Raw genomic sequence first — 52899 nt, 5'->3', positions numbered from 1 at the left:
AACTGTCGCCCAGCAGGCGATCGCGCAGGGCGGCGTCTTTCTCCAACACCATGGCTTCCAGATCGGCCTGGAATCTCACCATCCGGGCCTGCAGTGCGGAATCTGACGAACCAAGGATCCGTACGGCCAACAAGCCCGCATTGCGTGCTCCGCCAATGGAAACCGTGGCCACCGGCACCCCGGCCGGCATCTGCACGATCGACAGCAACGAGTCCATGCCGTCGAGACGGGCCAGCGGCACCGGAACGCCGATGACCGGAAGCGGTGTCGCAGACGCCACCATGCCGGGCAGGTGGGCAGCGCCACCCGCTCCGGCGATGATCACCTCGATCCCCCGGTCCGCGGCGGTCTTGGCGTAGTCGAGCATCCGCTGCGGGGTGCGGTGCGCCGAGACGACACCGACCTCGAACGGCACCTCGAACTCGGCGAGCGCGGTGGCCGCGTCGGACATCACCGACCAGTCGCTGTCGCTGCCCATGATGAGGCCAACCCTGGGGCCGTTACTCTGCGCCATGTTCATCCCATCCGTCGGTCCACTCGCCGTGCGACAACCAGTGCGCCGCGCGCACCGCACGCTCGCGAAGTTCATCCATATCCGTGCCGATGATGTTGACGTGTCCGAGTTTGCGTCCGGGCCGCTCGCCCTTGCCGTACAGGTGCACCTTCGCGTCGGGGATCCGCGCGAAGAGGTGGTGCAGGCGCTCGTCCATCGACATCGCCGGTGTCTCGGGAGCCCCCAGCACGTTGGCCATCACCGCGGCCGGGGCAATCGCCGAGGTGTCACCCAACGGGTAGTCCAGCACGGCCCGCAGATGCTGCTCGAACTGGCTGGTGACCGCGCCGTCCATGGTCCAGTGCCCGGAGTTGTGCGGACGCATGGCCAACTCGTTGACCAGCAGCGTGCCGTCGACCGTCTCGAACAACTCGACCGCCAGCACCCCGACGACACCCAGCTCGTTCGCCACTCGCAGGCCGAGTTCCTGTGCGGCCGAACCGAGTTCGTCGGACAGTCCGGGAGCCGGGGCATACACCTCGACGCAGATACCGTCGCGTTGCACGGTTTCGACGACAGGCCAGGCCGCCCCCTGCCCGAACGGCGAGCGCGCCACCAGCGCGGCCAGTTCCCGGCGCATCGCGACACGTTCCTCGGCCATCACCGGTACCCCGTCGGCCAGGTATCCGGCCACGACCTCGCGGGCGGTCGCCAGGTCGTCGGCCATCACCACGCCCTTGCCGTCGTAGCCGCCACGTACCGTCTTGATCACCACCGGGCCGTCGATCTCCCGCACGAATTCCTCGACGTCGGCGACCGAGGTGATCTCGGCGAAGCGCGGCACCGGGACACCGAGGCTGTGCAGCTTGCGACGCATGAGCAGCTTGTCCTGGGCATGCACGAGCGCCTGCGGCGGCGGGTTGACCGTGATGCCTTCGGCCACGAGTGTGTCCAGGTGTTCGGTGGGCACGTGCTCGTGGTCGAACGTCAACACCGTGGCGCCCTCCGCCGCCCGGCGCAGCGCGTCCAGGTCGGTGTGGGAGCCGATGACGACATCGGGAGTGACCTGCGCGGCGGATTCGTCCGGCCCGGCGGACAGCACCCGTAGGGTCTGCCCCAGCGCGACGGCCGCCTGGTGGGTCATCCTCGCGAGCTGGCCGCCGCCGATCATCACCACTGTCGGATTCCGCCTGCTCACGGACGAACGCGGCTTCTGGGGAGTTGTCGGCACGCACTCCATGGTGTCATGCGCGAATTCATGACTTCGTCATGACCGGCGCATTGACCTGCGGTTAAGGTCCGGGGCCCGCAACGATGCGGCATCTGACGGGCCATTTACGTACACTGCCTAGTTGTGTCCTTTGCCGATGCGACAATCGCTCGATTGCCGCAGTTCGTCCGTCCCTACGCCGAGCAGCATCACGAGCTGATCAAGTTCGCGATCGTCGGCGCGACGACGTTTGTCATCGATTCGGCCATCTTCTACACCCTCAAGCTCACGGTGCTGGAACCCAAGCCGGTCACCGCCAAGATCATCGCCGGCATCGTCGCGGTCATCGCCTCCTACATCCTCAACCGGGAATGGAGCTTCCAGAACCGCGGCGGCCGCGAGCGTCACCACGAGGCCTTGCTGTTCTTCGCGTTCAGCGGCGTGGGCGTGCTGCTCTCGATGCTTCCGCTGTATTTCTCCAGCTATGTGCTGGGCCTTCGGGTACCCGAAGTCTCACTGACCGTGGAGAACATCGCCGACTTCATCTCGGCCTACATCCTGGGCAACCTGCTTCAGATGGCCTTCCGGTTCTGGGCGTTCCGCCGCTGGGTGTTCCCCGACGAGTTCGTCGACAAGCCCGACCTGGCCCTGGAGTCCACACTCACCGGTGGCGGCTTCGCCGAAGCGCTGGAGAACCATTCCGAGCTCCACAAGCCCGCGACCGTGACGCCGCTGCGCACGCGCGGATCAGACGGGGTCCTCCGTCGCCCGGGGCGTCGCTCGAAGGCGCGTCAGCTGGGCGACTCGTCGGACCCCGTGTCGAAGAGTTCCTGACATCTCGGCCCCGACGGCAGGCCGGTCATCGACGGTCGAGCTGCGGGAAGAGCGTCTCGCGCGCCAGTAGCAGGATTGCGGCGGCTATCGGGATGGCCAGTAATGCGCCGACGATTCCGAGCAGCGCCCCCCGCAGCGACGATCACGTCACCCTCGGCCTCCGTGTGGGGTTGACCGACGGATTTGTCGTGGGCCGCGTCGGCACCGGCGGCCGATGCATCACGACCGGACATCGTCGTGGGGTCAGTCCTTGAAGGCGTCCTTGATCTTCTCCCCGGCCTGCTTCACGTTGCCTTTGGCCTGGTCCTTGTGCCCCTCGGCCTCGGTGTCCCTGTCTCCGGTGGCCTGTCCGACCTTTTCCTTGGCCTTTCCTGCGAGCTCTTCGGCCTTGTTCTTGGCCTTGTCGACGGCGCTCATGTGCTTCTCCTTCAAATCGGTTGGGCCACGGGTTCGCGGCACGGGAATGACCTAGCGCGGGAACGCGATTCGTCGCGCAGTCCCGCACCGGATACCCAACCCGGCGATATCTAACCCTTCTCTGGAGATCCGTGACCAGCTCCCGGCACACCATGGCGCGCAGCGACGGATGCAGCACTGTGGGTGTCGAAGACTTCGATGACCACGTCGCGGTCGCGGTACCTGCCGATCGAAATGAGCCCCGGCGTCGCCGCGATGACCCGGTTGGCCTCATCACCGCTGAGCGGATAGTCGGCCACCTCGTGACGCCAGTGCGCCGCTATCACGGTCGCACCGCGGGCCAACTGCGGACACTCCAGGAGGAGAAGCTCAGCCAGCAACTCCTCGTCCAGGTAGTACGCAACTTCCGAGAGCACGAGTAGGTCGAAAGGCCCTGGCGGCCAAGGATCGTCGAGAGAGCCACGCGTCAGGGTGACACGGTCCCGCGTTCCGTCACGGCAGCCATCGACACGCAGTCGGACGTCGGCGATCTCCAGCGCGGCCGCCGCCACATCCATTGTGGTGACATGATCGCAGCGCTCGGCAAGCAGCGCGGTGAGGGTGCCGATCGAGCAACCCGGCTCGAAGGCATGCCGATAGCGCCGGTACGGCAGCATCGACAGAGTGATCGCGTACTTGCGTTGCTCATACCAGCGGGTCGCCAGCTGCCACGGATCGGCCGAGGTCGCGTACATGCGGTCGAAGTATGCGTCGGGCAGGCGCGCCGTCACCGGAACACCATCTCTCCGACCGCGAGCAGCCGAGGCAACACGAACGGCGGCAGCACTGGGTCCGCGCCAGGCGCCAGTGGGTGGAACTGGCTGCGGAAGCATTGTGCGGCAACCTGCTTGAGGCCCACAGCGGAGGCCGTCAGTGGCACCGTGAGCGCCCGATCCCACGGCACTACGGAGTCTCCGGGTCTGGCCCAGTGCCACATCCAGACGGGGTACTCGAGCAGGACCGCCGCGGTACGGTACGCCGCCGTGGCGGCGGCCCGTCCGACGGCCTCGTGATCGGGGTGCCCGTCACCGCGCCACGTTGTGGCACACCAGGTGCCGGGCGGGCAAGCCTGGAGAATCCCGGTCAGCTGATCGGTGATCGAGTCCTGGTAGGCGGCAAGCTCGCCGTCAGGTAATGCGAGGCTGATCGGCTCGGCCACACCGAGAACCTTTGCTGCCTTTCTCAACTCGGCGTTCCTCGTGCGTTCCAGTCTGAATCTGTCGAACGGGGTGAGATCGCCTTGGGCCGCCCCGCCATCACTGACCGACACCACCTGGACATCGATACCCCGTTCCACCAGCAGCGCCGTCGTCGCCCCGAAGCCGAGGGTCTCGTCGTCGGGATGCGGCGCGACCACCACCAGCGCGGGACACGTGCTGAGGTCCAACTCGCCGAAGGAGCGGCCCCAGCTGGTCCAGACGTGGCCGGGGGTGCCGCCGCAGCTCAGCGGCCGTGACCCGAACCGCGGTGCGTTGCCGCACGATTCAGCGGACTCCGCGGCAGTCATCGGTGCTCCCCCGCCAGCCTTCCGAGCGCGGCGAGGTCACGCTCGGCGTGGCTCTGCCGCACGTAGATCGTCAGATCCGCGACGTGACGTGCGTGTTGGGCATCCTGACACAACGGCGCGGGCCCGAGTGCGCGGCCTGTGCGGGTGATCGCCGCGTCGACAGCGGTTTCGATGACGGCGCGGGTTCGCCGGGCCAGCAACTGGGCGGACCCGGACCGGTCGAACGGGTCGGCGTCGGTCGCGGCAGCCGCCGCGGCCAGCATCGCTTCGGCAGCCGCGATCGCGGCGTCGACAGCGCCGAGGTGGGCCAGCGCGTGCTCGTCGGCATCTCCGCAGGCGACGCGGCCGTACAAGGGTCCGGCGACCGCGCGGGCGGCGCCGAGCCAACACGCCGCGACGCCGATCGCGCCGTGCCAGAAGCCGGGACGATCCAGATAGTCGCCGGGACCACCGACGGGTACACCGAGCACATTGCTGAATTGGACCGAGCGGGTGTCACTGCCCGCCATGCCGGCATTCCTCCAGGTACTGGGCAGGGGCTGCACCCCGGCGCTGCCGGTCCCGATCGCGTACAGTCCGCGTCGGCCGTCGTCTCGGCGAGCCGTCACCAACGCGTGTGTGCAGAGCCCCGCCCCCGAGCACCACGGTTTGGTTCCTGACAGTCTCACTGTGTCTGTTTCGCCGGCTCCGGTGGCGTGGGCGCTGAGTACAGCCTCCGGGTCTTCGGCGGCCCACACCGCCCACAACTCGCCTGGCGCAGGCGGTTTGCCACCAAGCTCGTCGAGGATCGCGACCGCGTCGACGTGAGCTTCTGCGAGTCGCCCGGCGACGACGTCGATCTCCGTCAGCTCCGCAAGCCGCTGCCAGCGCCGCGCCGTCGCACCGGAACCTGGTAGTGGCAACTCCAGCCGACCTGACTCCAACCAGTTCCGGACCAAGCCCGCCGTCATGCGGAATCCCTTTCGGCCGAAGGGAATACGGATCGCGATAAATCGCGTAGGTAGCCGGCGAAGCCGCCGGGAGCGCGGCCGTTCCGCCGCGCCGACGTGGTGACCGACAGCGACGGGTCCCGCCGTATCCGATAGGAAGCCGTCTCGAACCTTTCGACCAATTCGACATCCTCGCCGGTCGTCAGCGGGTGGAAGCCGCCAACCCGCCAGTACGCGTCGGCACGGAAACCCATGTTGGCGCCATGGATGTGGTTGTGACCGTTGCTGCCCCGCAGATCGGACTCGTATGCATGCAGGTACCGCCGGACCAGTGCGGCGGGGTGATGCCGCCAGTCAGCCACCCGCACCACACCCAGCACCATGTCTGCCGCCGGCGCGGTCTGACGCAGCAGCCAGTCGGGATCCACTCGGCTGTCGGCGTCGGTGGTGGCGTACCAGACACGCGAGTCGTCGACGTGGTTGCTCAGCGAGCGCGCATAGGCAAAGCCGGCGGCTCGGCTGGCGCCGACGTTGCCCGCCTCGACACTGACGAAGTGGACGTCGCAGCCGAACTGGCCCGCCAACTGGGCGCTGCTGTCGTCACAGGAATCGAGGACGACAACGACCAGTACCGGCCCCCGCCAACATGCCGCAGCCGTGGTGATCCCGCGCAGGCAGCGAGGCAACAATGCAGCTTCGTTGTGGGCCGGTATCACCACTACGGCCTGATCGAAGGCGGTCTCCAAGTGGTTCGGCCGTGCGGTCATGGCTGATAGATAGCCATTTCCACCGATTTCCACACCCACTGGCCCGAGTGGCTGCGGCAACCGGCCGGGCCGTCACGCGGCGCAGTGTCAACTGGGCGACTCTTCGGAACCCAGGGTGTCGAAAACTTCGTGATACAGCAGTGAATGCACCTGTTCCACGCGCGGAATGTCGTGGAATTCCAGGGGATCCTGCGACGCTGATTCGATGATCAGTGTGCCGGTGCGCAGCAGCCGGTCGGTCAGCCCGTGGCGGAATTCGACGCTGTTGATCCGTGCGAGCGGGATGTCGATGCCCGAGCGGGTCAGCAGGCCGTGCCGGAACATCACCCGCCGGTCGGTGATGACGAAGTGGGTGGTCCACCAGTTCAGGAACGGCCAGACCATCAGCCAGCCGACCACGATCAGCCAGATCGCGCCGATCACGATGAACAGGACGTTCTTGGCGGTGGCCTGCCAGTCCATGGTGTTGACCACGGCTGCGACGAACGCCGAGGCCGCGGTGACCAGGACGAGGACGAGCACCGGACCGATCAGGCGTTTCCAGTGTGGGTGCCGATGCAGCACCACCTGCTCGTCCTTGGCCAGCACATTCTCCGGGTAGCCCACGGCAGAACTCTACGACTCCTCGGGGCGCAGGTGCGTGATGTCGCCCGCCGACAACGTGACCTGTTCGGTTGCGGTGTCGATGATCAGGCGCCCGAGATCGTCGACGTCGACGGCAGTGCCCACCAAAGTGTTGTCGCCGGGCAGGATCGCACGGACCCGGCTGCCGATGGTGACACTGCGGGCACGGTAGTCGGCTGCGAGCGAAGGATCGTCGCTGCGCCAGGCGCTGATCCGGGCGTCGAGATGACGCAGCAGGGCCCGCGCCAGCGGCGTGCGGTCCACGGTCGCCGTGCCGAGCTGGGTGAGCGAGGTAGCGCGCGGATCGGGTGCTTCCTCCGCGGTCATCGTCACATTCAGGCCGAGGCCGACGACGATAACCGGAGCCGGTGAGGCCACCTCGGCCAGGATTCCGGCCAGTTTTCCACCGCCGGGGCCCACCAGGACGTCATTGGGCCATTTCAGGCCGACCCGCGTCCCGGCAACCTCGGCGACCGCATCGACGGTGGCCAAGCCGGTGGCCAACGGCAGCCACCCCCAACGGTTCGGGGACACCGCCGAACCGTCGACGCCGAAGGACACGATCACCTGTGAGCGGGGCGGCGCTGACCAGTGCCTGCCGTGGCGGCCGCGGCCGGCGTGCTGATGCTCGGCGAACAGCACCGCGCCGGCGACGTCCTCGCCCGACGCCGCCCGCGCCAGCAGGTCGGCATTGGTTGATCCGGTCTCATCGACAACATCGACGCGCCGCCACGACAGGCCCTCGAGCCCGTCGCGCAAAGTCGTCACGTCCAGCGCTGGCCTTGTGTTCATCGCGGCCAAGCTTACGGGCAGCGCCTAGTGCGAGGCCTTCTCAGTGCCGAGCGCTGCCAGGTTGTCGGCGACCTCCTGGTGCCACAGCTCGTTGGCGTGTGTGGTGTCGACCTCCTGCTCGAAGCGGTCGGTCATGTCCGGCGTGACATCGGCGAGATCGACGTAGAACTGCTCGTACCACCGGCGGTGGTGGTAGACGGGGCCGTCCTCCTCGGTCAGCAGCGGATTGTCGATGCGGGCCTTGTGTTTCCAGATCTCGACGTCCTCCATGAAGCCGTCACCGAACGTCCGGCTCATCGTGGCCGCGAGTTTCTCGGCCTTCTCGCCGGGCAGTGCCGGATTCTGCTGGACCGCGACACCCCACTGCAGCACGAACGAGTCGTGCGTCACCGGGTAGTGGCAGTTGATCAGGGCGATCTCGACGGTGAAGTTTGGGGCGAGATCGTTGTGCAACCAGTTGATCATGTATGCCGGGCCGAAATACGTTGCTTCCGAACGCAGATAGGTGCCATCCCATAGTTCTCTGCTGGTGTAGTCCGGACGCGGCTTGGACTCCATGAACTGGCTCGCGGTGTGGCCTTCGATGACGTTCTTGAAGTACGTCGGGTAGGCGTGGTGGATGTAGAAGAAGTGCGCCATGTCGACGTTGTTGTCGACGATCTCGCGGCAGTGCGAACCTTCGATGAGAATCGAATTCCATTGCCACGGCGACCAGATGCCGTCCTCGTAGCCTTCGATGGTGGGCGGCGTCAGCTCGGCCGGTGGTGTCGAGCCCTCCGGGTCGTGCCAGACCAGCAACTGGCCGTTGACCTCGGTCGTCTCCCACTTGCGGGTACGCGCCAGCCGCGGTGTCCGCTTGGCATACGGCACCAGCTTGCACTTTCCGTCGGCACCCCAGCGCCAGTCGTGGAACGGGCAGGCCAGGTTGTCGTCCTTGACCGAACCCATCGACAGGTCACCGCCCATGTGCCTGCAGTACGAGTCGAGTACGTGCAGTGCGCCTGCGGAGTCGGAATAGACGACCAGCTTGGTACCGAAGGCCTCGATACCGTGCGGCTTCCCGTCCCGAAAGGTCTCAGCGAGGCCGACGCAGTGCCAGCCGCGCGCAAACCGCGTCATCGCAGCGCCGGTGTCGATTTCCCGGATGTCACTCATACGTCTTCCCTAACATGTCTTTGACCGCCAGGTGGCTGAACAGCATGCTCGTTCCGATCGGATTTCCACCGCCCGGATAGGCGGTGCCGCTCGGGGCGGCCATGGTGTTGCCCGCGGCATACAGTCCGGCGATCACCTGACCGTCCGCGTCGAGTACCCGGGCCGCGGTGTCGGTACGCAGTCCGCCCTTGGTGCCCAGGTCGGAGATGCCGAAAGCAGCGGCGTGGAACGGGCCCTTCTCGATCGGGACGAGTGGCGATGCACCGCCGGAGAACGCCCGGTCGTACGCCTCGTCGCCGCGACCGAAGTCCTCGTCCGAGCCGGCATCCACGAACCCGTTGAAGCGCGCCACGGTGGCGGTCAGGTTCTCGGCGGGAATGCCGATCTTGGCGGCCAGTTCCTCCAGGGTGTCGGCGGTGTGCCACAACCCGGCGTCGAGGTAGCGCTGCGTGTCGACCATCGAAACGTTGGTCGCCTTGACGGGAGGGACCTCCCCCTCCCGGTCGTCGTAGATCATCCAGTACGGCAACGTCATCGAACCGTCGGCCAGCCGCGGCAGGATCGCGCGGCCGATCCGGTCGTAGGCGGCAGATTCGTTGACGAAACGCTGTCCGTTCTGGTCGACGAAGATGCCGCCGGTGAACCACAGCGCGAACGCCGAGCGGCCGTCGGGGTGCGTCAGACCCGGGGACCACCAGGCCTGCTCCATGAGATCGACGTCGGCGCCGACGGCGATCGCCGCCTCGTGTGCGCGACCGAGGTTGGCCGGAGGCCCCATGGTGTCGCGGGCGACGCCCGGCACGCCGTATTCGCGGCGCAGTTCGTCGTTGCCCTCGAAGCCGCCTGCGGCGAGCAGTACGCCGCGCCTGGCCCGGATCGCGTGGCGCTCCCCGTCGGATTCGACGACCGCGCCGGTCACGGTCCCGTCGTCGACCACCAATTCGACCAGCGGGGTGTTGCGGCGAAGCGAGGTATTCGGGTACTGCTCAATGGCTTTCAGGAACCGGGCGATCAGCGCCCGCCCGCCGATGAAGTAGTCGTCGGGCTGTTCCGCGCCGAGCCGGTCGGCGTCGAGCGGGCCGCGCACCAACTCGCGCAGGTGCGGGGCCTTTTCCACCTTGAGCGGCCGGGCCGCGATGTGACGCTGGCCGTCGGCCCGGGCCTTGGGTGCCTTGCCGAAATAGTCCGGCCACGGCATCGGCGCGAACTTCAAGTTGTCGTCGGCTTCCAGGTACTCGATCAGACCGGCACCGCCGCGCACATAGGTGTCCTGCAGCTCGCGCGGCGTACGGTCGCCGACGACGGCGTGGTAGTACTCCAGCGCATCCTCGATGGTGTCGTCGGTCCCGGCCCGGGTGAGCACCGGGTTGCACGGGAACCACACCCCACCACCACCGGAATACGCTGTGGTGCCACCGAATTTGTCGCTGGCCTCGACCAGGATCACCGACAGCCCTCCGCGGGCCGCGGTGTAGGCGCCGGTCACGCCACCACCGCCCGATCCGGCGACCAGGACGTCACACTCTTCTGTCCACTTCATGCGGCCCGCCTCATAGATAACGCTGCCTCCCGTACTGCGCGAACTCGTCGTCCAGCGACTTTCTGTCATCGTCGCCCATGGCCCGGTACGCCGGTTCACCGCGTCCCGCCCACCGGTACACCACCTCGTCGGTGTGCCACCGGTCCTTCTGCAGTTCGCGTTTGAGCACCTTGTTGGACCCAGTGACCGGCAGGTTCTTGGATACCCGCAGGAACCGCGGAATTGCCTTGGTGCCAAGGTCATCCTGGTCGGTCAGGTAGGACACGAACGCCGCGGCGTCGAAGGCGGTGGGATCGGACACCTCGATCGCGGCCATCACCTGATCGCCCGAGCGCGGGTCGGGCACCGCGTAGACACCGGCCGCCACCACTTCGGGATGGCGCCGCAGAACCCGTTCGATGGTCAGCGCCGAGGTGTTCTCACCGTCCACCCGGATCCAGTCGCCACGACGGCCGGCGAAGTAGATGAACCCCTGCTGGTCGAGATAGCCGAGATCGCCGGTCCAGTACCAGCCGTTGCGGATCCGTTCGGCGTTGGCCTCGTCGTTCTTGTAATACCCCTCGAACGTGCGGGTGCCGAACTTGTCGACGATCTCCCCGACCGCGTCGTCGGGGTTGAGCACCCGGCCATGCTCGTCGAAAACCGCAGGCACACAGTCGTTCAGCGATTCAGGATCGACGATCGCCACCCCCTGATGCGCGGGCCTGCCCAGCGCGCCCGGGGGCATCTCGGGGGCCAGCACCACTGCCCCACCGCCTTCGCTGGAGCCGTAGCCCTCGAACAGTTCGGCGCCGAACCGGCGGCGGAATTCGTTCTGGTCATCGGGCGACGCCTCGGTGCCGAAGCCGCGGACCAACGGATTCTCGGCATCGTCGGGTTGTTCGGCGGTGGCCATCAGATAGCCGAGCGCCTTGCCCACATAGGTGAAGAACGTCGCGCCGAAATACCGCACGTCGGGCAGGAATCCGGACGCCGAGAACGACGGCGTCAGGCACACAGTGGCACCGACGGACAACGCCGGCGCCCACAGCGCCATGATGGCGTTGCCGTGGAACAGCGGCATGCAGCAGTACTCCACGTCCTCGCGCACATGGCCGAATTTCTCGGCGGCCGCATAGCCGATCCGGGCCAGCCTGCCCTGGCTGCAGATGACGGCCTTGGACGCTCCCGTCGTTCCCGAGGTGAACAGCAGCAACATCAGGGAGTCCTCGGCGACCCCGGGTGCGACCGCGGGGGCGACGCGATGCACGTCGAGTTGCGCCGCATGGTCCGGGCCGTCGACCACCAGGAACCGGTCCGGCGTCAACCCGAGGTCGAGGTCACGCAGACGCTCGGCACCCGCGGTGTCGGTGACGATCAATTGGCAATCGGCAAGCCGGATTTCAGCTGCCAGCTCGGTGGCGCCCCGGGTCGGGTTGATCCCGACGATCGTGGCCCCGACCAGTGCGGCACCCCCGAGCCAGAACAGGAAGTCGGGCACGTTGTCCAGCAGCACGCCGATGTGCAGTGGGCCGTCCACCCGCATCGCCTGCGCCAGCGCGCCACGTGCGGCGGACTCGGCGACCACCTCGTCCCACGTCCAGTCCCGGTCGCGGGTGCGCAGGCCCAGGTGTTGGTCGCCGACCCGGTCGAGCAGCAGCGATGCGACGTCGGTCCGAGCGTCAGGCATTGGCTTGGGCGGCGGCGCGCTTCTGGTCGATGTAGGCCTGCGGCAGGTCTTCCTCGCTCAGCTTGGTCACGCTGACCGGCCCGGTCTGGTAGGCGTCCTCACCGATGATCAGGCCGTCGGCGTCGATCGGCCAGTTGATGAGCTGACGGAACAGCAGCAGGTAATCGCCGGCCGGGTCGTCGACCTCGACACCGATCGCCTGGGCGGCGGCGCCCGGGTAGATCATCTTCATCCAGCCTTCAGTCATCACCAGATCATCGTCGACGGCGAGGCGATCGATCTCGAAAACGAGATGGTTGGCGCCACTGGCCACGAATGCCTCGTAGTAGGCGCGCACACCCTCGGTGGTCTTGGGGCCCATATCGGCATTGGCGTACCAGAAGTGGTAGTCCGGATTCGGGGAAAGGGTCGCCATCAGGCGTTCCATGTCGGGCTCGGCCTCGGCCTTCATGTGCTCGAGAACGATGCTGAGCACCTGGCGGTGCCGCTCGTCGGTGGTGACGGCGAGACGCTCCTCCACCGGGACCCAGGTCCTGGTCGGGTCGATGACGGCCATGGCGGCCTCCTTGTCTGTTGTGAGCTCGTGTGGGCTGCACCGCAATCTTGGCCAATGTGGTGACGGTGGTCACCCGCCACGCGTCGGTCTATTTCGCCGATTCGCCCGACGAGTGTCGGGTCGGCCCCGGCCTGGGCCGCGAGAGCAATGCCCCGGCCGCACTTCTGACGATCTATTTCGCCGAGATTGAACCCAGGGACAAAGTCGCGCCACTTTTTGTCCCTGAGTTCAATCTCCGTGCCGTGCCGCGACGTTCCACACGCCTACAGCAGGTCCGCATCGGCAAGTTCGGCCGAGGACATCGCGATCCGCCGCACCATGAGCACCAACGTGCCCAGGAAGCGGTCCACGGGATCCTCGAAATCCCATCCCATCGCGGCCTGCACACGCGCCAGCCGCGCCGCGACGGTGCTGTGGTGCACGTGCAGTTCGGCGGCGGTCCGCCGCAACGAGCCGTACACGAAGAACGCCTCGGTGGTCTGCACGTCGAGGTCCCCGGCAGGCGATGACGCAATCTCGTTGATACGGGCCACATCTCGGTTGCGACGCACCCGGTCGATCGGCAGGTCGGCCAGAAGTTCCAGCGAGCTCAACCGCTCGTAGGCCACCACCCGCCTGCCGAAACCCGTTGATGACGCGAACCGCAACGCGCGCACGGCTTCATGCCACGAGGTCGACGCGCTGAATGCGTTTCCCACGGAGCCGATTCCGACCCACGGTCCAGACGCGGTGCCGACGTTCACCACCGTCGGAAACTGCTCGACGATGACGCGCTCCAGGCGGTCCGAGAACTCACGCATGTCGAACGATCCCTGACACACGATGGCCGTCGCATTACCGATCACGGCGGACCGCACCGCCGGCGCGGGCAACTCGCCAGTGATGAGCCGCACCGTCTCCCGCGGCGAATGCCCCGATGCCGCCAGCACAAATGTCGGCCGGCTCTCGTCCAGCCCCAGCAGTCGGATCGCCCGGGCCCGGTCTTCACGGTGCTCTTTGGCCGACAGCACGACCTCGAGCAGTGCCGGGTCCCCCAGGTGCGGAGTCCCGCTCACCCCGGTCCGCGCCGCGACCCGACCCAGTACCCGTCGCAGCCGGTCCAGCAGCACCTCGTCCAGCGGATGCCCGGATCCGTGGCGTTCCACCCAGACGAGCGTCTCGTGCTGATCAGATGCCGGCGCGGCGGTGTCGTCGATCGGATCGAGCCGTCCCGACGCGTCGTAGCGGACTCCGGTGCCGCCGGGCCAGCGGACCCCGACCGGGCATCCTGCCGTCAAGGCGGCAAACCGCACGGCGGCGTCGGCGTTGACCTCCTGCTCCTCCAGCTCGTCGAACTGCGCGATGAGCCGCAGCACCGATGCGGGGTCGGTGCCCAGTTCGGACAGCACCAGCGGCCCGGGGGTCATGGTCGAGAGCGTAGGCCCACGGCTCGGCGGGTCCTCAGGCGAGTGCCACCCGCCTGACGTCCGCCCGATTCTGTCGGTACCACGCCAGGGTCTGCTCGATCCCGTCCTGCAGCGAAATCGACGGTTGCCAACCGCTGTCCCGCAAGGTGCTGATGTCCAGCAGCTTGCGGGGGGTGCCATCGGGCTTGCCGGTGTCCCAGGCCGTCTCGCCCTCGTATCCCACTGCGGAGGCGACGAGCTGCGCTGTTTCTCGGATCGAGTGGTCTATCCCGGTGCCCACGTTGACCTGTTGTGGCCCGTCGAACTGCTGAAGCAGATGTAGACAGGCCGACGCCATGTCGTCGACGTGCATGAACTCACGACGCACAGTGCCGGTGCCCCAGTTCGTCACCGTGGACTTGCCCAACTCGTTCGCTTCTTCGTACCGGTGGATCAAGGCCGGCAGAACGTGCGAGGTCTCGGGGGAGAAATTGTCTCCAGGCCCGTACAGATTCGTCGGCATTGCCGATATCCACGGCAAGCCGTACTGCCGCCTTACCGCCTGAACGGCCACGATTCCGGCGATCTTCGCGATCGCGTAGGCATCGTTGGTCTCCTCGAGGGAACCGGTCAGCAAGGCATCCTCGGTGATCGGCTGTGCTGCCATCTTGGGGTAGATGCATGATGATCCGAGAAAGAGCAGACGCTGGGTGCCGTATTTGAGCGCCGCGTCCATCACGTTGGTCTGTATCCGCAGATTCTCGGAGATGAAGTCCACCGGGTAGGTCTTGTTCGCCAGGATTCCACCGACCCGCGCGGCCGCCAAAATCACCACCGGTGGTCGGGTTTTCGCGAAGAACTCGAATGTCGCCGTCCGGTCGGTCAGATCCAACTCGCGGTGCGATCGGCCGATGAGATCGGTGAACCCCTCTGATTGCAGCTTCCGGTGAATCGCGGACCCGACCATGCCCCGATGGCCTGCGATATACGTCGGGGCTGCGGGGTCGAGCGGATGTGTCGTGTTGACGACGTCATTCCCTAGCAATTTCAGCCCCACCCCGCCAAGGCCGGCGTGTCGATCCATGGCTTGCCGAGGCATTCGAGCTGCGCGATGTCGGCCTCCACCATGATCTGTGCGAGTTGCGGCGTGCGGACCGTGGGAGTCCAGCCGAGCAGCCGGTCGGCTCTGGTGGCGTCGCCGACGAGCGCGTCGACCTCGGTGGGACGCAGGTAGCGCTCGTCGAACCGGACGTGCCGTTCCCAGTCCAGGCCCGCATGTTCGAAGGCGGCGACGAGAAAGTCACGCACGGTGTACCGGTCGCCGGTGGCCAGCACGTAATCTTCGGGCTCATCGACCTGCAGCGTGCGCCACATGCCCTCGACGTATTCCGGTGCGTATCCCCAGTCGCGGATCGCGTCCAGGTTGCCGAGGTAGAGGTGCTCATCGATACCGGCTTTGATCCGCGCGGCGGCTCGGGTGATCTTCCTCGTCACGAAAGTCTCACCGCGGCGCGGTGACTCGTGGTTGAACAGGATGCCGTTGACAGCGAACATCCCGTAGGCCTCGCGGTAGTTCCGCGTCATCCAGTACGAGTAGACCTTGGCTGCCCCGTATGGCGAGCGCGGATAGAAGCTTGTCTCCTCGTTCTGCGGAGGAGGTGAACCACCGAACATCTCCGAACTGGACGCCTGGTAGAAGCGGCACGGAACCTTCGAGATCCGTACTGCCTCCAGCAATCGCGCAGAACCGATACCGGTGGTGTCACCGGTGTGTTCGGGTTCGTCGAAGCTGACCCGCACATGCGATTGCGCGGCCAGGTTGTACACCTCGTCCGGCTCGATGGTGCTCAGCAGGGTCACCAGCCGGGCGCCGTCGCTGAGATCGCCGTAGTGCAAGAACAGTTGCGCGTGTGGATCGTGTGGATCGACGTACAGATGGTCGATCCGAGCGGTGTTGAAGGACGAAGACCGACGGATCAGTCCATGCACCTCGTAACCCTTGTTGAGCAGGAACTCGGTCAGGTAAGAACCGTCCTGACCGGTGATTCCGGTGATCAGGGCTTTCTTCTTCACCTGATTCACTGCGTCTTCTCCTTAATCTCGTACACCCGTAAAGCATTGGGTGGATTTGCTTTTGGAGATCAGTACGCTCCCTGGCTGAGCAGCACTGCCCGCACGGTCTTGGCGATGATGACAAGGTCCGCCACCATCGACCAGTTCTCGACGTAGGAAAGATCCAGCCGCACCGATTGTCGCCAAGACAGGTCCGCCCGTCCGCTGACCTGCCACAGGCCGGTGATACCCGGCTTGACCAACAATCTGCGTTGGACGTCGCCATCGTAGGTTTCGACCTCCTGCCGCAGCGGTGGACGAGGGCCGACGACGCTCATTTCCTGCCTGAGCACGTTGACGAACTGTGGCAGCTCATCGATGCTGAGCCGGCGGAGGATCTTGCCCACCGATGTGACGCGCGGATCGTCCTTGATCTTGAAGAGAACTCCGCCCGGGGTCTCGTTGAGGCTTTGCAGGCTCTCCCGTTGACGATCGGCATCCGAGACCATCGTACGGAACTTCAGCATTGCGAACGGCCGGCCGTCGATGCCGATGCGTTCGGCCGTGTAGAACACCGGTCCCCGGCTGTCGAGCTTGATCGCGATCGCGGCGGCCAGCAGCACCGGCGAGGCGACAACGAGTGCCACCGCCGCGAAAACGAAGTCAAATGCTCGTTTCTCGAATCGTTTCGCGCCGTCGTACTGGGGCTTCTCGACATGCACCAGCGGGAATCCTGCTACCGGCCGCATCTCCAGACGTGCTCCGGAAACATCCATCACACCCGGCGACACCACGAGGTCGACTCCCATCGCCTCCAGGTCCCACATGAGCTTCCGGATTCCCTCGTAGCCGAAGTGGTCGCCTGTTACGGCTACCGTGTCGGCGCCGCATTCTCGGATGGCGTCCAGAACATACTCCTCGCCGCCCATGATCGGGATTTCCCGGTCACCCACGGTGAGACGCTCGCCCGCGGGCGCTCCATAGCCTGGAATACCCACTGCCACAACGTCGTATCCGGCGCGTGGGTCGCGGGTCAACTCCTGCGCGAGATAGGAGACCGCGTCGGCGTCACCGATCGCCATCACCGCCGTCTGATAACGCCCCGCCGCCCGCTGCTTGGCAAGGTATCGACGCCACATCCATCTGGTCAGACACAAGGCGACGGTGCCGGTGGGCAGCGCAACCGCGAGGTAGCCGCGCGCAATCTCAAGCTGAAGTAGGAACGTGATGATCGCGATGCCCCCAAAGCTCCAGAAAGACGCAGACGCAACGCGTTTGTACTCTTCGGCACCGGCCCCGGTCACCCGCGGCGACCTGGTTCGGCACAGCGAGAGCGCACCCAGCCAGATGGCGCCGAACAGTATCGAGACGAACGTGATGTATCCGTCGGTGCTGGAAAGGTCCGGGGCCTGCCCGAACCGGACGTATTGCGCCAGCACCACGGCCGCGCACACCACCAGGACGTCGGTGATCAGAATGTTGACCAGGTACTGCCGTTGCCATCGAGTGCGCTTGAACACTTCTCGCGGCATCGTGACGACGGTCATTTTTTGTCGTGCACCTCCCCGGCCCATGGCCGGCGGGAGTGCCTCGCAATCCACTGACACGCGCAACTGCGGCAATCTCTACAACAACAACCGCGCGACCCTGGGCGTAGTACATCGATTATGCGGTCCTCCTGCAATCTAACAGTTCGTCGTCGTTGCGGGCTGGGCAGGTTTGGCCAGAGCAGCACGAAACAACACAATTCAGCTCGCTTTTCGAGCACACGCTGCGAAAACGCATGCAGTGGCGATGGATGCTGTGACAACCCACACCACGACGTTCGACCACCGGCGGCTAACCTGATCAGCGATGGTGACCTCGAGTTCGGCCGGGAGTTGGCAGCTGCGGTGGATCGTTGTGGGCGCCGTAGCCGGAGCCGTTGTGCGCCATCTCATGATCCAGATATGGGACAGGCCCGCCCATCTGCTTCTGATCACCCTGATCGTAATGACGATCTCAGGTTCCGCGATGGGTGCTGTGCTCACTTGGCCGGTGCGCCAACAGTTTCGGCCCTTGACCTGGGGCGCGGCCGGGGCAGCGGCCAGCCTCAGTGGCTATAACGCGCTCGCGATCGACCAGCCGGCGCTGGGTGCGCTCGCGATGCTGCTGCTGGCGCCCGTATGCGCGTTGGCGGGTCTGTGCGGCGGCGCGCTGCTGGGATTGCGATTCGCCCCCGGGCGCGGCGAGGACACCCTGCCGTGATCACCGATCTGCTGCTGGTTGCGGCGGGGGCTGCGGTGGGCGCCCCGACCGCGGTCTACCTGTATCGAAATGCCGACAGATGGCGCATCATTGCGATCAACTCTGTCGTGTGCGCCCTGCTGGGTTGTCTCACCGCCCTACAGACAACGATGGATTCGCCGCCGCCGGTCCTGCTCGTCGGTGAGGGACTGCTGGTGACGGCAGCCCCCATCACCACGGTGCTGCTCCCCCTGGCCGCGATCGACCCGCGCGAGTACCCCTGGCAGATGATCCGGCGCACTGCGCGCACACTCGCGTTAACTGCCCTGTACTGCAGCGCATTTGCCATGATCGGATATCTCAGCGTCTATGTATTCGCGGGCGTCCAGTACAAGCTGAAGTGGTGACTCCCCGACTCACTCACACTTCTTCGACTCCATCACCGCCTTCCCCAACGCGAAGAACTGGTACAGGTAGGTGTATTCCCACGAGCCGGCAGACAAGCGGTATTCGCGTGGTACTGCGCGCATCACGGTGGAGTCTGCCGAGGACGAGAAACAATGCTCGAAGATGAAGCGAGCCCTGGGCAGGTGGTACTGCCACGAGGCAACCACCACGGTGGTCCAACCCCTTTCGCGGGCCAATTGCCGAATCAGCTTCGCCTCACCGAGGGTGGTGGAGGGCTTCGGCGGTATGCACAACACTTCGACACCTGGTGGATGCCGGTTGCACGCTTTCTTCATCACCGGATCCGATGACCGATATGGGTTGGACAACACCAACACTGGGGCAACGCCGTCGCGAACGAGCTGAAAACCGTAGTCCTCACGGCCATCGTGCTCGCCACCGAGCACGAATACCGCGTCGACCTTACGCAGATCGTCTTGCGGTGCGTAGCGGAACACGACCGTGCCGACCGCAGCCACGAGAAGCAGCAGCACCACCACGGCCGTGGCGACAATGGTCACGGCAATACGCACACGCCGAGTCAATCGTCCTCCCCCACGTAGGAGGCGGCGAGGTCGCGCGCGATCGCCTCCATGCTGAATGCCGCTGCTGCCGTCTGCCGTGCCGCAGCGCTCATCTGCTCCCGCAGCCGTTGGTCGGAGATCAAGGTGCGCATCGCCTCGATCAGAGCGTCCTCCGATTCGCCCACCACGATTCCGCTACCGGATTCACGCACCGTTTCCGCGAGTCCACAGCTCTCGGTGATCACCACAGGCAATCCGACCGACATCGCCTCCAGCACCGACATCGGAAAGGGCTCGTCGACCGAGGGCAGCACGTAGATGGACGCGGCAGCCATCCGCGCCACCGTACGGTCCGGTGACAACGCTCCCTCCCAACGGATCTCGTCGGACCCGGTATCGGATCGCGCGATCGTATCGAGAACCTCGGCTCCCTCGCCTTCGTCGGGACCGACCAGGGTGAACCGCGCATCGCACCCCGCCGCCAGCAGGCGGGCGGCCGCTTTCGCGAAGAGCACGGGACGTTTCCGTGCCTGCAGCCGCGCCAGGTACAGCACCTCTACGCGCCCGGCCGTCCGGTCGGCCGCCCCGCGCGCCCCTTCGTACCCGGGAACGCCGTTGCGAAGGTGCCGCACCGCGGCCTCGGGTTGCACCCGGAGCAGCGCGGCCCGCTCATCTTCGGTCAGATACAGAACGGCGGCTGCCCGACGCAGAATCGGCCTGGTCAGAAGGCGATCCAGGATCGGCGCAATCGGATGGCTGCTGTCGGCGATCATTCCATGGGTCTGCACGATCAGGCGTTTCCGCAGTATCAGCGCCATCGCGGCCGCCGGCAGCGTGACCAGATCGCGTGCCAGGTGCACGTGGATCACGTCGAAAGACTTGCGGTTCCGCACCATCCAGCGAAGCAGCGCGGGAGCGAGCAATCCGGAGAATCCCACCATGGGAATGATGCTGCGCGCCTTGGCGAGTCGGACCGGAACCCCGTCGATCACGGTCGGGATCTCCGGATAGCCGCGTACCGCACCTGCGACCAGCGTTCGATGACCGGCCGCGCGCAGCTGCCGAGATTGGTTGAATGCCACCCTGACCGGCCCGCCGTAGGCACCATCAGGCGTGATCAGCGTTACGACGTGAAGCACAGCCGGCCGAGCCGTACCGGTGGTCTCCTCACTCATCAGACCTGCGGCCTCTCATCTCCGCTTCGAGGACATCGACCACCGGCCAGGTGTCGGTGTACCGCGTTCGAGGCGCCACGCCGACAGGGACCTGGTCGGCAGAGGGCGCCTCAGTCACGCCGTGCCACACAACGCGCCGGGCGAGCACAACACCGACCAGAGCGGCAAGAACGCCCGCCACGGCCAGGGAGATGGCGATGGCGACGGCTGTGCCCACTGCCAGCCCGGCGCACAGGCACAGACCGAGCTGCAGACCGATCTGGAACAGCTTGACCCGCAACACCGTCCTGCTCATGCCGCGCGCCTGGAAGAAGCTGTACACACTGACCAGCCAGCACATTGCCGCGCATTCGATCCCGAGATAGACGACGAGCGCCGACGCATACGTCCAGGTGTCACCCAGGATGGCGGAGCCCAGCCGGCTCGGGATGACGGCCAGGCACAGGCCTGCCACCACCGTCAAACCCGACGTCGCGATGGATGTCTTGACGAGTACCCGCCACTGCTCACCGATCGACGACGCAGCACGGCGGACATGCGGAACGAACACCAGCGGCAATGCCGACACCAGCATTGCAATCGGCCCGAACAGTGTCGCCGCGCCGCGCAGCCCAGCCGCCGCGGTGCCGCTCACCACTATCGTCACGGTCAGCGTCACGAGCGTGGCACCAACCTGGTTGAGCGCATAGACAATTCCAAATCTCAGCCGGGCACGGTCATACGTGCGCCACCACCCGACGAGGCGATGACCCCGGGGTGTCGTCCGCAGGACCCGCATCAGCACCAGCGCCGAGACGAGTCCGCCCACGCCCCACAGGTACACCGTGACCACCGCCGACATCCCGGAAGTGAGCAGGTTGATCAGGTAGACGGCCAGGATCCACACCACCCAGAACCCATCGCAGACGGCCGCGACGAGTGGCCTGCCCTGTGCGATCGCGACGAATCGCAGCACATCCTGGGCCAGCACCGCGACCAGGCTCACGGCGAACGCCACACCGATCCAGATCTGCCCGAAAACTCCTGACAGAACCAGCAATACCGCGCCCGCGACGACCGATGTCAGCAACGACCAACTGGTCGCGTACCCGCCTTCGGCCGATATCTCGCGCCTGTGCATATTGCTGGTCAGCAGCAGCGCGGTACCCAGCGCCCCCCTGTTGAAGCCGATCCAGGTGGTGGCCACCGTGACGAGCAGGGCGACGATCCCGAACTGCTCGGCCGGTGAAACCTGAGCCACCGCAAACACCATCAGTGCATTGCTGGCGCTCGACAACACCTGGTCGGCGGTGGTGATCACCCCGGTCGAGCGCGCTCGCATGTCACTCTGAGTCGACGGCATCGGTGTCCGAACCATCTCACCGCCCCGCCCGACTGCTCGGTGCCGCACTCTGGGCCATGCGCACCAGCGGCGAATCCGCAGCCACGATCCGGTCGAGGACCGCAGTAATCACCTCGGGGTCGAAGGTGCTTGCGTAATACGACGCGGTGAGATGCAGTTCGGAGCCGACGCGGTTGATGGCCAACGAGATCTGGTTCGAGTAGCGCACGGGTGCCTTACGGACGAAGTGGTGTCCGTTCGGCGTGGTCGCCCAGGAAATCTTGCTGCCTGCAGCGGAGTTGGCGTGGTCCGTCACGACGATCCGGGCCCGTCGGCTGTTGGTCTGCCAACGGGGAAGGTCTGCCGGACGGGTCCGGAGCCGCGCGGCATATGCCATGCCGTACCGGACCAGGGCTCGACACCCGTGCGTGTACTCGCTGATCGCGCCGGCCACCAGGGCCGGATCGTAAGGTGGCGCAATCTGTATGGGCGCGATGCCGACGAAATTCGCCAAGGTGCCCGCCCCGGGCGGGAGATACCGGCCCAGGTCGACCAGGAGGCCGACCTCGTCTTCCGGCGTTATTCCGTGGCTGCGCAGTCCGTCCAGAAAGGCCGAGAGGATGATCGCCGACAGCGGTGCGCGTGGCAGGCAGATGTCACGGTTCGTCCGCACCCCTTCCAAAAAGCCGGGTCGGCTTCGGGCGTAGGCCAACGATTCCCGCCCATCGAATTGCCCGGCGGGAACCACGGCGGCGCTGCGGCGCAGCGGTTCGTCCAGTGCCCGCAACAGTCGCGCGGGTTCTTTGCGCAGAGTGTGGGCAAAGGCACGCAGGCCGGAATTGCGGGTCGTCGCCACGGGTGCGGGTTCACTGAACCCCCGACCTTCTGAGCCGGCCGCCGCAATCACCTCGCTGAACAGCCGTCCGCCGCCAAGACCGTGGTCGAAGTTCAGAAACAGCCATCGATCGGCGACGTGGACGTGCACGGTAGCCGGCGGAACCGCCGGTCCACCGGCCAGCAGGTCGAGCATCGCCCGGGCGGGGTCAGCCATATCCGGGGCCGGGCCGCTGGTCAGCACCACCCCGTCGCACGCCGGATCGAATTCCCAGTGCCGCGTCCTGCGGCTCGGACGCAAGCCCAGGCGGTTCTGCGGTCCCGCCGCAGCGATGGTCTGCAGCCGCGCTTTGAGCAGGTCCGGCGGGAGCACCCGCTCCAGCGGGCCGACCAGATAGGTGGCCGGCTGTCCGGCGTAAAAGCAGTCGTTGCGACTCACCCGAGTATTCATGCCGGTAGTCCTCGGACTGCGGAAGCCAGGTCGCTCACCCACTTCTCATACTGCGCAACCGCGTTGGCCGCGCCGAGGCGATCGCGGGCATATCGCGCCCCGCAGGAGCCGAATCGCTGCCGGGTCTGCTCGTCGCCGGCGAGCTGCCGCACCGACTCGACGAGGGCTTCTGGATCACCCGGCGGAATGACAAGTCCGGCTCCGGATGCGCGAAGTTCTTCGGCGCTGCCGCTGGTCGGCTCTGTGGCGGCGATAATCGGCTTGTCCGCAGCGAAGTACGACGTCAGCTTGCTCGGAACGGCCATCTCGCCCACTCCGGGACGCTCGTTGACGAGCAGGATGTCGGCGGCAGCCAGCGCCGCGCGAAACTCGCCGTCAGACAACGGGTCGATCAGTTGCACGGCCTCGGCGTCCCGGGCGACGGCCTCCAGCATGCGACGCTGGTTACCGTCGCCGATCAGGACAAAGCGGATGTCACGGTCGTCCGCGCCCGCGGCTCCGACGAGTTTCGCTGCGGCAACGACGTTTTCAAGGCCCTGCTTCACACCCATATTGCCGGTGTGCATCACGATGGTTTCGTTCGGCTGCCAACCGTACTTCTCTCGCACTGCCGACGGTGCGCTCGCAGGAGCAGCGTCGTCGATATGGGTCCAATTTCGGATCACAGCCAGATCGTCACTGCGCACGCCGATCTCGGCCAGTGAATCGGCAAAGCGCGGGTGAATGACCGCGACGCCGGTCGCGGACCTCAGGACCGTCGATTCCAGCCGTTCGGTCGCCGCGGCGGAGCGGCCTCCGACCGCCCCGGTTTCCACCACGCCCTTGCTGTACACGTCCTGCACGATGACCCCGACCGGGATCGTCGACAACCGGGCCCGCGCCACCACGGGAGCGGCGGACAGCAGCGCGGGACTCACGGTGAGCACCACGTCTGGGTCATCCCACTTATGGCGGGCCACAGCAGATCCGAAGCTGGCCTCCATCCGGATTCGGCCCAGTGTGCTCTGCTCGTCGGGCACGTAGTGGCCGACGCGGTGCACGGTCACGCCTCGCAGCATCTCGGTACAACGGCGCACGTCACGGTACTCCTCGGCGACACGCCACTGGGGGTAGTGCGGCAACCCGGTGATCACGGTGACGTCATGCCCACGCTCGGCGAGGCCTTCGGCAATGCCGGTGGTGTACGGGGCTATTCCGGTCACTTCCGGCGCGTAGTTGATACCGATGATCGTCACCCGCATGCGGCTCCCTTCGTCGGCCGTGGCGGAAACAGCGTGTCACCGGCCGGAACATCCTGGGAGACAAGAGTGGTCGCGGCGATGGTCGCGCCGTCACCGATCCGCACCCCCCGCAACACGGTTGCGCGGGCAGCCAGCCAGACCCGGTCACCGATCACGATGGGCCCATTGTCGAACTCGAATGTCGGACTCGACCGGTCGTGACTACCGGTGCACAGCAGAACCTCTTGGGATACACACGAATTCGATCCGATCGTGACATTCTCGAGGTTGAGAATCCACGCACCCTCACCGATCCATGCATACGCGCCCACGTCCAGCTTCCACGGCCAGTGGATCCTGACATCGTGGCGAATGAGCGCGCCGACCCCGATTCTGGCGCCGAATGCCCGCAAGATGGCAATCCGCGCCCGGTTCGGCATCCACCACCGGAACAGAACGGATCGCGAAACCAGCAGCCACATGATCTGCACTGGCAGACTCCGGCCGCGGTCATAGCCCGTCCCGGCGAAGCCGGAGAGCGCAAATCGATTGCCGGTAGAGGGCAGTTCGGTCGATGACGTTGATGACATTGATGAACTTGGCGCGATCAGGTGAGCTCCCGTCCCCTTGACGGCACACGGAGGTCCACGACAACAATTGCGCAATTACGCGACATCACGATGTTCGCTTGTCGGACGTCCCCCGGCGCCGTACCGGCATTTTCATCACGATCCTGGTCGCTGGTCCAGGCCATGGGCACCCAGCGTTCGCAACGCTGGCGTGACGCCCCGACCATACGCAACCACAAGCGATCTCGCACCCGCCACCTGTCACAGCGTGGATCAGCCCGATCAGACCAACGCCCTGATCAGCCCCGAATCAGCTGTGCCCACATGGATATCCGACATCACCTCATCTCTCTGCCTCCGTGATACGCCCCACAAACTGTCGTAGCGGTAAACGCGCAAGCGGTCCGGCATCAGTAGATTCGGCAGTACCGACCGACGATGTCCGCCATGGCTCCCCTGGCGGAGAAAGGCGTATCGATGCTGGAAATGCTTTGCTGGCTTCTCCTTCCACCGTCGTCGTTCAAGAACCGTGTACTCAGGCTGTTCGGTCATCGAATCGCCGGCACCGCCAGGATCGGTCCGACCCTTGTCCGCAACGTCGGGCGATTCGAGCTGGGCGAAGGCGCTCGGATCGGAGCATTCAACGTGGTCCGCGGACTGGGGTTGGTCCGTTTCGACGACTACGCGGCGATGGAATCGTGGAATTGGATTTCGGCGCACCCCATCTTCCAGCAACTCGACGCGCGGGCCGGGACGTTGTACCTCGGCTACGGCGCGAAGCTGGGCAGCAGGCACTACGCCGACTGTTCCGGCACCATCGTCCTTCGCGAATACGCCGCGGTCGGCGGCAACCGGTGCCTCCTGCAGACCCACGAGCCCGACTTCGCCCACAAGCGACAAACAGTCGGCCGAATAACCGTCGGACACCACTCACTGGTCGGCAGCCGAGCCGTGATGCTGAAGGACAGCCACCTTCCCGATCAGTCGCTTCTGGCCGCCAATTCGACCATGACCCGCGGATCGACAGCTGAGTCGAAGCGCGGTCTGTACGCGGGGTCCCCGGCCACGTGGAAGCGGGAGACCCAGGGTGAGTACTTCGACCGCGACACGCTCAGCATGACCGAACATGTGATCGACAGCCCCATGGGAGTGCTGCCCGAGGACCGTGCGCTCGACACCGAACTGTTCGGTCGCTGACCGGCCTTCACACACCGAGAACCCATTTGCCCAAGCCTGGACACATCTCAGACCGGACCGAACGTGACGCGCGCCACGCCCACCTCTCTTAGACCAGTCTTAGGGTTACCGATAGCATCGTGACCCATGACGAGCGTTACCGAGCCGTCCGCCGAGCACCAGGTGGACATCCACACCACTGCAGGCAAGCTGGCTGATCTCAAGAAGCGGGCCGAGGAGACGCTGCATCCCGTCGGCGAAGAAGCCGTGGAGAAGGTGCACGCCAAGGGCAAGCTGACGGCCCGAGAGCGCATCCTCGCACTGCTCGACGAAGGATCGTTCGTCGAACTCGACGCGCTCGCCAAGCACCGCAGCACCAACTTCGGCCTGGAGAACAACCGGCCGCTCGGTGACGGTGTGATCACCGGCTACGGCACCATCGACGGCCGCGACGTCTGCATCTTCAGCCAGGACGCCACCGTCTTCGGCGGCAGCCTCGGCGAGGTCTACGGCGAGAAGATCGTCAAGGTCCAGGAGCTGGCCATCAAGACCGGCCGCCCGCTGATCGGCATCAACGACGGCGCCGGCGCCCGCATCCAGGAGGGTGTGGTCTCCCTCGGCCTGTACAGCCGGATCTTCCACAACAACATCAAGGCCTCGGGTGTCATCCCGCAGATCTCGCTGATCATGGGCGCGGCGGCCGGTGGCCACGTGTACTCCCCCGCGCTGACCGACTTCATCGTCATGGTCGATCAGACCAGCCAGATGTTCATCACCGGCCCGGACGTCATCAAGACCGTCACCGGCGAGGACGTCACCATGGAGGAGCTGGGCGGCGCCCACACCCACATGGCCAAGTCGGGTACCGCGCACTACGTCGCCTCCGGTGAGCAGGACGCCTTCGAGTACGTCCGCGATCTGCTGAGCTACCTGCCCCCGAACAACTACGCCGAGCCGCCGCACTACCCGGTGGCCCCGGCACAGGGCTCGATCGAGGAGACCCTGACCGACGAGGACATCGAGCTCGACACGCTGATCCCGGATTCTCCGAATCAGCCGTACGACATGCACGAGGTCATCACCCGCATCCTCGACGACGACGAGTTCCTCGAGGTGCAGGCCGGGTACGCCGGCAACATCGTGGTCGGCTTCGGCCGGGTCGACGGTCGCCCGGTGGGCATCGTGGCCAACCAGCCCACCCAGTTCGCCGGCTGCCTCGACATCAACGCCTCGGAGAAGGCCGCCCGGTTCATCCGGACGTGCGACTGCTTCAACATCCCGATCGTCCTGCTGGTCGACGTCCCGGGCTTCCTGCCCGGCACGGACCAGGAGTACAACGGCATCATCCGCCGCGGCGCCAAGCTGCTCTACGCCTACGGTGAGGCCACGGTCGCCAAGGTCACCGTCATCACCCGCAAGTCCTACGGTGGCGCGTACTGCGTGATGGGCTCGAAGGACATGGGCGCCGACGTGGTCGTGGCCTGGCCGACGGCCCAGATCGCCGTGATGGGTGCCTCGGGCGCGGTGGGCTTCGTCTACCGCTCGCAGCTCAAACAGGCGGCGCAGGACGGCCAAGATGTTGATGCGCTGCGCCTGGAACTGCAGCAGACCTACGAGGACACTCTGGTCAACCCGTACATCGCGGCGGAGCGCGGTTACGTCGACGCGGTCATCCCGCCGTCGCACACCCGCGGCTACGTGGCCAATGCGCTGCGACTGCTGGAGCGCAAGATCATCCAGATGCCGCCGAAGAAGCACGGAAACATCCCACTGTGAGCGGGGCGAACGGTTCAGCTCCTGTGAGCGAGGCGACTGTGGCTGACGAAACCGCGACCGAAGAGGCGCAGACCCACCAGAAGGCCGACCACGAGGCACACATCAAGGTGCTGCGTGGTCAGCCCACCGATGAGGAGATGGCCGCGCTGATGGCCGTCCTCGGCACTGCGGGCGGCGGCGACACCGGCCCTGTGCTGCGGGATCGCAATCTGTGGGGCCACCCGGTGGACAAGCTGCGCTACTCGATCTTCAGCTGGCAGCGGGTGACGCTGCTGGAGCGCACCCACATGCGGCGCTAGTGGATAGCTGAATGACCCGGGTCGTCCTGGGTTCGGCATCGACAGGCCGGCTTGGCGTTCTGCGCCAGGCCGGCCTCGATCCGTTGGTGGTGGTGTCAGGCGTCGACGAGGACGCCGTCATCGCATCATTGGCCGATGCACCGCCCGAGCGCGTGGTGAGCGGCCTGGCCGCAGCCAAGGCAGACGAGGTGGCATCCCATGTTCCGGCCGCCATCGCCGCGGACTGCGTGGTCATCGGTTGTGACTCGATGCTGTTTCTCGACGGACGCTTGTGCGGCAAGCCCGGGGACGTCGATACCGCGCGGCAGCAATGGCAGGCCATGGCGGGCCGGACGGCCCAGCTGTACTCCGGTCATGCCGTACTCGTGGTCCGCGACGGCACCGTCACCCACCGGCTGGCCGATACCGGTATCACCGCAGTGCATTTCGGCTCGCCGACCGACGCCGATCTTGAGGCGTACCTCAAAAGCGGCGAACCACTCGGTGTCGCAGGCGGTTTCACGCTCGACGGGCTGGGTGGCTGGTTCATCGAAGGCATCGAAGGCGATCCGTCCAACGTGATCGGGCTGAGCCTCCCGCTGCTACGTCGGATGCTCGCCGAGTGTGGTCTGTCCGTCGCACGACTCTGGGAGGGTTCGGCGCAGCTCTGAAGGCCGAGGGGCGCCCTCACACCCACGGGCGTGAAACCCTCATGCCGGGCGTGCGACCCGCCTTCTTCTGGCCGTGCGAGCTGCGGCGATCCGCACGACCTCCTTCGACGCCCGACGGATCAGCTCCATCTCGACGCGCTCGACACGCAGGCGCCGGCCGGCCCCGATCGTCTTGGCTCCGGCGGTGAGCCGGTGCACCCACGCGTCGGGTTCGATCAACGCCGTCTCCCACGCCTGCGCGTCGCGCCAGTCGTCCAGGCCGACCGCGGTGGCCTCGCAGCGCAGGGCTGCGCCGAGTTCGCGGTCGAGAAGTTGGCGCACCGCATCGGCGCCCCGCCACGGATCGTTTATCAGCCAGGAATGGTAGGCACCGGGTATCCGGTACAGCGTCGCGTCGGCCTCATCCGCCAGTTCCACCGCGCACTCGAACGGCACTATGCCGTCACTTTCCCCGTGCAGCACCATCGTGGGGACCTCCCGAATCCCGCAACTTTCGCAGTAGGGAGCCGCATTTATCGGATCGCATCAAGGCGCGCGCGGCGCCGACGAAACCGGTGTGCGGCAGCATTTTGCCCATCGACACCGCGGTCAGCATTCGCAGGTACCGGTTGACGGCGGCTACCTTCATCCAGATCGGGTCGCGATACATGTCGGAGACGGCTCCGGCCACGGTGCGCATCATCAGCCGTGGTGACCGCATGGTCGTCTCAAGGGCGGCGTCGAACGACGCCCCTGCCGCAGCGTCGATGAGCAGCGCCGCAAGTACCCGGTCGGGCGCGATCGCGGCGAGTTGTATGACTATCCGGCCGCCCATCGAATGACCGGCGAGAACAGCACGCCGAATACCGAGTACATCGAGCGTACGCAAGACCAAATCAGTGCGGTCGTTCAATTCATCTGCCTCACAAGGCAAATCGACAGTGTCTCCGTGCCCGGCAACGTCGATCGCCACGACGAGAAATCCGAGTGCGGCGATACGGTTGAGCAATCGCAGGTAATGCCGGCGGTTGAGGCCGAGGCCGTGCAGGAAGACCATGGGCACGCCGTGGCCCCCGATCGAGACTCCGACCTGGAGGCCATCGTCGAGTTCGAGCACGTGATGCTCGAAGCGCACCCCTCGTCCCGCGAGATCGGTTGCCACCGCGTCCATCCCGGCTCCTTCGTTTTGGAAACGGGTATACCCCGGCGGGGCATTTGTAAACCCGATGGCAGGGAGCCGCCGGCACTGCGCCTGGCCGGGCGGCCTCATGTGTTGGGGCTCAATACAGTTCGGGGGCACGCCACCGTCTGCCGCCGACTTTCCGACGCCCACGGTTGCGCGGAGTGATCAAATTGCAACCTTTTCGCCTGGCGCCACGCCGCGTCGATGTCGCGAATAGTCTCAACTGTGGGTTGACACTGGGCCGATGCCAGTCGAAGAAACAATGTGGGATGTTCGTGTAGCACGCGACTTCGAGACCTGCGATCTGGAGCGGCTGCGCGCCGCATTCGCCGACATCATCTCCAAGCGCCTGTCTCCCGGCAAGCGTCTGCTGCGCGTGGTGACCTGGTCTCAGAACGGCGGCTCGCTCTTCCGCGCCAACAACGGCGTCCGCCGTTTCGCCGTGGCCTACGAGGTCGCGTTCACCGCGTGACTCACCGCCTGGGCGGCAAATCCACGCCGGTCACCGACACTGCCACATCGCGAATATCCGGACCGACGGTACGCTCATGGTGTGCCGCTGCCTGCTGATCCCAGCCCCACTCTTGCCGAGTACGCCCATCCGGAGCGCCTGGTCACCGCCGACTGGCTGGCCAGCAACCTGGGTCGGCCCGGCTTGGCCATCGTCGAATCCGACGAGGACGTCTTGCTCTACGACACCGGCCACATCCCCGGTGCGGTCAAGATCGACTGGCATCTCGACCTCAACGACCCCAATGTGCGCGACTACATCAACGGTGAACAGTTCGCCGAGCTGATGGACCGCAAGGGCATCAGCCGCGACGACACCGTCGTCATCTACGGCGACAAGAGCAACTGGTGGGCGGCCTACGCCCTGTGGGTGTTCACCCTGTTCGGGCACCCCGACGTGCGCCTGCTCGACGGCGGCCGCGACCTGTGGGTTTCCCACGGCCGCGACACCACGCTCGAGGTGCCCACCCGTCAGTCCAGCGGCTATCCGGTCGTGGAGCGCAACGACGCCCCGATCCGGGCCTACCGCAACGACGTGCTGGACATCCTCGGCAAGCAGCCGCTGATCGACGTCCGCTCGCCCCAGGAGTACACCGGCGAACGCACCCACATGCCCGACTACCCGGAAGAGGGCGCGCTTCGCGGCGGGCACATTCCGACGGCGAAGTCGATCCCCTGGGCCAAGGCGGCCCGGGACAGCGGTCAGTTCCGTAGTCGCGCCGAGCTCGAGGAGCTCTACGGTTTCCTCAAGCCCTCCGACGGCGTGACCCCGGAAACAGTCGTCTACTGCCGCATCGGTGAGCGCTCCAGCCACACGTGGTTCGTGTTGACCCACCTGCTAGGGCTGCCCGGGGTGCGCAACTACGACGGCTCGTGGACCGAGTGGGGCAACGCCGTGCGGGTCCCGGTGGCTGTCGGTCCCGATCCGGGCGAAGCTCCGTGACGATGCCGGCCGCCCTGGCCGAGGTCGTCTCCGACTTCCAGGAGGTGGCCGGCCAGGATAAGTTGCAGCTGTTGTTGGAGTTCGCCAACGAGCTGCCCCCTTTGCCGACTCATCTTGAGGAAGCGGCAATGGAGCCGGTGCCGGAATGCCAGTCCCCGTTGTTCCTCGACGTCGACGCGTCCGACCGGGACGAGGTGCGGCTGTACTTCAGCGCTCCCCCGGAGGCTCCGACGACGCGCGGCTTCGCCGCGATCCTGGCCACCGGTCTGGACGGCCAGTCCGCCGATGACATCTTGGCGGTGCCCGATGACTTCTACACCGCGCTGGGCCTGGCCGCGTTGATCAGCCCGCTGCGGCTTCGCGGTATGTCGGCGATGCTGACGCGAATCAAGCGGCGGCTGCGCGGCGCCTGAGCCGGCGAAGGCAGGTCAGCTCCGCGGCACCCGATTCCCCGGCGCCGCGCCGGAAACCTCGACACCGGCCTCGTTCGATACCGGACCGTCAGTGACAATCGTTGTGCTATCGGTGATTTCACCCCACCGACTGGTTTTAACCCGCACTTGCGAACCTCCGGCCCGGCACTGCGCATCGTCCGTGGCGGGGTACCGGCCGGCCTCGGACCAACGCAGCCGCACGTTGACCGTCACAGTGGGCGTACCGAGGCCGGACACCGTGGGCACCGCCTGACAGCCCCCGGACCGACTGCTCGACGAAATGCCGTCCTCGACCTGGACGCCCTTCGGGACGAGATACGACACCTCCAGGAATTGCGCGTCCTTGTGGATGCCGCCGGATCCGGCCGCGATGGCGTAACCCACGATCGGCAGCGCTCCGCGGTCGGAAACGAGCGGAACGGAGCCGTCCGCATTGGGCACCTCGGCGAGTTCGGGAACGACATTGCCGACCGCTGCAGCCACCCCGTTGCCGTCTTCCGTCAGGATCGGTCCGCTGGTGGTGATCACCGGCGCCGTGGCCGGGAACGGGCCCAGGGAGACCTTTTCCAGCTTGGCCCCGTTGCCGATCCGACAAGAATCGTTCTGGTCCATATCGCCGAGGCGCTCCGGGGCCCAGGAGAGGCCGATCGTCACGTCGAGGCGCCCGTCGTCACCGGGAGTCTTCGTCGGGACCGACGCGCACGGGTAGGTGAACCGCTCCGACATGGTCCGGATGTAGTCCGGCACCGACCGGGACGACGCCGTGTAATACAAGTCGACCGAGACGCCCACGGGCACGTACCTGGCTATATAGCCGATCACCGGCAGCAGACCGCGTGTCTCGGGTTGTGGCACCACGAAGGCCGCCTCAGCCGCCTGCTGCTGCGCCTGCGCCTCGCGGCGGTCCTTCCGTTGGAAGTCACTGTGAATGACTGACCAGCCCACGAACAGCGCGAGAAGGATCACGAACACGCCGCCCGCCCGCGTCAACCCGTAAGCCGTGTCGCTCGGTTCGTTGGCCTCGGGATGGCGGAACTTCCAGGACTGCGTGGCCCACCAGATGCCCCGCGGTGCCGCCGCCATCACGCCGCCCACCAACACGCCCACGACAATCACAAAAATCCCCGCACCCACGGACCAACAGTAATAGCGTCGGGCTGTCGGTCGACTCGGTATTTCAGCCCGTCAGCAGGACTGATGCGTTCACCGAGAAATCCACTGCGAAACCTACTCGCCGGTAACCGATACCGGTTTGGCGAGCGCCAAGGTGCGGCGCATAAACTGCCCGCGATAGATTCTTAAAGACGTTTCTTAGAGAACACTGCCGAGGAGGCACCGTGGCCAACCACGCCAGCTCAAAGATCTCCAAGGTGCTGGTCGCCAATCGCGGGGAGATCGCGGTCCGGGTGATCCGTGCCGCCAAAGACGCAGGACTGGCCAGCGTGGCCGTGTATGCCGAGCCTGACGCCGATGCACCACACGTACGGCTTGCCGATGAGGCTTTCGCCCTGGGCGGCCAGACCTCAGCCGAGTCCTACCTGGTCTTCGAGAAGATCCTGGACGCTGCCGCGAAGTCCGGCGCCAACGCCATCCACCCGGGTTACGGCTTCCTGTCGGAGAACGCCGACTTCGCCCAGGCCGTGCTCGATGCCGGGCTGATCTGGATCGGGCCCAGCCCGCAGTCGATCCGGGATCTCGGTGACAAGGTCACCGCGCGGCACATCGCCGCCAAGGCCAAGGCACCGCTGGTGCCGGGCACCCCGGACCCCGTCAAGGACGCCGACGAGGTCGTGGCGTTCGCCAAGGAGTACGGCGTGCCGGTCGCGATCAAGGCCGCCTTCGGCGGTGGCGGTCGCGGCATGAAAGTGGCCCGCACCCTCGAGGAGATCCCCGAACTGTTCGAGTCGGCGACCCGTGAGGCCGTCGCCGCGTTCGGTCGTGGTGAGTGCTTCGTCGAGCGCTACCTGGACAAGCCGCGCCACGTCGAAGCCCAGGTGATCGCCGATACCCACGGCAACGTCGTCGTCGCCGGTACCCGCGACTGCTCGCTGCAGCGCCGCTTCCAGAAGCTGGTCGAGGAGGCCCCGGCCCCCTTCCTGACCGATGCGCAGCGCAAGGAGATCCACGAGTCCGCCAAGCGCATCTGCAAGGAGGCCGGTTACTACGGTGCCGGCACCGTCGAGTACCTGGTCGGCCAGGACGGCCTGATCTCCTTCCTTGAGGTCAACACCCGCCTGCAGGTCGAACACCCGGTCACCGAGGAGACCTCGGGCATCGACCTGGTGCGCCAGCAGTTCAAGATCGCCAACGGCGACGCCCTGGACATCACCGAGGATCCGACGCCGCGCGGCCACTCGTTCGAGTTCCGCATCAACGGTGAGGATGCCGGCCGCGGCTTCCTGCCCGCCCCCGGCCCGGTCACCAAGTTCGAGGCCCCGACCGGCCCGGGCGTCCGGATGGACTCCGGTGTGGAGAGCGGCTCGGTCATCGGCGGTCAGTTCGACTCGATGCTGGCCAAGCTGATCGTCACCGGTGCCACCCGCGACGAGGCGCTGGACCGCTCCCGCCGCGCCCTGGCGGAGTTCAACGTCGAGGGCCTGGCCACCGTCATCCCGTTCCACCGGGCTGTGGTGTCCGACCCCGCCTTCATCGGCGACGAAGACGGTTTCACCGTCCACACCCGCTGGATCGAGACCGAGTGGGACAACACCGTCGAACCGTTCACCGGTGGCGACCCGATCGAGGAAGAGGACACCATTCCTCGCCAGACCGTGGTCGTCGAGGTCGGTGGGCGTCGCCTCGAGGTGTCGCTGCCCGGTGACCTGGCGCTCGGCGGAGGCGGCGGCGCTGCCCCCGGCGCGATCCGCAAGAAGCCCAAGGCCCGCAAGCGCGGCGCCAGCGGCGGCGCGGCAGCCTCGGGTGACTCGGTGACCGCGCCGATGCAGGGCACCGTGGTCAAGGTGGCCGTCGAGGAGGGCCAGGAGGTGGCCGCAGGCGACCTCGTGGTGGTTCTGGAGGCCATGAAGATGGAGAACCCGGTGACCGCCCACAAGGACGGCGTCATCACGGGGTTGGCCGTCGAGGCCGGTGCCGCCATCACCCAGGGCACCGTGATCGCCGAGATCAAGTAATTCTTCTCACGCCGAGTGGCCACTTGTGGCACGGATTCTGTTGAATCTTGTGCTGTAAGTGGCCACTCGGCATTTGTGCCGGCATGTGTGACAGCAGGGTGGAGGTCTTGTGGAACCTGTGGAGATCAACAACGGCCAGTGGTATCTGCGCGGGCTGCGCGCCGACGACCGTGTCGATGACCGGCCGGCGCTCACCGACCTGGGCGAGGACGACCTGGACTACGTGCACGACGCCACGGACGGTTGGGCCGATGACACCCGGTACACGTGGGCCGTCTGTGAACCGACCACCGGCGAACTGCTCGCGGAGGTCATCCTCGATCCCGTCACCGGATTCCTGAGCAGCCGAGGCCGGCCCGGATTCGAGGACGCCGCCGCGATCTCGGAGGACACCGTGCGGCGCTACGCGACGCAGGTGCTCGGGCTGGAGGTGCACACGTGACCGCCCCCAAAGTCGTCACGGTCACCGGCGCGGCAGGCCAGATCGGCTACGCCGCGCTGTTCCGCATCGGTGCCGGCGCCCTGCTGGGACGCGACGTGCCGGTGAAGCTACGCCTGCTGGAACTGCCCGCGGCGATCCGCGCGGCCGAGGGCGTGGTCATGGAGCTGGTCGACAGCGCCTTCGACGGGCTGGTCGACGTCGAGATCTACGACGACCCGGTGCGAGCATTCGACGGGGTCGACGTTGCGCTGCTGGTCGGGGCCAGGCCCCGCAGTAAAGGCATGGAACGCGCCGACCTGTTGGCGGCCAACGCCGCGATCTTCGCCGAGTCGGGCAAGGCCCTGAACTCCGGTGCCGCCGCCGACGTGCGCGTCGTGGTGGTCGGCAACCCGGCCAACACCAACGCGTTGGTGGCCGCGGCCCACGCCCCCGACATTCCGTCCGAGCGATTCACCGCGCTGACCCGCCTCGACCACAACCGCGCTGTCGCGGCTCTGGCCACCCACGCCGGTGTGCACGTCACCGACGTGTCCCGGGTGACCGTGTGGGGCAACCATTCCCCGAGCATGTACCCCGACATCTTCCACGCGGTGGTCGCCGGGCGGCCGGGTTCGGAGTACGCCGCTGACACCGCCTGGCTGACCGACGACTTCATCCCGACCGTGGCCACCCGCGGTACCGCGATCATCGAGGCTCGTGGCACCTCCTCGGCCGCGTCGGCCGCCAACGCCGCCATCGACCACGTCCGGGATTGGGTGGACGGCACCGATGCCGACGACTGGACCTCGGTGGCTCTGCCGTCCCCCGGCGTCTACGGGGTGCCTGAGGGCGTGGTCGCCTCGCTGCCGGTGCGTGCGGTCGACGGCGCATGGGAGATCGTGGAGGGCCTGGAGATCAACGACTTCTCCCGGGCCCGTATCGACGCGTCGGTGGCCGAGCTGCTCGACGAGCGTCACGCGGTCGAGCGACTGGGTCTGCTGTAGCGGTCAGCGTTCGTCGATGTCCAGACCGGTTGTCAGGTCACCGCATTCGACCGCGACGACGTCGTCGCGGCCGCCGAGAAATGCCCGGGCGCCCTGGTCGCCGTCCAGAGTGCCCGTGAGCTCAGAGAGGTGCCTGCGAGCCACGACGACGGGGTGGCCGGGACGGCCCTGGTAGATGGCGCGGGCCAGGCCGGAACCGGAGCCGCGCGCCGCAGCCAGGACCCGCGCAACGACGTCGTCCGCCACGTCCGGCGTGTCCACGGTGTGCAGGATGACCCATTCCGCGTCGCCCACGGCGGCGAGCCCTTCGCGGACCGACGCGCTCATGCCGTCGGCCCAGCGTGCGGCCACCACGGCGCGGGCGGGCGCAGGCACGTCCACCACGGCGGCGCCCAGTACCACGATCACGTCGTCGCACCCGCCGCCGGCGAGTGCGGCCACCGCATGCTGGAGCCAAACACCCTCTTCAGCAAGAACTTTCGGCATTCCGAAGCGACTGCCCGCGCCGGCGGCCAGCACCACCCCGGCAACGGCTGCGTCAGCGTTCGGCATGCGAACAGTCTGACCTTGAACTCTAAGAATCCACTCAGACAAATTGTCCGATGACCTTGATCGCGGTAGGGTCCAAGGCAGGTTGAGTTCACAGCCGCAGCGGGCGTCAACGGCATACGCGCGGGAACTCCCGTTGTTGTCGATTGACGCCGCACCAACAGTACGAATACGCGTATTACGACTGATGGAGCTAAGAATGACCGTCTTTTCGACGAACGCACTGATCGACCGGACCGACAATTCGCAGGCCGGGTTTTCGACCCGCCGACTGCCGCCGTCAACGGCGGTGATCAGCGCTCACGGCGAGATCGATGCCACCAACGCAAACGAGTTCGCCGACTACGCATTGCGACACGCCGACGAGTCCGAGCGGCTGGCCGTCGACTTGACAGAGGTCGAGTTCTTCGGCACCGCAGGGCTTTCCGCCCTCAAGGCCATCGAAGCGCGCTGCTCTGTCAGCGATATCGACTGGGTTCTGGTGCCGAGCAAGGCGGTAAACCGACTGCTCCGCATCTGCGACCCCGAGTCGGACTGGCACACGTGCTACAGCGTGGCCGCGGCCCTGTCCACGTTGAACGGCAAAACCCCGCTACTGCAACTGGTCACGAAGTCGCGCTAGCGATTTCGCCAGCAGCCTCGACACGTGCATCTGCGAGACACCGACCCGCTCGGCGATCTGCGTCTGCGTCATGGATTCGAAGAAGCGCAGCAGCAGTACCGTCCGTTCGCGCTCAGGTAGTTGAGCGAGCAACGGCCGCAACGTCTCTCGATTGTCGATTTGATCCAGGCCGTCGTCCAGGTCGCCGAGCGTGTCCACGATCGCGGGCGCATCCTCGTCTCCACCGCCACCGCTGTCGATCGAAAGGGTGTTGTACGAGCTGCCCGCCACCAGGCCTTCGATCACCTCTTCGCGGTCCATGTCGAGTTCCGCGGCGAGCTCAGAGGCCGTCGGCGCACGGCCCAGCCGCTGGGACAACTCCGCAGTCGCCGAGCCGAGCCGCAGGTGCAGTTCCTTGAGCCGCCGTGGCACCTTCACCGACCAGCTGTTGTCCCGGAAGTGGCGTCGGACCTCCCCCATGATCGTCGGCACTGCAAATGACACGAAGTCTGACCCGGCCTCGACGTCGAACCGGTTCACCGCGTTCACCAGTCCGACCCGTGCCACCTGGACCAGGTCCTCGCGCGGTTCACCGCGGCCGTCGAATCGCCGCGCGATGTGGTCGGCGAGGGGCAGGCACCGCGCGACGATCCGCTCACGTTGACGTTCACGGGCCGGCGAGTCCTCGGACAGTCCGCTGAGTTCGCGAAACATGTCGCGAACATCCGCATATTCCGACGTCACCGCAGCAGGCTCGCTCGCCTCGTCGTCAAGGTGATGCCGTGTACCTGCCCGGCCTCGGGGCCGTCACCGTCGGTGAACGTGGTGACCTCATCGGACAGGGAGCTCAATACGTGCCAACTGAAGCTGCCGGGCTCGACGACGGCAGGCTCCGTGCTCGTCGTGGAGGCGGTGATGACGACGGATTCTTCCTGGGGGTCGACGGTCAGTCGCAGCGTCGAATCCGGCGACGCGGCCCGGATCAAAGCCGTGCAGGCCTCGTCCACGGCCAACCGGAGGTCAGCGACGACGTCGAAATCAAGATCTTCGAATGCTGCTACCGCAGCGATAAGCGTACGTACTACAGCCAGGTTCTCCAGCCTGGCAGCGACCCGAATCTCCACTGACCGCTCCGCGCGGTTCAGCGGCTTGGGTTGGCCTTGTTCGTCGGCCATCTCACCTCCCGACATCTCGGATCGACAGTATCCCAGGTGGGGACCCGCCCCTCACGAGTCGGCTCTGCTGACCACAACGCGTCGCGATGTCGGTCTCGACTTCGACACTGCTGTTCCTTTCCTGCACCCTCACGCGGCCCCGCGTGGAACCTCCGGCCAGGGATGCCCATCGCGGCGCGACCTGAAACCTCTGACAAACGTGGGATTATCGAACGTATGGATCCGGACCGTCCCGAGCTGGATCAGCGCTGGGACCAGACCGCCCGGCATGAAACGGAAGCCGAACGGCTTGACCGTAACTGGAGCAGCCTGCTGCAGGAACTGCGGGTCGTTCAGACCGGTGTCCAGCTGCTCACCGGCCTGCTGCTGACTCTGCCGTTCCAGGAACGATTCCCGATGCTCGACGAGCCCATGCGGGTCGTCTATCTCGTGACGGTCGCATGTTCGGCCGCCGCCACCGCGCTGCTCGTCGCCCCGGTGGGGATGCATCGCATCCTGTTCCGCAGGCACCGGTTGAACCTGCTGGTGTCCGCCGCGCACAGGTGCGCATTCATCGGGCTGGTGTTGCTCGGGCTCGCGATGACCGGGGTGACCGAGTTGATCTTCGACACGGTTGCCGGGCGCGAGGCCGGAGTGATCGCCGGGGTCGTCGCCCTGCTGACGTTCGTCGGAGTCTGGCTGCTGCTGCCGTTTGCGATGCGGCTGGGTCATCCGATGTCGGCCGGACCCTCAGTCGAGTTCGGCGCGCAGCGCAGCCAATAGCGGCCGCGCCGCCTCGTCGAGAAAGCGCTGCTGTCCCTCATCACCGATCTGGACCAGGGCGATATCGGTGAACCCCGCGTCGCGGTAGGGGGCCACGGCGGCGACGATCGCGTCCAGGTCCGGTCCGCACGGGATGGCACCGGCCACGTCCTCGGGACGCACGAACCGGGTTGCCGCCGCGAATCCCGCCGGAGTCGGCAGGTCGGCGTTGACCGCCCAGCCACCGCCGAACCAGCGGAACTGGTCATGGGCGCGCTCCACCGCCGCGGCCCGGTCAGGATCCCAGCACACCGGTACCTGTCCGATCACGCGTCCCTCGGGCAGTACGCCGGTGGCCTGACGGCGCTCCTGCCACCCTTCGACGATCTCCCGGTCGGGTGCGACGTTGATCAGGTGATCGGCGGCCACGGCAAGCTTCTCGAGTGCTTTCTCACCCGTCATCGAGACGGCGATGGTCACCGGCACTTCCGGCACATCCCAGATCCGCGCGGAGTCCACCTCGTAGAACTCTCCCCGGAAATCGATCAGGTCCCCGCCGAGGAGTTCACGAATCAGCTTGATCGCCTCGGCGAGCATGTCGAGGCGACGGTCCACGGTGGGCCATCCCTTCCCCACCACGTGTTCGTTGAGGTTCTCCCCGCTGCCGAGACCGAGGGTGAACCGGCCGTCGGCCAGGATCTGCACGGTGGCTGCCTGCTGGGCGACTATCGCCGGGTGATATCTGATCGTCGGACAGGTCACATACGAATACAGCTGCACGGTATTCGTCGCGTGGGCCACCGCGCCCAACACCGGCCAGGCATTCGGGGCGTGGCCCTGACTGGACAGCCACGGGCTGTAGTGGTCACTGCTCACCTCGAAGTCGAAGCCCGCCCGCTCTGCCGATACCGCGTAATCGACCAGCTGTCGTGGGCCGCTCTGCTCGGTCATCAAGGTGTATCCGAATCTGGCCATGCCGCACGAATACCCGTGCAGAAGTTCATGAAACTGGGTATGCGAAGCCCATGACCGAATCACAGACTGTGCAGACACAGGACACCGGCAATCGCCGACTTCGGATCTCGACGACATGGGTACTGGCCCTGTTGACGGTGCCGGCGGCCATCGCGGTGTTCCTGTACGGCATGGGTGCGGTGATGGGCATGGCCGGCTGCACCAACGAGGCGTGCGCGAACAAGGGCCCGGGCGAATTCTGGTTCGGGATCCTGTTCTACGGCGCGCCGGTGGTGCCCGTGGTCACGATCGCCATATCGATATTCACCTCGCGGCTCCGGTACGGCGTTCTGGTCCCCCTCATCGGATTAGCACTTTTGGCAATCGATTTCGCGGTACTGGCACTCACATTCTGAGCCATAGCGCATCGCAAGACAGGGACCCGGCCGCACAGCGGCCGGGACGGTCGTCACAGGGCTCAGCTGCTGGGCCGCTGCCTCATCACGCCGGGATGGTCGGTGTACCAGCGGTCCTCGATGCGACGCACCCGCATGTGCTCGAGCGCCAGCCACATCGATCCGATGACAAACCCGGCGGCAGACAAGGTGCCCACCATCAGTCCGACATCGGAATGGCCGGTGGCGAACGCCGCCAGGGTGCCGACAAACAGGACCAACCCCACGAGGATCAGTACCAGCGCGGGCATGATGACGTTGTCCTTCATCGACTCGCCGGCATGCGGCCGGGTTGTCCGGGCGTGGTCAACTGGATCTTTTGGGCCATGCATGGCTGCTCCTTCCGCCATTTCTCGCCCCACCTGCCGTACATGGGCTGCCTTCCACGGTAGATCTCCTAGGCGTCTCTGGCGACAAAACCGGCATGATCGCCTCCCGCCGGCCCGCCTACCGCCCGAGAACGCCTTGAGCTGCGAAGACGGCCCGGCCGCGACGGTTGCGCCGTCGGCCGGGCCGTTCCTCAGTCAGCCAGCTCAGTGATTGCGGAGCATCCCGATCAGCTGATGCTTGTTCTTGTCGGAATACCCTTTGATACCAAGCTCTTTGGCCCGCTGTCGCAGATGATCGACCGTCCAGTCGTCATAGGAACCGGACTCGCCTCCGGCGCGTCCGACACTCGAACGCCCCTTGGCGGCAGCGGCGTTCGAGATCCGCGCCGCCTTCTCCTTCGAGTTGCCCTCGTCTCGCAGCTCCTCGTAGAGCTTCTCGTCCTTGATCGACGGATTCGGCATCGTGCACCTTCCTTTTCTCAGTACCAGCTTCGCCGCCCGGCAACCGGCCGTCCGATGGCCCCGAGCAGCCAGAACACGCCGCCGATGACCAGCAGGATCACGCCGACCACCCAGAGCAGGTAGATGTTGAAGATCAGACCGAGGATGAGCAGAATCGCTCCGAGCAGAATCATGGTGACCTCAATTCACGGCGGCGATGGAGGCCATCGCGCTGGGTTGGGGCAAACGGCACTCGTCCACCTTCGGATTGACGCCCGCGTAGTTGAGCGGACCGGCGATGACCGTGAGCGCTATCGCGCCCGCAGTCGCGCAGTTCGTTGATCCACCATGGAAATAATCGCGCTGCCAGGCTGCCACCACGCCGATGATCAGCCAGATGAGCACGAGTGTTCCAAACAATCCACCAAGTCTCATGACATGCGAAGTACCCCGCTGACGCGCGGGTCAAACTTGGGCAAACCGGTCGATCACGCGCATTGGTAAGCATAGACTTACCGTTCGTGACCACTTACCCACTGGCAGATCCGTGGGCCGCCCTGGCCGACGGCACACGGCGAGCCATCGTCAGGAGGTTGGCTTCGGGGCCGATAGCAGTGGGCGAGTTGGCCCGCGACCTCCCGATCAGCCGGCCGGCGGTCTCACAGCATCTGAAGGTTCTGAAATGCGCTGGGCTGGTGACCGATCGGGCAGTCGGAACCCGGCGTCTGTACCACGTCAATCCCGAGGGCGTCGCGGCCCTGCGTGCCGAGTTGGACGCCTTCTGGGGCCAGGCGCTGGACGCCTACCGGAACATCGTCGAGCAGGAGGGAGAGTCGAAGTGACACCCGCAAAGGTCGAGCCCATCCGCAAGAGTGTCGTCGTCGGCGCAGCAGTGGAACGGGCGTTCGCACTGTTCGTCGATCGATTCGATGCGATCAAGCCCCGCGAACACAATCTGCTCTCGGTTCCGATCGCGCAGACCGTCTTCGAACCCTACGTCGGCGGCAGGATCTACGACGTCGGGACCGACGGCAGCCGATGTGAGTGGGCGCGGGTCCTGGTCTACGAACCGCCCACCCGCATCGTCTTCTCCTGGGACATCGGACCGACGTGGCGCATCGAATCCGACCTGGATCGGACGAGCGAGGTGGAAGTCCGGTTCATCGCCGAAGGCGACGATCGCACGCGGGTCGAGTTGGAACACCGACATCTCGAGCGCCATGGCGACGACTGGCAGGCGGTGGCCGGCGGGGTCGGCGGCGACGCCGGATGGCCGCTGTACCTGGGGCGCTTTCTCGACGTGGTCACACAGGAGGCATCACGATGAGCACCGACGAACCGTCGCTCATGGACCTGGCCTGCGCCGAGCGAACCGATCTCGCCGACTTCCTGGCCACCTTGACTCCCGAACAATGGGGGACCGAGTCACTGTGCGCCGGATGGACCGTGAAAGACGTTGTCGCGCATGTCATCAGTTATGACGAACTGAACATCGCAGGGTTGCTCAAACGCTTCGCAAAGGGACGGATCGTGCGTGCCAACGAGATCGGTGTCGCAGAGTACGCGGCGATGTCCACCGACGAACTGCTCGCGTTTCTTTACCGACATCTGCGACCGCATGGCCTGACCGCCGGATTCGGCGGCATGATCGGCCTGGTCGACGGCACCGTCCATCACCAGGACATCCGCCGCGCACTCGGCCGCCCCCGAGTGGTGCCCGCGCAGCGGTTGCAACGAATCCTGCCCTTGGTGCCGGGTAACCCGCGACTGGGAGCCGGCCGGCGGATCAGAGGACTCCGGTTGCGGGCCGACGACATCGAATGGGTACACGGCGACGGCCCAGAAGTCACCGGCCACGGCGAGGCACTGCTGCTGGCCATGACCGGCCGCAGGCAAGCCGCCGAAGAACTCACGGGCCCCGGCGTGGCAACCCTGCTAAGCCGACTCTGACGGCCCCTCAGCTCACCGCCGCGCCTTGCAGCATGGGCAGTCATCCATGACCGCCATGTCACACCACATCATCGCCGGCTTCGGTCCACCATTGGTGTACACCACAGCTACCGGATCCGGCCCCGTGACGTCGAAATACACCTTGCCCGTGGTGGTTTGCCCCTCGGCCAGCGTCGCGGCGGAGATCCCCTCGGGACTGGCCAACTGCCATAACACCGGGTACCTCATGTGTCCCGATCCCATCGCATGGAAATTCGGGATCACCGGCGTCACCGCGCCGGTCACCGCCCGGACCGACACCGTTGCCTCCCAGAGCTTTCCAGCCAACGGATACCCGGGGGTCGGGTCGGTGCTCGGGCGAAGATCTGTCAGCGCCCACTCGGCTTCCACCGCACCACCAGCGTCCACCAACAGCTGATGCGACCCCAACTGGTGCGGACACTTCCCGGCCGCCGCGGCGAGCGGGGTACCCGCCATCATCAGACCGAACAGCGCAACCGCTGCGATCACCATCCGTCGTACCACCCGCACTGAACACTCCTCACGACCCGCAACTTACGTATGTACTACGTACATTAGTACAACTTGCCGTGTGTGACTGCTGTGGTCGACGCGACGGGAGTGACGAATGACGCACCGAGATTGATTGTTCGAGCCCACGAGGGCGCGTAGAGTCCTATGCAGGTTGAGTTCACAGCCGCCCCGGAATCGTCATCGGGTGCAGGGTAGTGATACTCCCTGTATCCAGGGGTTTTGAGCCTACAGAGCCTGAACAGTGACGTGACCACAGTAATTGCTACTGAGGGAGTCACGATGTCCACCATCAACGCCGCGAAGCCGGCAAAAACGTCTTCCACCGACCACAGCCGCGCGCAGTTCTATGCGCAATGGCTCTGGCCGGCGACGTCAGTAATCAGCGTCCAAGGCGAGTTGGACGCGTCCAACGCCACCGAGCTGACCGAATGCGGAATCCGGAACAGCAGGCCGCGCGGACAGCTGGTCCTGGACCTGAGCGAAGTCGAGTTCTTCGGCGCAGGGTGCTTCGCCTGCCTACACACCCTCAACGTGCGGTGCGCCTGCGAGGGCATCGACTGGGTCCTGATCCCCAGCACCGCTGTTTCCCGGGTATTGGGGATCTGCGATCCCGCCTGCGCGTTGCCGGTCTCCAACGAGCTTCCGGCCGCCCTGTCGATGCTGCGCGATCAGCCACGGCAGCTTCAATTGGTGAACGTGCATCACTGACGTCGCGCCGAGGTCCCCTGCCGCCGGATGGTCAGCGAGATGCCCAGCGTCGGCTCGGGACTGCCGGTGCGCTCGAAATCGGCATCGTCGACAAAGCTGTCCACGCGATCGGTGAGCGCTTCCAATACCCGGCGGCTGAAGCCGCTCAAGACGGCACTGCCAGGGGCGTTGTCGGCAAGGGCACAGTCCGTCGACACGCGGACGTTGAGTTCGTGGGGGCGGGGGTCTTGCACCAGTACCAGGTAAGCCCCTGGCGAGGCGATGCCGATCAGCACTGTGCACGCTTCATCAACCGCCAGCGCCAGATCATCCGCTGTATCGCTGCTGAGGTCTTCATAGTCGGCCAGACAGCACGTCATCGCTCTCACCACGGCCAGCGCCTCGACTCTGGCAGGCACCCTGAGTTCCACGGCTCGCGGCCCGCTGGTGTGGCCAGATCCCCCGTGGGGTATCCGCCGACCGTGCAGCACAGTGAGCCGAGGTCCCGGTACCCGCTCAGATGACATACCTGTCGCGTACCCGCGGCGTTCCAGTCGCTAAACCAAAGGGGCGGACCCGATGAGGCTACGTCGAAGCGTCATCGGCGATCCGGGGCTCCGCCGGGTACGTCGTGGCCGTGGATTCGGTTACCGCGACGACGAGGGCGCTGCTGTCACTGATCCGGCGACGCTGAAGCGCATCGAGGATCTGGTCATTCCGCCGGCTTGGAAGAAAGTCTGGATATGTCCCTACCCCAACGGACACATCCAGGCCGTCGGCACCGACGTCGCGGGACGGCGGCAGTACCTCTATCACTCTCAATGGCAGCAGGAGCGCAGCGAGGAGAAATTCGACCGGGTGCTGGAGTTGTCGGCCGGGCTGACTGACTGGCGCACCGACATCGCAACTGATCTGCGTCGACGCGGGCTGACCCGCGATCGCGTACTGGCACTTGGCCTTCGCTTGTTGGACCTCGGATACTTCCGGGCCGGCGGCGATCAGTACGCCCAGGAGAATAATTCGTTCGGCATCGCGACGCTGCTGCGTGAACACATCACCCTGCGGCCGGATGCAGTCGGATTCGACTATCCGGCCAAGAGCGGCGTGCGCCGCGCGCTGGTGGTGGAAGATCCAGCGGTGGTACGGGCGGTGCGGTCGCTGCAGCGGGCTCGTGGCAATGACGATCGCCTACTGGCATACCGCAACTCGTCGGAATGGACCGAGGTCCACGCCGACGACCTCAATGTGCGGTTCAAAGAGATGGTCGGTGACGAGTACACCGTGAAGGACCTGCGAACGTGGCACGGCACAGTGCTGGCGGCCGAGGCGTTCGTCGACGCGGATCCGCCGGTCGACGACAAGGTGATCAAACGCGTCGAATCCGCGGTAATGCGCGAAGTCTCCGAGGCTCTCGGCAACACCCCGGCGGTGGCCCGTAGCGCCTACGTCGACCCGCGGGTGGTCGACGCATATCGGGACGGATTGACGATCGCAGCCGGATTCCGCCGCGCTACCCGCACACGGAACAGCGACAGACGCCAGGAGATCCTGGATCGCAGTACAGCCCGGTTGATCCGAAAGGTGGCCCGACGGGCATGACCGAACCCTGGAGCGTTTGATCAAACGGCCACGGGGTATTCGGGCCGCATGACCCGCGAAGACGTGCCCGACGAGGTGCCCGTTGCCGATGCACTCGAGCAGCAACGCGAGCAGACCGACTCGGTGCCCGACGCCGAAGCCCCGGTCTCCGATGTGGACAGCCCACCGCTGGAGGCGACAGAACCTGACTGGCAGGAACAACGCGAGGTGGTCGCCGACGACGCGGGTCGCGACGAGTTCGACCGCGAAGACGGCGAGACGCTGCCCGGGTGAGGGTAGGGCGTCATGGCCGGAGAAGGTGACCCCGAAGACAAACCGCGACGAGTACGGGCGGCGCTACTTGCCGCCCTGCTGGTGGTCTCCCTGGGTCTGTTGCTGACCTGCTGCCCGGCCAACCGCGACGGCATGTCGGGCCAGCTCGCCCAGGCGATGGAAGAGTCGGTGGCCGCCGCCCGCAGCGGGGCATACGCGCTCGACCTCCGGACACGTGACCGGTCCACACCGCAACTGGTGAGCGTTCAGATCTCCGATGCGCGTGACGAGATCGCCAAGGCCTACAAGGGAATTGCCGACCTCAAAGCCAGTTATCCGGTCGATCTCGACCGCCAGAGAATGCTCACCGAAGCCATGACGACCATGATCGGTCAACTCAATGCCGCATCCGCGCGGGTCCGCGAGATCGCCACCGAACCCGACTTGACCGTACTGCGCACCCAACTCCTGACATCGGCCGCCGCGCTGGAAGCCGGCTACCGCTGATGAAGAAGTTCTTCGCGGTAGCGCTGGGGATCCTGACCGCGATCGGTGGGTTCCTCGACATCGGCGACCTGGTGACCAACGCCGTGGTCGGTTCGCGGTTCGGTCTCGCACTCGTCTGGGTTGTGCTCGTGGGCGTGGTCGGCATCTGCTTGTTCGCCCAGATGGCGGGCCGGGTCGCCGCGGTCAGCGGGCGAGCCACGTTCGAGATCATCCGGGAACGCCTGGGCCCGCGCACCGCCGCGGCCAACCTGAGCGCATCGTTTCTGATCAACCTGATGACGCTGACCGCCGAGATCGGTGGTGTGGCACTGGCCCTGCAACTTGCCACCGACGTCGGACGGATGCTGTGGATACCGGTGGCAGCCGTGGCGGTGTGGCTGGTGGTCTGGCGGGTCAAGTTCTCGGTCATGGAGAACACCGCCGGTCTGGCGGGCCTGTGCCTGATCGTGTTCGCCGTCGCCGTCTTTGCCCTGCAACCGCATTGGGGCGAGCTCGCCCATCAGGTCGCGCAACCGGTGATCCCGGAATCCGAGTCCTCCGCGACGTACTGGTACTACGCGATCGCACTGTTCGGCGCGGCAATGACGCCGTACGAGGTGTTCTTCTTCTCCTCCGGTGCCGTAGAAGAGCATTGGAAGACAAAAGATCTCGGGGTCTCACGCCTCAACGTCCTGGTCGGGTTCCCGCTCGGCGGCATCCTGTCGGTCGCCATTGCCGCCTGTGCGACGTTGGTTCTCCTGCCGAATCAGATCGAGGTGACGTCGCTGTCTCAAGTGGTGATGCCGGTTATCGAGGCCGGCGGCAAGCTGGCCCTGGCGTTCGCGATCATCGGCATCGTGGCGGCCACATTCGGCGCGGCCCTTGAGACCACACTGTCCAGCGGCTACACCTTGGCGCAGTTCTTGGGGTGGCCGTGGGGCAAGTTCCGCCGTCCGGCCGAGGCATCCCGCTTCCACGTGGTGATGTTCGTGAGCATCGTCGTCGGTGCCGCCGTTCTGTTCACCGGCGTCGACCCGGTCATGGTCACCGAGTACTCGGTCGTGTTCTCGGCTATCGCACTCCCCCTGACCTACCTGCCCATCCTGATCGTGGCCAACGATCCGGAATACATGGGCGACAAGACCAATGGAAGGTTGCTCAACATGTTCGGGTCCGTGTACCTGGTGATAATCGTGGCGGCCTCGCTGGCGGCCATTCCGCTGATGATCGTGACCGGGGCAGGCCAGTGAGAATCGTCGACGCGCGCCTGCACCTGTTGGACCGGCAGATACTCGACGACGACGGCGCCCCGGTCGGCATCGTCGACGACCTCGAACTCGACGGCATCGAGGCCGATGTGGATATCGAACCGGGCAGCCCGGCACCATACGTCAGCGCGATCCTGTCCGGTCAGGTGGTGATGACCCGGATCCTCGGCGGCGCGCCACCGCGGTCGATGCTGCACGAAATTCCGTGGCAGCAGGTCGCTTCGGTCGCCGTGACCGTGCAACTGACGGACTCCGAACTGCCGTCGGACACCGATTGGGTAGAGCGCTGGTTGCGCGATCACATCGTCGCCCGCATCCCGGGAGGGCGTCATGCAGCTGAGTAACCTGCTGGGGCTCCGCGTGCTGGATGCCGGCCACCACCCCGTCGGTACCGTCATCGATGTCCGGCTCAAGATCGCAGACCATAGCGGGGAGCGACCAGGCCGCCCAGAACTGGCCGGCCTGGTCGTGAGCCCCCGTACTCGCTCGTCGTACCTGGGTTACGAACGTACGGGCATCAACGCCCCGGCCCTCATCGCAACCATCGCCGCATGGCGCCATCGAGGCACCTTTCTGGCGGCATGGGAAGACGTGGCCCGGATCGGGTCCGACCACGTCACGCTGCGTGTCGGCTACAGCCGACGTTCGCCGGCCCTGCCGACTCAGTGACCCCGTCACCGTGGCAGTGCCACAGCAATTCGGTGAGGGCGTACTCACTGAGAGCCTGCCGCTGCTCGCGCTCGATGACATCGGCGATCCGCTCGAAAACGGACGGTGCTGGTCCGGCCATGTTTCTCACCTCGACTCCAACAAGTTGCGGTATACCCCGCCCGGTACCCCAACAAACCGACGGGCCGGTTTACCAGAGACCGTCGACGGGCATACCTCAACCGCCATGACGACGCTCTTCAACGCTCCGGAACCGGGGCTTCCGCCTGCGAAGGGGCCCATCTCCGCCGCGCTGATCGACAGGCTCGGCGATCGCGCACCGCACAACCACCTCGAACCGGTCTGGATTCCGCTGCGCGATTCCGATCCGCTCGGCCTGGATGTGCAGCTGTCGCTCTATCTCTGCTACGAACTGCACTACCGGGGATTCTCCGGTGTCGATCAGGACTGGGAGTGGAACGCCGGCCTGTTGCACCTTCGCTCGCAGTTCGAACGGATCTTTCTCGCGGCGGTCCGCCGCGAGGTCGGCAGAATCGACCTCGAGGACTCTGCCGAGCGAGAGATGGCGCGCTTGTCGGTCGAGCCCCGTGACGGCACCGGCCCGTCGTATCACCTTCGTGATGCGGGCACGTGGGAGCAGATGCGCGAGTACTTCGTGCACCGGTCGCTGTACCACCTCAAAGAGGGTGACCCGCACGCCTGGCTGATCCCCCGCCTCAGCGGCCAGGCCAAGGCCGCCTTCGTCGCCGTCGAATACGACGAATACGGCGCCGGCTCGTCAGACCGCATCCACCAGAACCTGTTCGCCGACCTCCTGAAAGAGGCCGAGCTGGACGATGCCTACCTCGGCTATCTCGACGCGGTACCGGCCGAAAGCCTCGCGTTGGTCAATCTGATGTCCATGTTCGGCCTGCATCGACGACTACGTGGCGCCGCCACCGGGCACTTCGCGGCCACCGAGATCACCTCTTCACCGGGGTCGCAGCGCCTGGTGGCCGCCCTGGAGCGGCTCGAGGCGCCCGAGGCGTGTGTCCGGTTCTACCGTGAGCATGTCGAAGCCGACGCGGTACACGAGCAGGTCGTCCGCCACGATGTGGTGGGCGACCTCGTGCGGCGCGAACCCGAACTCGACCGCGACGTGGTGTTCGGGATGCGGGCGTTCGCCGCCATGGAGGACAGGTTGGCCGATCACCTGATGAAAAGCTGGCTGGCCGAACGTAGTTCGCTATGCCGACCGCTTTCCTGAGCTTGGGCAGGACCGCTTGATCTTGCGGTGGCTGGTGTCACACAACGGATAGGTCTTGGACCGGCGACACGTACAGATGGCCACCATGAACCGATCGGATTCGACGGTGCTCCCGTCGGGCAGCTCGATTCGGACGGGCCCTTCGACGAGGATCGGCCCCCCCTGGACCACTCGCACTGCCCGGCGATCGGTCATGGCTTGTCCGCCCGGATGACGACCAGTTCTTCTTCCGTCCGGTCATCGGTCAGACGCCCGGTGTCTCGAAGCCACGGAGCTTGTAAGTGCAGCACCGGTCCGAACGGAATTCGTTGGGTGACATAGATGTCCGCATCCAGCCCACCCGCACGCAACAGCCTCACCGACTCCGTGACGTCGGCGAACTCGGATTGGACGAGGTACAGAGATCCGCCTTCCGCCAGCATTTCGACAGCCGAGCGGCACAATGGGTCGAGGATCAGCCGACCGTCCGGACCGCCGTTCCAGGAAGCCATCGGGCCGGTCGACAGCATCATTCCGGCAGAGGTTTCCGGTGCCACCGGAACGTAGGGCGGGTTGCACACGACGATGTCGAACGGTTCGTGTTCCAGCGCCTGAGTCCACGAACCGAGCCTGGCGTCGACATCGACCTGTGCAGCCAATGCGTTGGCCTGGGTGCATCGCACCGCGCTCGGCGAAATATCCAGCGCGGTAACCGCACTGGCGCCCAGCTCGGCCGCGGCAATGGCAACCACTCCGCTCCCGGCGCACAGGTCCACCACCCGGCGGCCGGACACCACACCGTTGCGCGTGAGGGCATCGATGAGCAGCCATGAGTCCTGCTGCGGGCAATAGACGTTCTCCGCGCCAACGGCAATGCTTCCGGAAATCACCCCTATTCGGTACCCATCCGGGCGCCAGGCAAACTCGCTTGTCGCGAACGCCACGATTAGGCACGTCACGTTTAGTGCCTGCGCATCAGGGAATCCAAGGTGTGCGTGGAGAAGCCGCGTAGTAAACACCAATCCACTCCTGAAGCGGAAAGGTAGAGCATGACCGAGAAGAACTCAGGACCTGAAGAAGGCATCAAGGGCGTCGTCGAGGACGTCAAGGGCAAGGCCAAGGAAGCTGTCGGCACCGTGACCGGGCGCGAAGACCTCGTTCGTGAGGGCAAAGCGCAGCAGGACAAGGCCGATGCGCAGCAGGACGCCGCCAAGAAGGAGGCCGAAGCCGAATCGGCCCGGGCGGGTGCCAAGGCCGCCGAGAAGCGCGAGCAGGCGAGCCAGCGTCCCTAGCCCGGCCTGATTGAAAGAGATGGCCCAGCAACAACCTGTTGCTGGGCCATCTCGTGTATTCAGGTCAGCTGTTCGGCGCTTGCCTGATCACATCGGGATGCTCTGCGTACCACCGTTCTTCGAGGCGACGCACGCGCTGGTGAGCGACCAGGAGCCAGAGCCCGCCGCCCAGCAGTCCCACCGCGGCGAGAATCGCGAGCACCACCGCTGCTCCGGTGTTACCGGTCGCGAAGCCGACCAGGCATGCAACAAACATCACCAGACCCACACCGACCAGGATCAGAGCGGGCATGTTGCGGTTGTCTTTCATCGACTCGCCGGCATGCGGCCTGGTTGTCCTGGTGTGGTCGACGGGGTCGTCGGGACCTTTCATTGTTTCTCCCTTTCACTCATAGCGCGGGTATTGGCCGACCTTGAGTAGTCCGGCCAGGTGCGCCGCGTTGCGCGCGGCCGCGGCGGTGGCGTCGGCGACGGGATCGGGCACCTCGTCGAGATCCAGGTAATCGGTGCCGTGCATGGCCTCGCCGTTCCAGTACGTACAGCCCTGCGCCGGAATGGTGTAGCCGATGTCGTTGAGCGCCTGGAAGAGATCGGCGACCGTCTTGTGCGCGCCGTCCTCGTTGCCGACAACCGACACCAGCGCCACTTTGCCCGCCAACACCGGGCGGCCGGCGTCGTCGGTATTGGAAAGCTCGGCATCCAGCCGCTCGAGAACGCGCTGCGCGATGCTCGCCGGGTGCCCGAGCCATACCGGTGTCGACAGCAGCAGGATGTCGGCGTCCAGAATCTTCCTACGGATCTCGGGCCACTGGTCGTCGCCACCCATATCGGCTTCGACCCCGGGCTCGATGATGAAGTCTGCGCACCGGACCGACTCGGTGCTGACGCCGAGCACACCGAGATTCTCGCGAACCTGATCGGCGATCAGCTCGCTACTGGACTCGGCCGGCCGGCGTTTGAGACTGCAGACCAAAGCCAGCGCAGTCAGGTTCGGCGCGGTCATGGGTCCGAGGCTTCCCAGGACCGGGACGGGCTAAACCTCCGGGCCGACCCGCTGGTGGGCGGTGAGCAGTAACCGGTCGAACACCACGCGGCTCGGAAGCGTCTCGGTGTAGTCGAGCGCCAGAAAATCTCGTGCCAGCTGCTCGGCAAGCAGGCGCAGCTTGGTGTTGGTTTCCTGTGACCGCCATTTCAGCAGCTCGAACGCCGCATCTTCGTCGAGCCGGTAGATCAGCATCAACATGCCTTTGGCCTGCTCGATCGCACCACGGGCCTCGGCGATCTCGGCCACCACCTCGGTGACCGCCTGCTGCCGCGCCCGCGCGACGGACGGAGAGACGTCGACGTAGAAACCGTGCGTTCCGATGACCGCGCCGGAGTCATCGAAGAGCTGATCCCCGACGACGACGACCTGGTGGACGTCGCCGGCCGTATCGATGATCCGGTGTCG

General features: G+C 65.9%; 69 protein-coding genes (2 of these 69 cut by a window edge). 28 read left to right on the top strand and 41 right to left on the bottom strand.

The annotated features are described in order from the left end of the window. Together purE and AC4LGL_RS07765 are read right to left on the bottom strand one after the other, a co-directional pair. Window positions 1-514: the 5' portion of a 5-(carboxyamino)imidazole ribonucleotide mutase gene (purE, locus tag AC4LGL_RS07770; protein WP_491838211.1), read on the bottom strand. 2 nt of this gene lie to the left of the window's left edge; the window shows 514 of its 516 coding nt (coding positions 1-514); the start codon lies at window positions 512-514; its stop codon straddles the left edge of the window (only 1 of its three bases is visible, at window position 1). Continuing rightward, window positions 501-1733, bottom strand: a complete 1233-nt coding sequence (locus tag AC4LGL_RS07765; protein ID WP_491838210.1) for a 5-(carboxyamino)imidazole ribonucleotide synthase — start codon at window positions 1731-1733, stop codon at window positions 501-503. Before AC4LGL_RS07765 ends, purE begins: the two co-directional genes overlap by 14 nt. 114 nt (window positions 1734-1847) lie before the next feature. On the opposite strand from AC4LGL_RS07765, the gene AC4LGL_RS07760 reads away from it, so the two are divergent. Beyond that, complete coding sequence (locus AC4LGL_RS07760) at window positions 1848-2537, top strand: GtrA family protein (RefSeq protein WP_491838209.1); 690 nt, start codon at window positions 1848-1850, stop codon at window positions 2535-2537. A gap of 243 nt (window positions 2538-2780) precedes the next feature. Here AC4LGL_RS07760 and AC4LGL_RS07755 read toward each other — a convergent pair whose 3' ends face one another. The 15 genes from AC4LGL_RS07755 to AC4LGL_RS07685 all read right to left on the bottom strand — a co-directional run bounded on the left by AC4LGL_RS07755 (window position 2781) and on the right by AC4LGL_RS07685 (window position 17516). Beyond that, the gene (locus AC4LGL_RS07755; RefSeq protein ID WP_491838208.1) at window positions 2781-2954 is read right to left on the bottom strand and encodes a CsbD family protein; all 174 of its coding nucleotides are present in this window, start codon (window positions 2952-2954) and stop codon (window positions 2781-2783) included. A 110-nt stretch (window positions 2955-3064) separates the two neighbouring features. After that, entirely contained in the window at window positions 3065-3724 is a 660-nt protein-coding gene (locus AC4LGL_RS07750; protein ID WP_491838207.1) for an SAM-dependent methyltransferase, read from the bottom strand. Then, window positions 3721-4500 (bottom strand): PIG-L deacetylase family protein, encoded by a 780-nt coding sequence (locus tag AC4LGL_RS07745; protein ID WP_491838206.1) that lies wholly within the window; start codon window positions 4498-4500, stop codon window positions 3721-3723. The genes AC4LGL_RS07750 and AC4LGL_RS07745 overlap by 4 nt, the downstream gene beginning before the upstream one ends. After that, on the bottom strand, window positions 4497-5450 hold the full coding sequence (locus AC4LGL_RS07740; protein WP_491838205.1) for an acyl-CoA dehydrogenase family protein: 954 nt from the start codon (window positions 5448-5450) through the stop codon (window positions 4497-4499). The genes AC4LGL_RS07745 and AC4LGL_RS07740 overlap by 4 nt, the downstream gene beginning before the upstream one ends. After that, on the bottom strand, window positions 5447-6196 hold the full coding sequence (locus tag AC4LGL_RS07735) for a glycosyltransferase family 2 protein (RefSeq protein ID WP_491838204.1): 750 nt from the start codon (window positions 6194-6196) through the stop codon (window positions 5447-5449). Before AC4LGL_RS07735 ends, AC4LGL_RS07740 begins: the two co-directional genes overlap by 4 nt. A gap of 87 nt (window positions 6197-6283) precedes the next feature. Then, a complete protein-coding gene (locus AC4LGL_RS07730; RefSeq protein WP_491838203.1) occupies window positions 6284-6802 on the bottom strand; it encodes a PH domain-containing protein in 519 nt (172 codons plus the stop codon). A gap of 9 nt (window positions 6803-6811) precedes the next feature. After that, the gene (locus AC4LGL_RS07725; protein ID WP_491838202.1) at window positions 6812-7612 is read right to left on the bottom strand and encodes a biotin--[acetyl-CoA-carboxylase] ligase; all 801 of its coding nucleotides are present in this window, start codon (window positions 7610-7612) and stop codon (window positions 6812-6814) included. A gap of 24 nt (window positions 7613-7636) precedes the next feature. Next, window positions 7637-8767 (bottom strand): 3-ketosteroid-9-alpha-monooxygenase, oxygenase component, encoded by a 1131-nt coding sequence (locus tag AC4LGL_RS07720; RefSeq protein ID WP_491838201.1) that lies wholly within the window; start codon window positions 8765-8767, stop codon window positions 7637-7639. Next, window positions 8760-10307: an FAD-binding protein gene (locus AC4LGL_RS07715; RefSeq protein WP_491838200.1), complete on the bottom strand. Its 1548-nt coding sequence runs from the start codon at window positions 10305-10307 to the stop codon at window positions 8760-8762. Before AC4LGL_RS07715 ends, AC4LGL_RS07720 begins: the two co-directional genes overlap by 8 nt. Window positions 10308-10317: 10 nt before the next feature. Then, complete coding sequence (casI, locus tag AC4LGL_RS07710) at window positions 10318-11976, bottom strand: steroid-22-oyl-CoA synthetase (RefSeq protein ID WP_491838199.1); 1659 nt, start codon at window positions 11974-11976, stop codon at window positions 10318-10320. After that, on the bottom strand, window positions 11969-12532 hold the full coding sequence (locus AC4LGL_RS07705) for a nuclear transport factor 2 family protein (protein ID WP_491838198.1): 564 nt from the start codon (window positions 12530-12532) through the stop codon (window positions 11969-11971). Before AC4LGL_RS07705 ends, casI begins: the two co-directional genes overlap by 8 nt. A gap of 263 nt (window positions 12533-12795) precedes the next feature. Further along, a complete protein-coding gene (locus tag AC4LGL_RS07700; RefSeq protein ID WP_491838197.1) occupies window positions 12796-13938 on the bottom strand; it encodes a PucR family transcriptional regulator in 1143 nt (380 codons plus the stop codon). 34 nt (window positions 13939-13972) lie between these two features. Next, window positions 13973-15016: a GDP-L-fucose synthase family protein gene (locus AC4LGL_RS07695; RefSeq protein ID WP_491838196.1), complete on the bottom strand. Its 1044-nt coding sequence runs from the start codon at window positions 15014-15016 to the stop codon at window positions 13973-13975. Further along, window positions 14965-15990 carry a GDP-mannose 4,6-dehydratase gene (gmd, locus tag AC4LGL_RS07690; RefSeq protein ID WP_491839297.1) on the bottom strand — a complete coding sequence of 342 codons (1026 nt, stop codon included), beginning with the start codon at window positions 15988-15990 and terminating at the stop codon, window positions 14965-14967. Before gmd ends, AC4LGL_RS07695 begins: the two co-directional genes overlap by 52 nt. Before the next feature lie 68 nt (window positions 15991-16058). After that, window positions 16059-17516: a sugar transferase gene (locus tag AC4LGL_RS07685; RefSeq protein WP_491838195.1), complete on the bottom strand. Its 1458-nt coding sequence runs from the start codon at window positions 17514-17516 to the stop codon at window positions 16059-16061. Between the two features lie 445 nt (window positions 17517-17961). Here AC4LGL_RS07685 and AC4LGL_RS07680 point away from each other — a divergent pair, with 445 nt between their 5' ends. Both AC4LGL_RS07680 and AC4LGL_RS07675 read left to right on the top strand, forming a co-directional pair. Next, on the top strand, window positions 17962-18216 hold the full coding sequence (locus AC4LGL_RS07680) for a hypothetical protein (RefSeq protein ID WP_491838194.1): 255 nt from the start codon (window positions 17962-17964) through the stop codon (window positions 18214-18216). Then, window positions 18213-18602 (top strand): hypothetical protein, encoded by a 390-nt coding sequence (locus tag AC4LGL_RS07675; RefSeq protein ID WP_491838193.1) that lies wholly within the window; start codon window positions 18213-18215, stop codon window positions 18600-18602. The genes AC4LGL_RS07680 and AC4LGL_RS07675 overlap by 4 nt, the downstream gene beginning before the upstream one ends. Window positions 18603-18611: 9 nt before the next feature. On the opposite strand, the gene AC4LGL_RS07670 is transcribed toward AC4LGL_RS07675, so the two are convergent. From AC4LGL_RS07670 to AC4LGL_RS07645, 6 genes are read right to left on the bottom strand one after another with little or no spacing between them, the layout of a single operon-like run. Beyond that, on the bottom strand, window positions 18612-19175 hold the full coding sequence (locus AC4LGL_RS07670) for a YdcF family protein (RefSeq protein ID WP_491838192.1): 564 nt from the start codon (window positions 19173-19175) through the stop codon (window positions 18612-18614). Between the two features lie 8 nt (window positions 19176-19183). Beyond that, window positions 19184-20341 carry a glycosyltransferase gene (locus tag AC4LGL_RS07665; protein ID WP_491838191.1) on the bottom strand — a complete coding sequence of 386 codons (1158 nt, stop codon included), beginning with the start codon at window positions 20339-20341 and terminating at the stop codon, window positions 19184-19186. Next, complete coding sequence (locus AC4LGL_RS07660) at window positions 20334-21662, bottom strand: MATE family efflux transporter (RefSeq protein ID WP_491838190.1); 1329 nt, start codon at window positions 21660-21662, stop codon at window positions 20334-20336. The genes AC4LGL_RS07665 and AC4LGL_RS07660 overlap by 8 nt, the downstream gene beginning before the upstream one ends. A gap of 37 nt (window positions 21663-21699) precedes the next feature. Continuing rightward, window positions 21700-22947 (bottom strand): hypothetical protein, encoded by a 1248-nt coding sequence (locus tag AC4LGL_RS07655; protein WP_491838189.1) that lies wholly within the window; start codon window positions 22945-22947, stop codon window positions 21700-21702. Next, window positions 22944-24188: a WcaI family glycosyltransferase gene (locus AC4LGL_RS07650; RefSeq protein ID WP_491838188.1), complete on the bottom strand. Its 1245-nt coding sequence runs from the start codon at window positions 24186-24188 to the stop codon at window positions 22944-22946. Before AC4LGL_RS07650 ends, AC4LGL_RS07655 begins: the two co-directional genes overlap by 4 nt. Next, window positions 24179-24757, bottom strand: coding sequence for a DapH/DapD/GlmU-related protein (locus tag AC4LGL_RS07645; protein WP_491838187.1), 579 nt, complete (start codon window positions 24755-24757; stop codon window positions 24179-24181). The genes AC4LGL_RS07650 and AC4LGL_RS07645 overlap by 10 nt, the downstream gene beginning before the upstream one ends. 456 nt (window positions 24758-25213) lie before the next feature. On the opposite strand from AC4LGL_RS07645, the gene AC4LGL_RS07640 reads away from it, so the two are divergent. The 4 genes from AC4LGL_RS07640 to AC4LGL_RS07625 all read left to right on the top strand — a co-directional run bounded on the left by AC4LGL_RS07640 (window position 25214) and on the right by AC4LGL_RS07625 (window position 28637). Further along, the gene (locus AC4LGL_RS07640) at window positions 25214-25933 is read left to right on the top strand and encodes an LbetaH domain-containing protein (protein ID WP_491838186.1); all 720 of its coding nucleotides are present in this window, start codon (window positions 25214-25216) and stop codon (window positions 25931-25933) included. Window positions 25934-26059: 126 nt separating this feature from the next. Next, window positions 26060-27688 (top strand): acyl-CoA carboxylase subunit beta, encoded by a 1629-nt coding sequence (locus AC4LGL_RS07635; protein WP_491838185.1) that lies wholly within the window; start codon window positions 26060-26062, stop codon window positions 27686-27688. Beyond that, window positions 27685-27987 (top strand): acyl-CoA carboxylase subunit epsilon, encoded by a 303-nt coding sequence (locus tag AC4LGL_RS07630; RefSeq protein WP_491838184.1) that lies wholly within the window; start codon window positions 27685-27687, stop codon window positions 27985-27987. Before AC4LGL_RS07635 ends, AC4LGL_RS07630 begins: the two co-directional genes overlap by 4 nt. Before the next feature lie 11 nt (window positions 27988-27998). Next, window positions 27999-28637: a Maf family protein gene (locus AC4LGL_RS07625; protein WP_491838183.1), complete on the top strand. Its 639-nt coding sequence runs from the start codon at window positions 27999-28001 to the stop codon at window positions 28635-28637. Between the two features lie 39 nt (window positions 28638-28676). On the opposite strand, the gene AC4LGL_RS07620 is transcribed toward AC4LGL_RS07625, so the two are convergent. Both AC4LGL_RS07620 and AC4LGL_RS07615 read right to left on the bottom strand, forming a co-directional pair. Then, window positions 28677-29072 (bottom strand): hypothetical protein, encoded by a 396-nt coding sequence (locus AC4LGL_RS07620; RefSeq protein WP_491838182.1) that lies wholly within the window; start codon window positions 29070-29072, stop codon window positions 28677-28679. A gap of 7 nt (window positions 29073-29079) precedes the next feature. Further along, window positions 29080-29787 carry an alpha/beta fold hydrolase gene (locus tag AC4LGL_RS07615; RefSeq protein ID WP_491838181.1) on the bottom strand — a complete coding sequence of 236 codons (708 nt, stop codon included), beginning with the start codon at window positions 29785-29787 and terminating at the stop codon, window positions 29080-29082. Between the two features lie 256 nt (window positions 29788-30043). Between AC4LGL_RS07615 and AC4LGL_RS07610 the strand changes: the two genes are divergently transcribed. The 3 genes from AC4LGL_RS07610 (at window position 30044) to AC4LGL_RS07600 (ending at window position 31665) form a co-directional block, all read left to right on the top strand. Then, the gene (locus AC4LGL_RS07610; RefSeq protein WP_231395893.1) at window positions 30044-30271 is read left to right on the top strand and encodes a hypothetical protein; all 228 of its coding nucleotides are present in this window, start codon (window positions 30044-30046) and stop codon (window positions 30269-30271) included. A gap of 81 nt (window positions 30272-30352) precedes the next feature. Next, complete coding sequence (locus AC4LGL_RS07605) at window positions 30353-31252, top strand: sulfurtransferase (protein WP_064928885.1); 900 nt, start codon at window positions 30353-30355, stop codon at window positions 31250-31252. Then, window positions 31249-31665, top strand: coding sequence for a SufE family protein (locus tag AC4LGL_RS07600; protein WP_491838180.1), 417 nt, complete (start codon window positions 31249-31251; stop codon window positions 31663-31665). The genes AC4LGL_RS07605 and AC4LGL_RS07600 overlap by 4 nt, the downstream gene beginning before the upstream one ends. A gap of 15 nt (window positions 31666-31680) precedes the next feature. Here AC4LGL_RS07600 and AC4LGL_RS07595 read toward each other — a convergent pair whose 3' ends face one another. Continuing rightward, window positions 31681-32820, bottom strand: coding sequence for a DUF6199 family natural product biosynthesis protein (locus AC4LGL_RS07595; RefSeq protein ID WP_491838179.1), 1140 nt, complete (start codon window positions 32818-32820; stop codon window positions 31681-31683). 203 nt (window positions 32821-33023) lie between these two features. On the opposite strand from AC4LGL_RS07595, the gene AC4LGL_RS07590 reads away from it, so the two are divergent. The 3 genes from AC4LGL_RS07590 to AC4LGL_RS07580 all read left to right on the top strand — a co-directional run bounded on the left by AC4LGL_RS07590 (window position 33024) and on the right by AC4LGL_RS07580 (window position 36242). After that, entirely contained in the window at window positions 33024-34817 is a 1794-nt protein-coding gene (locus AC4LGL_RS07590; protein WP_491838178.1) for an acetyl/propionyl/methylcrotonyl-CoA carboxylase subunit alpha, read from the top strand. 109 nt (window positions 34818-34926) lie between these two features. Then, on the top strand, window positions 34927-35259 hold the full coding sequence (locus AC4LGL_RS07585) for a hypothetical protein (RefSeq protein ID WP_409549560.1): 333 nt from the start codon (window positions 34927-34929) through the stop codon (window positions 35257-35259). Then, window positions 35256-36242, top strand: coding sequence for a malate dehydrogenase (locus AC4LGL_RS07580; protein WP_491838177.1), 987 nt, complete (start codon window positions 35256-35258; stop codon window positions 36240-36242). The genes AC4LGL_RS07585 and AC4LGL_RS07580 overlap by 4 nt, the downstream gene beginning before the upstream one ends. A gap of 3 nt (window positions 36243-36245) precedes the next feature. Here the strand turns inward: AC4LGL_RS07580 and AC4LGL_RS07575 are convergent, their stop codons facing one another. Next, window positions 36246-36794 (bottom strand): nucleotidyltransferase family protein, encoded by a 549-nt coding sequence (locus AC4LGL_RS07575; RefSeq protein ID WP_491838176.1) that lies wholly within the window; start codon window positions 36792-36794, stop codon window positions 36246-36248. A gap of 196 nt (window positions 36795-36990) precedes the next feature. Between AC4LGL_RS07575 and AC4LGL_RS07570 the strand changes: the two genes are divergently transcribed. Further along, complete coding sequence (locus AC4LGL_RS07570) at window positions 36991-37413, top strand: STAS domain-containing protein (protein WP_491838175.1); 423 nt, start codon at window positions 36991-36993, stop codon at window positions 37411-37413. On the opposite strand, the gene AC4LGL_RS07565 is transcribed toward AC4LGL_RS07570, so the two are convergent. Together AC4LGL_RS07565 and AC4LGL_RS07560 are read right to left on the bottom strand one after the other, a co-directional pair. Beyond that, window positions 37384-38106 (bottom strand): RNA polymerase sigma factor SigF, encoded by a 723-nt coding sequence (locus AC4LGL_RS07565; protein ID WP_491839296.1) that lies wholly within the window; start codon window positions 38104-38106, stop codon window positions 37384-37386. The genes AC4LGL_RS07570 and AC4LGL_RS07565 overlap by 30 nt on opposite strands. Before the next feature lie 26 nt (window positions 38107-38132). Further along, window positions 38133-38567, bottom strand: a complete 435-nt coding sequence (locus AC4LGL_RS07560; protein WP_491838174.1) for an ATP-binding protein — start codon at window positions 38565-38567, stop codon at window positions 38133-38135. A gap of 216 nt (window positions 38568-38783) precedes the next feature. On the opposite strand from AC4LGL_RS07560, the gene AC4LGL_RS07555 reads away from it, so the two are divergent. Continuing rightward, entirely contained in the window at window positions 38784-39329 is a 546-nt protein-coding gene (locus AC4LGL_RS07555; protein WP_491838173.1) for a DUF6328 family protein, read from the top strand. Here the strand turns inward: AC4LGL_RS07555 and AC4LGL_RS07550 are convergent. Beyond that, on the bottom strand, window positions 39297-40283 hold the full coding sequence (locus tag AC4LGL_RS07550; protein WP_491838172.1) for an LLM class F420-dependent oxidoreductase: 987 nt from the start codon (window positions 40281-40283) through the stop codon (window positions 39297-39299). The two genes, AC4LGL_RS07555 and AC4LGL_RS07550, sit on opposite strands and share 33 nt — an antisense overlap. Window positions 40284-40333: 50 nt before the next feature. Here AC4LGL_RS07550 and AC4LGL_RS07545 point away from each other — a divergent pair, with 50 nt between their 5' ends. Further along, a complete protein-coding gene (locus AC4LGL_RS07545; protein WP_491838171.1) occupies window positions 40334-40678 on the top strand; it encodes a hypothetical protein in 345 nt (114 codons plus the stop codon). A gap of 62 nt (window positions 40679-40740) precedes the next feature. Here the strand turns inward: AC4LGL_RS07545 and usfY (AC4LGL_RS07540) are convergent, their stop codons facing one another. The 4 genes from usfY (AC4LGL_RS07540) to AC4LGL_RS07525 all read right to left on the bottom strand — a co-directional run bounded on the left by usfY (AC4LGL_RS07540) (window position 40741) and on the right by AC4LGL_RS07525 (window position 41922). Continuing rightward, window positions 40741-41049: a protein UsfY gene (gene usfY, locus AC4LGL_RS07540; protein WP_055111866.1), complete on the bottom strand. Its 309-nt coding sequence runs from the start codon at window positions 41047-41049 to the stop codon at window positions 40741-40743. Between the two features lie 201 nt (window positions 41050-41250). Continuing rightward, window positions 41251-41508, bottom strand: coding sequence for a DUF7218 family protein (locus tag AC4LGL_RS07535; protein WP_491838170.1), 258 nt, complete (start codon window positions 41506-41508; stop codon window positions 41251-41253). Between the two features lie 17 nt (window positions 41509-41525). Next, window positions 41526-41681, bottom strand: a complete 156-nt coding sequence (locus AC4LGL_RS07530) for a hypothetical protein (RefSeq protein ID WP_088304566.1) — start codon at window positions 41679-41681, stop codon at window positions 41526-41528. Between the two features lie 7 nt (window positions 41682-41688). Continuing rightward, window positions 41689-41922, bottom strand: coding sequence for a hypothetical protein (locus AC4LGL_RS07525; RefSeq protein ID WP_064928857.1), 234 nt, complete (start codon window positions 41920-41922; stop codon window positions 41689-41691). Window positions 41923-42008: 86 nt separating this feature from the next. Between AC4LGL_RS07525 and AC4LGL_RS07520 the strand changes: the two genes are divergently transcribed. From AC4LGL_RS07520 to AC4LGL_RS07510, 3 genes are read left to right on the top strand one after another with little or no spacing between them, the layout of a single operon-like run. Then, window positions 42009-42329, top strand: coding sequence for an ArsR/SmtB family transcription factor (locus AC4LGL_RS07520; RefSeq protein ID WP_491838169.1), 321 nt, complete (start codon window positions 42009-42011; stop codon window positions 42327-42329). Further along, complete coding sequence (locus tag AC4LGL_RS07515; RefSeq protein ID WP_491838168.1) at window positions 42326-42814, top strand: SRPBCC family protein; 489 nt, start codon at window positions 42326-42328, stop codon at window positions 42812-42814. Before AC4LGL_RS07520 ends, AC4LGL_RS07515 begins: the two co-directional genes overlap by 4 nt. After that, window positions 42811-43437 (top strand): maleylpyruvate isomerase family mycothiol-dependent enzyme, encoded by a 627-nt coding sequence (locus AC4LGL_RS07510; RefSeq protein WP_491838167.1) that lies wholly within the window; start codon window positions 42811-42813, stop codon window positions 43435-43437. Before AC4LGL_RS07515 ends, AC4LGL_RS07510 begins: the two co-directional genes overlap by 4 nt. 12 nt (window positions 43438-43449) lie before the next feature. On the opposite strand, the gene AC4LGL_RS07505 is transcribed toward AC4LGL_RS07510, so the two are convergent. Then, a complete protein-coding gene (locus AC4LGL_RS07505; protein ID WP_491839295.1) occupies window positions 43450-43950 on the bottom strand; it encodes a DUF1942 domain-containing protein in 501 nt (166 codons plus the stop codon). A gap of 300 nt (window positions 43951-44250) precedes the next feature. Between AC4LGL_RS07505 and AC4LGL_RS07500 the strand changes: the two genes are divergently transcribed. Continuing rightward, window positions 44251-44679 carry an STAS domain-containing protein gene (locus tag AC4LGL_RS07500; RefSeq protein ID WP_491838166.1) on the top strand — a complete coding sequence of 143 codons (429 nt, stop codon included), beginning with the start codon at window positions 44251-44253 and terminating at the stop codon, window positions 44677-44679. Here AC4LGL_RS07500 and AC4LGL_RS07495 read toward each other — a convergent pair. Then, window positions 44673-45077 carry an anti-sigma factor gene (locus AC4LGL_RS07495; protein ID WP_491838165.1) on the bottom strand — a complete coding sequence of 135 codons (405 nt, stop codon included), beginning with the start codon at window positions 45075-45077 and terminating at the stop codon, window positions 44673-44675. The two genes, AC4LGL_RS07500 and AC4LGL_RS07495, sit on opposite strands and share 7 nt — an antisense overlap. Window positions 45078-45237: 160 nt before the next feature. Between AC4LGL_RS07495 and AC4LGL_RS07490 the strand changes: the two genes are divergently transcribed. The 7 genes from AC4LGL_RS07490 to AC4LGL_RS07460 all read left to right on the top strand — a co-directional run bounded on the left by AC4LGL_RS07490 (window position 45238) and on the right by AC4LGL_RS07460 (window position 50178). Next, on the top strand, window positions 45238-46257 hold the full coding sequence (locus AC4LGL_RS07490; protein WP_491838164.1) for a DNA topoisomerase IB: 1020 nt from the start codon (window positions 45238-45240) through the stop codon (window positions 46255-46257). 48 nt (window positions 46258-46305) lie between these two features. Beyond that, a complete protein-coding gene (locus AC4LGL_RS07485; RefSeq protein ID WP_491838163.1) occupies window positions 46306-46530 on the top strand; it encodes a hypothetical protein in 225 nt (74 codons plus the stop codon). A gap of 12 nt (window positions 46531-46542) precedes the next feature. Further along, on the top strand, window positions 46543-47016 hold the full coding sequence (locus AC4LGL_RS07480) for a hypothetical protein (RefSeq protein WP_491838162.1): 474 nt from the start codon (window positions 46543-46545) through the stop codon (window positions 47014-47016). Further along, window positions 47016-48245, top strand: coding sequence for an Nramp family divalent metal transporter (locus AC4LGL_RS07475; RefSeq protein ID WP_491838161.1), 1230 nt, complete (start codon window positions 47016-47018; stop codon window positions 48243-48245). Before AC4LGL_RS07480 ends, AC4LGL_RS07475 begins: the two co-directional genes overlap by 1 nt. Then, window positions 48242-48607 carry a PRC-barrel domain-containing protein gene (locus AC4LGL_RS07470; protein WP_491838160.1) on the top strand — a complete coding sequence of 122 codons (366 nt, stop codon included), beginning with the start codon at window positions 48242-48244 and terminating at the stop codon, window positions 48605-48607. The genes AC4LGL_RS07475 and AC4LGL_RS07470 overlap by 4 nt, the downstream gene beginning before the upstream one ends. After that, window positions 48594-48932, top strand: a complete 339-nt coding sequence (locus AC4LGL_RS07465; RefSeq protein ID WP_491838159.1) for a hypothetical protein — start codon at window positions 48594-48596, stop codon at window positions 48930-48932. Before AC4LGL_RS07470 ends, AC4LGL_RS07465 begins: the two co-directional genes overlap by 14 nt. Window positions 48933-49158: 226 nt before the next feature. After that, complete coding sequence (locus tag AC4LGL_RS07460) at window positions 49159-50178, top strand: iron-containing redox enzyme family protein (RefSeq protein ID WP_491839294.1); 1020 nt, start codon at window positions 49159-49161, stop codon at window positions 50176-50178. Here AC4LGL_RS07460 and AC4LGL_RS07455 read toward each other — a convergent pair. Together AC4LGL_RS07455 and AC4LGL_RS07450 are read right to left on the bottom strand one after the other, a co-directional pair. Beyond that, window positions 50158-50373 carry a CDGSH iron-sulfur domain-containing protein gene (locus AC4LGL_RS07455; protein WP_491838158.1) on the bottom strand — a complete coding sequence of 72 codons (216 nt, stop codon included), beginning with the start codon at window positions 50371-50373 and terminating at the stop codon, window positions 50158-50160. The two genes, AC4LGL_RS07460 and AC4LGL_RS07455, sit on opposite strands and share 21 nt — an antisense overlap. Further along, the gene (locus AC4LGL_RS07450) at window positions 50370-51047 is read right to left on the bottom strand and encodes a HemK2/MTQ2 family protein methyltransferase (RefSeq protein ID WP_491838157.1); all 678 of its coding nucleotides are present in this window, start codon (window positions 51045-51047) and stop codon (window positions 50370-50372) included. Before AC4LGL_RS07450 ends, AC4LGL_RS07455 begins: the two co-directional genes overlap by 4 nt. A 159-nt stretch (window positions 51048-51206) precedes the next feature. Between AC4LGL_RS07450 and mbp1 the strand changes: the two genes are divergently transcribed. Further along, window positions 51207-51449, top strand: coding sequence for a microaggregate-binding protein 1 (mbp1, locus tag AC4LGL_RS07445; protein ID WP_029107199.1), 243 nt, complete (start codon window positions 51207-51209; stop codon window positions 51447-51449). A gap of 64 nt (window positions 51450-51513) precedes the next feature. Here mbp1 and usfY (AC4LGL_RS07440) read toward each other — a convergent pair whose 3' ends face one another. The 3 genes in view from usfY (AC4LGL_RS07440) to AC4LGL_RS07430 are tightly spaced (at most 30 nt apart) and all read right to left on the bottom strand, a layout consistent with a single transcriptional unit that may run on beyond the window. Then, entirely contained in the window at window positions 51514-51822 is a 309-nt protein-coding gene (usfY, locus tag AC4LGL_RS07440) for a protein UsfY (RefSeq protein ID WP_491838156.1), read from the bottom strand. 12 nt (window positions 51823-51834) lie between these two features. After that, on the bottom strand, window positions 51835-52452 hold the full coding sequence (locus AC4LGL_RS07435; protein WP_491838155.1) for a flavodoxin family protein: 618 nt from the start codon (window positions 52450-52452) through the stop codon (window positions 51835-51837). A gap of 30 nt (window positions 52453-52482) precedes the next feature. After that, window positions 52483-52899: the 3' portion of a PAS and ANTAR domain-containing protein gene (locus AC4LGL_RS07430; protein ID WP_491838154.1), read on the bottom strand. The gene runs 270 nt beyond the window's last position; the window shows 417 of its 687 coding nt (coding positions 271-687); the start codon falls outside the window, past its right edge; the stop codon is at window positions 52483-52485.

The organism is Mycolicibacterium arcueilense, assembly GCF_058536225.1.
Note: the sequence above shows the minus strand (reverse complement) of the source record. Positions and strands in the feature narration are given on the sequence as shown.

Bases quoted from the DNA above. Each gene is read 5' to 3' on its own strand.
- AC4LGL_RS07765 (WP_491838210.1), bottom strand. From the start codon at position 1,733: ATGGAGTGCGTGCCGACAACTCCCCAGAAGCCGCGTTCGTCCGTGAGC.
- AC4LGL_RS07755 (WP_491838208.1), bottom strand. From the start codon at position 2,954: ATGAGCGCCGTCGACAAGGCCAAGAACAAGGCCGAAGAGCTCGCAGGA.
- AC4LGL_RS07745 (WP_491838206.1), bottom strand. From the start codon at position 4,500: ATGACTGCCGCGGAGTCCGCTGAATCGTGCGGCAACGCACCGCGGTTC.
- AC4LGL_RS07740 (WP_491838205.1), bottom strand. From the start codon at position 5,450: ATGACGGCGGGCTTGGTCCGGAACTGGTTGGAGTCAGGTCGGCTGGAG.
- AC4LGL_RS07735 (WP_491838204.1), bottom strand. From the start codon at position 6,196: ATGACCGCACGGCCGAACCACTTGGAGACCGCCTTCGATCAGGCCGTA.
- AC4LGL_RS07725 (WP_491838202.1), bottom strand. From the start codon at position 7,612: ATGAACACAAGGCCAGCGCTGGACGTGACGACTTTGCGCGACGGGCTC.
- AC4LGL_RS07720 (WP_491838201.1), bottom strand. From the start codon at position 8,767: ATGAGTGACATCCGGGAAATCGACACCGGCGCTGCGATGACGCGGTTT.
- AC4LGL_RS07715 (WP_491838200.1), bottom strand. From the start codon at position 10,307: ATGAAGTGGACAGAAGAGTGTGACGTCCTGGTCGCCGGATCGGGCGGT.
- casI (WP_491838199.1), bottom strand. From the start codon at position 11,976: ATGCCTGACGCTCGGACCGACGTCGCATCGCTGCTGCTCGACCGGGTC.
- AC4LGL_RS07705 (WP_491838198.1), bottom strand. From the start codon at position 12,532: ATGGCCGTCATCGACCCGACCAGGACCTGGGTCCCGGTGGAGGAGCGT.
- AC4LGL_RS07700 (WP_491838197.1), bottom strand. From the start codon at position 13,938: ATGACCCCCGGGCCGCTGGTGCTGTCCGAACTGGGCACCGACCCCGCA.
- AC4LGL_RS07695 (WP_491838196.1), bottom strand. From the start codon at position 15,016: ATGCCTCGGCAAGCCATGGATCGACACGCCGGCCTTGGCGGGGTGGGG.
- AC4LGL_RS07685 (WP_491838195.1), bottom strand. From the start codon at position 17,516: ATGACCGTCGTCACGATGCCGCGAGAAGTGTTCAAGCGCACTCGATGG.
- AC4LGL_RS07680 (WP_491838194.1), top strand. From the start codon at position 17,962: ATGACGATCTCAGGTTCCGCGATGGGTGCTGTGCTCACTTGGCCGGTG.
- AC4LGL_RS07665 (WP_491838191.1), bottom strand. From the start codon at position 20,341: ATGAGTGAGGAGACCACCGGTACGGCTCGGCCGGCTGTGCTTCACGTC.
- AC4LGL_RS07660 (WP_491838190.1), bottom strand. From the start codon at position 21,662: ATGCGAGCGCGCTCGACCGGGGTGATCACCACCGCCGACCAGGTGTTG.
- AC4LGL_RS07655 (WP_491838189.1), bottom strand. From the start codon at position 22,947: ATGAATACTCGGGTGAGTCGCAACGACTGCTTTTACGCCGGACAGCCG.
- AC4LGL_RS07650 (WP_491838188.1), bottom strand. From the start codon at position 24,188: ATGCGGGTGACGATCATCGGTATCAACTACGCGCCGGAAGTGACCGGA.
- AC4LGL_RS07645 (WP_491838187.1), bottom strand. From the start codon at position 24,757: ATGTCATCAACGTCATCGACCGAACTGCCCTCTACCGGCAATCGATTT.
- AC4LGL_RS07640 (WP_491838186.1), top strand. From the start codon at position 25,214: ATGCTGGAAATGCTTTGCTGGCTTCTCCTTCCACCGTCGTCGTTCAAG.
- AC4LGL_RS07635 (WP_491838185.1), top strand. From the start codon at position 26,060: ATGACGAGCGTTACCGAGCCGTCCGCCGAGCACCAGGTGGACATCCAC.
- AC4LGL_RS07625 (WP_491838183.1), top strand. From the start codon at position 27,999: ATGACCCGGGTCGTCCTGGGTTCGGCATCGACAGGCCGGCTTGGCGTT.
- AC4LGL_RS07615 (WP_491838181.1), bottom strand. From the start codon at position 29,787: ATGGACGCGGTGGCAACCGATCTCGCGGGACGAGGGGTGCGCTTCGAG.
- AC4LGL_RS07610 (WP_231395893.1), top strand. From the start codon at position 30,044: ATGCCAGTCGAAGAAACAATGTGGGATGTTCGTGTAGCACGCGACTTC.
- AC4LGL_RS07575 (WP_491838176.1), bottom strand. From the start codon at position 36,794: ATGCCGAACGCTGACGCAGCCGTTGCCGGGGTGGTGCTGGCCGCCGGC.
- AC4LGL_RS07570 (WP_491838175.1), top strand. From the start codon at position 36,991: ATGACCGTCTTTTCGACGAACGCACTGATCGACCGGACCGACAATTCG.
- AC4LGL_RS07565 (WP_491839296.1), bottom strand. From the start codon at position 38,106: ATGTTTCGCGAACTCAGCGGACTGTCCGAGGACTCGCCGGCCCGTGAA.
- AC4LGL_RS07560 (WP_491838174.1), bottom strand. From the start codon at position 38,567: ATGGCCGACGAACAAGGCCAACCCAAGCCGCTGAACCGCGCGGAGCGG.
- AC4LGL_RS07555 (WP_491838173.1), top strand. From the start codon at position 38,784: ATGGATCCGGACCGTCCCGAGCTGGATCAGCGCTGGGACCAGACCGCC.
- AC4LGL_RS07550 (WP_491838172.1), bottom strand. From the start codon at position 40,283: ATGGCCAGATTCGGATACACCTTGATGACCGAGCAGAGCGGCCCACGA.
- AC4LGL_RS07545 (WP_491838171.1), top strand. From the start codon at position 40,334: ATGACCGAATCACAGACTGTGCAGACACAGGACACCGGCAATCGCCGA.
- usfY (WP_055111866.1), bottom strand. From the start codon at position 41,049: ATGCATGGCCCAAAAGATCCAGTTGACCACGCCCGGACAACCCGGCCG.
- AC4LGL_RS07535 (WP_491838170.1), bottom strand. From the start codon at position 41,508: ATGCCGAATCCGTCGATCAAGGACGAGAAGCTCTACGAGGAGCTGCGA.
- AC4LGL_RS07530 (WP_088304566.1), bottom strand. From the start codon at position 41,681: ATGATTCTGCTCGGAGCGATTCTGCTCATCCTCGGTCTGATCTTCAAC.
- AC4LGL_RS07525 (WP_064928857.1), bottom strand. From the start codon at position 41,922: ATGAGACTTGGTGGATTGTTTGGAACACTCGTGCTCATCTGGCTGATC.
- AC4LGL_RS07510 (WP_491838167.1), top strand. From the start codon at position 42,811: ATGAGCACCGACGAACCGTCGCTCATGGACCTGGCCTGCGCCGAGCGA.
- AC4LGL_RS07505 (WP_491839295.1), bottom strand. From the start codon at position 43,950: ATGGTGATCGCAGCGGTTGCGCTGTTCGGTCTGATGATGGCGGGTACC.
- AC4LGL_RS07500 (WP_491838166.1), top strand. From the start codon at position 44,251: ATGTCCACCATCAACGCCGCGAAGCCGGCAAAAACGTCTTCCACCGAC.
- AC4LGL_RS07490 (WP_491838164.1), top strand. From the start codon at position 45,238: ATGAGGCTACGTCGAAGCGTCATCGGCGATCCGGGGCTCCGCCGGGTA.
- AC4LGL_RS07485 (WP_491838163.1), top strand. From the start codon at position 46,306: ATGACCCGCGAAGACGTGCCCGACGAGGTGCCCGTTGCCGATGCACTC.
- AC4LGL_RS07480 (WP_491838162.1), top strand. From the start codon at position 46,543: ATGGCCGGAGAAGGTGACCCCGAAGACAAACCGCGACGAGTACGGGCG.
- AC4LGL_RS07475 (WP_491838161.1), top strand. From the start codon at position 47,016: ATGAAGAAGTTCTTCGCGGTAGCGCTGGGGATCCTGACCGCGATCGGT.
- AC4LGL_RS07465 (WP_491838159.1), top strand. From the start codon at position 48,594: ATGCAGCTGAGTAACCTGCTGGGGCTCCGCGTGCTGGATGCCGGCCAC.
- AC4LGL_RS07460 (WP_491839294.1), top strand. From the start codon at position 49,159: ATGACGACGCTCTTCAACGCTCCGGAACCGGGGCTTCCGCCTGCGAAG.
- AC4LGL_RS07455 (WP_491838158.1), bottom strand. From the start codon at position 50,373: ATGACCGATCGCCGGGCAGTGCGAGTGGTCCAGGGGGGGCCGATCCTC.
- mbp1 (WP_029107199.1), top strand. From the start codon at position 51,207: ATGACCGAGAAGAACTCAGGACCTGAAGAAGGCATCAAGGGCGTCGTC.
- usfY (WP_491838156.1), bottom strand. From the start codon at position 51,822: ATGAAAGGTCCCGACGACCCCGTCGACCACACCAGGACAACCAGGCCG.
- AC4LGL_RS07435 (WP_491838155.1), bottom strand. From the start codon at position 52,452: ATGACCGCGCCGAACCTGACTGCGCTGGCTTTGGTCTGCAGTCTCAAA.